Below are 57,671 nucleotides of genomic sequence, written 5' to 3' on the forward strand. Positions count from 1 at the left end.
TTAGTTGTTTTAATTCTACTAATAAAGAATTGGTTGCGGGAGCTGGATTTGAACCAACGACCTTCGGGTTATGAGCCCGACGAGCTACCATACTGCTCCATCCCGCGTCCGGATGTATCAAGTTTAAAAGTTAGTATTTGAATTCAACTAAAAAGAATTGGTACAACCGAGTGGATTCGAACCACCGACCCCTACCATGTCAAGGTAGTGCTCTAACCAACTGAGCTACGGTTGTATTGTAAAACATGACTCTATAAACAGCATTGGTACAACCGAGTGGATTCGAACCACCGACCCCTACCATGTCAAGGTAGTGCTCTAACCAACTGAGCTACGGTTGTATTGGTTGCGGGAGCTGGATTTGAACCAACGACCTTCGGGTTATGAGCCCGACGAGCTACCATACTGCTCCATCCCGCGACTGTTTATATTGCTTGTCCGTTTGGCTATTGCCTTGGAACGAGCGCTATAGTACGGTCGATGCAGCATTGGCGCAAGTAAAAAAACACTCTTTCTTGCCGAATGCTGCTTTGCTGCGCAACTTGTATGCTGATTAGACGTTCTGAACCTGTTCTAAGCAAAAAGACTAGATTACCGAAAGTTGTACACCTCTTTTTTGGATAAACCTCAAGCGCATAGCGAACAATATTGCCGCAGTTGTCAGCCCTGCAATGAGTCCAATCCAGAAACCTTGTGCGCCCATAGCGGGTACCAGTATGTCAGTTCTTGCTAATGTATAGCCAAATGTCATACCTACAGCCCAATATGCAACTAACGTTATATAAAAAGCACTACGAGTATCTTTATAACCGCGCAGCGCACCGGCAGTGACGACTTGAATGGCATCAGACAATTGATAGATGGCAGCAAAGAACATCAAGCTACTCGCTAAAGTAACCACTTCAGGGTTGTCATTATAGAGAAGGGCAATTTCATTTCTAAACATTACTGTAATAATGGCAGTAAACAGTGCAAGTGAAAAAGAGATGATCAATCCTAGTCGGGTGACCATTGAGGCTATTTCTGGTTTATCTTGCCCAAGGTAGTAGCCGACGCGTATTGATACGGCAATACCTATAGATAGTGGTAGCATAAAAACAATGGATGAAAAGTTAAGCGCTATTTGATGACCAGCGACAACTGTTGCACCTAAGGGTGCAAGTAACAACGCAATAATGGCGAACAAACTGACTTCAAAAAATAGCGCCATCGCAATTGGGAAACCATGCTTAGTCATATCGACCATAATTCTAAGGTCTGGCATATGGAAAGACTTGAAAGGCGCGAGCTCTTTAAATTTGGTATGAAATTGCATATAGATAATCATGGCAATAAACATTGCCCAAAATACTAATGCTGTGGCGACGCCACAACCTGCGCCGCCCATAGCGGGCATACCGAAATGGCCATAGATAAAGATATAGTTCGCAGGGATGTTGACTGCTAAGCCAACAAAACCAATCACCATAGTCGGTAGAGTGTAAGAGATCCCTTCACTGCAGCCGCGAAGCACCTGATACAGAACAAAAGCAGGTACGCCCCACAGAAAACCATTTAAGTAGCCAACACTGAGCTGAGCCATTTCTGGTTCCAAATCCATCAGCGCTAATATATTCTCCCCAAGTGAGAGGAAGAACATCACACCTAGGCTGCCTATTATGGCAATATATCCTGCTTGGAAAGCTAATGGTTGTATTGCTTTTTGATTATTTGCACCATGATGATGGGCAAAGACAGGCGTAAATGCCATTAATAGCCCTTGCACAAATAACAGTGCAGGGAGCCACAAACTCGAACCAATAGCGACGGCAGCCATATCAACAGCGCTGACTCGGCCAGCCATAACGGTGTCGATGAAGCCCATCATAGTCTGGGTAACTTGAGCAATTAGAACAGGAAGTGCTAATTGAATTAAGCGTTTGGCTTGAAAGCCAGAATGGTTCATGGATAGAGCCCTTAATACATACGAGAGATAAAATGTTTACAGGTATAGTTCAAGCAACATGCGAAGTGTTGGCAATAGATAAAAAAACGGGTTTAAATACACTACAAGTCGCTATAGGGCCGGATTTGCGCGAGGGACTTTCACTAGGGGCAAGTGTCGCAAATAACGGTGTTTGTTTAACAGTTACGAGAATAGGTGATGATAGGGTGTTTTTCGACGTAATGGAAGAGACCCTTAAGCTAACTAACCTCTCTAAGCTGAGACCTGGATCACAAGTTAACATCGAGCGGTCGTTAACCTTTGGTAGTGAGATTGGCGGGCATATTCTATCGGGTCATGTGCATACGGTAGCCGTGGTGAAATCGGTAAGTAAAACAGAGTTCCACTATAACATTTGTCTATCTGTTGAACCGAAGTGGATGAATTATATCCTTTACAAAGGCTTTGTTGGTGTTAATGGCTGTAGCCTAACCGTAGGGGAAGTTTCGGATGCTAGTTTTATGCTGCATTTGATCCCCGAAACACTAAAATTAACCAATTTGGATTCATATACTGTGGGTGACAAAATCAACATTGAGATTGATAGTCAAACTCAGGCCATTGTTGATACCGTAGAGCGGGTGTTGGCCAAGCGCTTTGCTGACTAAATAAAGCCTGAAGGCGCTGATTGGCTTTGGTAGCAAACAGCGCGTTAAATTAGTAAATTTGCTCGTCATCAGAATCAATGTAAAGTTCGATTTTTAGTCGAGATTCATCGAGATGCATCCGCATATGAATGGGGTTGCAACACACTCTGCAATCTTCGTAGTAATCCTGATCACCGCCAGTCGCATCAATGTTGAGATGCTGATGATGTCCGCAATGCGGGCATGAAATGGTTTTATTGATAAATCGCATATTAAGCTCCCGTAAATCCGACAGCGCTTCGTCCTCCATCTACTGCAATAATCTGCCCTGAGATATAAGGAGCGCTAACTAAATGAGATATCAACTTAGCAATGTCGTCTGTTTGGCCGAGCTTTGCTAAGGGGATTTCTTTTAAGACACGGTCCTGAGAGCCATCATTAGATTGTTCTGGCCAGAGGATTGCGCCTGGTGCCACGCCATTTACGCGGATATCAGGAGCTAGCTCTTGTGCCAGCGAAAGTGTTGCCATCTCAAGTGCTGCCTTTGATATAGAGTATAGCCCATGATCTTTTAGTGGGCGCTTAGCATGGATATCAATTAAGTTGATGATGCAGCCACTTTGTTGTTTCAATGTTGGAGCTAATTGTTCAGCTAAAAAATAGGGGGCTAACAGATTTGTTGCAAGTAGTTGTTGTGCGGCTAAGTAATCAGTTTCGCCTATGGGAGTCGGGTAGAACTCGGAAGCATTATTAACGAGTACAGTTAAAGGTAAAGCCAGTGACTTTAGGTCACTAATAAATTTTTCTAGTGCTAACTGATTGTTGAGTTCGGCCTGTATTATTTGTGCAGAATTAGGCCTGGCTGTATTTAGTTCAGTATATAGTGATAGCGCTTGGTTATGAGACTGATTGTAATGAATTAATATGTTGTACCCATCCAGATGAAGTTGTTTAGCAATACTATAACCAATCCGTTTTGCTGCGCCGGTGATGAGAGCCCATTTATTCATAACGCTTATCCATAAAGTAGTTTGCTAAATATAAGGCATTATGGCCTCATCATAAGGCATCACACAATCTAATACTTGGTCCACTATTTAGCTACATTGAACGTATCGGCTAAGAGTCGTGCTTTGTCGATTACTGGTGCTTCGACTTCGGGGCTTTGGCTATAACCCATTTAAATGAGTGCTGCTGTTGCTTATCATATTACGTTAAGCATAATCTCCTCCTTAATTAGATGCGGATAGATTAACGTTTAAAAATGAAGGTAAAGTGATAGCTAGCCATTATGTAGTAATGATATACCCTTATGTTTTTAATGTTTTGAATAAGAAAAACTAATCTCGAGGTAAAACTTGCATCCACCCTTAGCAATCACTTAGAATTGCGCCCTTGCGCGCCGGAAAACATAGACTCCTGTACGGTCTTGTCCCGGTGGCGTTAAACTCTTAATTATTAAACCCAAGTGGCCCTACGTGGGGGTCACCACTGGAAAAGGAAAATTCATGCCTGTAATTACACTTCCTGATGGAAGCAAACGCGAGTTTGCTCAACCCGTTTCTACTTTAGATGTTGCTGCCGATATTGGTCCTGGTCTTGCGAAAGCTTGTATTGCCGGGCGTGTTAATGGTGAGCTGAAAGACGCTTGCGATATCATTGATACCGATTCAGAGCTTTCTATTATCACAGCTAAAGATGAAGAGGGTGTAGAGATCCTTCGCCACTCTTGTGCACATCTACTCGGCCACGCATTTAAGCAACTTTGGCCTGAAGCTAAAATGGCGATTGGTCCAGTTATCGACAATGGTTTTTATTATGATATCGACTTAGAACATAAATTAACCCAGGAAGATATCGATGCGCTGCAAAAGCGCATGAGTCAACTTGCAAAAACTAACTACGCCGTTGATAAACGTGTGGTTAGCTGGCAAGAAGCGCGTGATACCTTTGAAGCTCGCGGTGAAAGCTATAAGATCGCCATCCTTGATGAGAACATCAGCAAAGATGCGACGCCAGCGCTTTATCATCATGAAGAATATGTCGATATGTGCCGCGGCCCGCATGTACCTAACATGAGGTTCTGTCAGAACTTTAAGTTGATGAGTGTTGCTGGTGCCTATTGGCGTGGTAACTCTGACAACAAAATGCTGCAACGTATCTACGGTACTGCATGGGCAGATAAGAAGGCTCTTAAAGTCCACCTTAACCGTTTAGAAGAAGCGGCTAAACGTGACCATCGTAAAATTGGTAAGCAGTTAGATCTTTACCATATGCAAGAAGAAGCACCTGGAATGGTGTTCTGGCACAACGATGGCTGGAGTATATTTTTAGAACTTGAGAAGTTCATCCGCCAAAAGCTAGGTCAGTACACTTATCAAGAAGTCAAAGGTCCATTAATGATGGATCGCGTGTTGTGGGAACGTTCAGGCCATTGGGACAAGTATTCAGAGGCAATGTTCACCACTAACTCAGAAAACCGTGAGTATGCTATTAAGCCGATGAACTGTCCTGGACACGTTCAAATATTCAATCAAGGTCTTAAGTCATACCGCGATCTACCTTTGCGTATGGCTGAGTTTGGCTGTTGTCACCGTAATGAGCCATCAGGTTCACTACATGGCTTGATGCGTGTTCGTGGTTTTACTCAAGATGATGCACATGTATTCTGTACTGAAGATCAAGTTCAGCAGGAAGTTAGCGCATGTATTCAAATGGTCTATGACACATACGAAACATTCGGCTTTAAAAATATTGTAGTGAAGCTTTCTACTCGTCCTGAAAAACGTATCGGCGATGATGATATGTGGGACCGCGCTGAAGAAGCATTGCAGCAAGCGCTTAAAGCAAATGATATCGAATTTGAAATCCTTCCTGGTGAAGGTGCTTTCTACGGACCTAAGATTGAATTCACATTGCACGACTGTTTAGACAGAGCATGGCAGTGTGGTACCGTGCAATTAGATTACGCATTACCAGGTCGTTTAGGTGCAACTTACGTGGCTGAAGACAATAGTCGTCAAACGCCAGTGATGATCCACCGAGCCATTCTTGGTTCATTAGAGCGCTTCATAGGTATTCTTATTGAAGAGTACGCTGGTAAATTCCCTGCTTGGTTAGCACCTCAACAAGTGGTTGTAATGAATATTACTGATAAACAGTCCGATTATGTGGAAAAAGTTGTCAATTTATTCAAAGAACATGGAATTCGTGCAACTAAAGACTTGAGGAATGAGAAGATAGGCTTTAAAATACGTGAACACACCTTAAGGCGTGTCCCTTATTTATTGGTCGTTGGTGATCAAGAAGTAGAGAATAAGGAAGTAGCGGTGCGTACCCGAGAGGGAGTTGACTTAGGTAAAATGCAAATCGAAGAATTTGCGACTAAGCTCAAGAATCAAATTTCGCTCCGTAGTCTCATTTTGTTGGAGGATTAGGTCATAAAGATCAAAAAAACAGCAGGGCGCCAGGCGGCCCCGAATAGAATTAACGAGCTCATCACTGGTGTTTCAGAGGTCCGTCTTAACGGTCTTGACGGTGAGCCATTAGGTATCTTGACTATTAGAGAAGCACAAGAAGTTGCTGACGAAGTCGGTGTTGATTTAGTAGAGATCAGTCCTAATGCCGAGCCGCCGGTTTGCCGTGTAATGGACTACGGTAAGTTCCTTTTTGATAAAGCGAAAGCTCAAAAAGAACAAAAAAAGAAGCAGAAAATTGTACAGGTGAAGGAGATTAAATTCCGTCCCGGTACAGATTCGAACGATTATCAGGTAAAACTACGCAACCTGACTCGTTTTCTAGAAGACGGCGACAAGGCGAAAGTAACGCTTCGTTTCCGTGGTCGTGAGATGGCTCACCAAAGCCTAGGTATGGATCTTTTGAACCGTATCAAAGCAGATTTGGAAGCAATTGCAGTCGTGGAGTCTTTCCCTAAAATGGAAGGTCGCCAAGCTGTCATGGTTCTTGCGCCGAAAAAGAAATAGTAAGGCAACCTAAAAGTAACAGAGGTCTTTTGAAGGTCTCTGTTCGCCTTGCGTTTTATTAATTGTCCCAATGCGGAGTTTTAGCAATGCCTAAAATGAAAACAGACAAGGGTGTAGCGAAGCGTTTTAAGAAAACTGCTAATGGTTTCAAACGCAAGCAAGCCCATTTACGTCATATTTTGACCAAAAAGAGTACTAAGCGTAAGCGTCACTTACGTGCGAAATGTTTAGTATCTAAAGCTGACATGCCTGCGATTGCACGTCAACTACCTTACGCTTAATTAAAGGAGCAAAGAACAATGCCTAGAGTTAAGCGTGGTGTAACCGCTCGTGCTCGTCACAAGAAAGTACTTAAATTAGCCAAAGGTTATTACGGAGCTCGCTCTCGTACTTACCGTGTTGCAAAGCAAGCCGTAACTAAAGCTGGTCAATATGCTTACCGTGACCGTCGTCAGAAGAAACGTCAATTCCGTCAACTTTGGATTGCACGTATCAATGCGGCAGCTCGTCAAAATGGTCTGTCTTACAGCCGTTTCATTAATGGTTTGAAAAAAGCCTCTATTGAAATCGATCGTAAGATCCTAGCTGACATCGCTGTTTTTGATAAAGTTGTATTTACAACTTTAGTAGAAAAAGCAAAAGAAGCTTTAGCTAAGTAATTAGCTTTGATTCTTGTAAAAAGGGAGCCTTAGGGCTCCCTTTTTTGTATCTGAAATTTGTTACGTCCCGATATTAATATTTAAACTCAGTCATATTTGCTTATCGTTAGTCCCATCATGGCGCATAGCGTGTAGCTAATGTTCAATTCGGTTAATTACGGATACAAAAAAAGCAGGCTTAAAGCCTGCTTCTTATTAAAATAATCAATTATTTCTTAGCGTCTAAGTAACGCTCAGCGTCAAGTGCAGCCATGCAGCCTGTACCTGCTGATGTAATCGCCTGACGGTAATGTTGATCCATTACGTCACCTGCAGCAAATACACCTTCTATGCTCGTTTGTGTCGCATTGCCATTAAGGCCGCTTTCGACTTTGATATAACCATTGCTCATCTCTAACTGGCCTTCAAACATACCCGTATTTGGGCTGTGACCGATTGCGATGAATACACCAGCGACGTCTAAATCTTTGACTACACCATTTTTAGTGCTCTTCATCTTAAGACCAGTAACACCCATGGCATCACCAACAACTTCATCGAGTGTATTGTCTAGGTGCAAGATGATATTGCCGCTCTCTACTTTGTCCATTAGCCGTTTTGTTAATATTTTTTCACTGCGGAACGTATTACGGCGGTGAATTAGGTGTACCTCTGACGCAATATTACTCAGGTAAAGTGCTTCTTCAACAGCGGTGTTACCACCACCAATAACAGCCACTTTTTGGTTACGATAGAAGAAACCATCACAAGTAGCACAAGCAGACACACCGCGCCCTTTAAAGGCTTCTTCTGACTCTAGACCTAAGTACATCGCTGATGCACCAGTAGAGATGATAAGCGCATCACAAGTGAATTCGCCGTTATCGCCTTTTAACTGGAAAGGACGGACGTTTAAGTTTACTTCATTGATGTGATCAAAAATAATCTCTGTTTCAAACTTTTCTGCATGCTTTTGCATACGTTCCATTAGCGCAGGACCGGTAAGATCATCTGCATCACCTGGCCAGTTTTCAACTTCTGTTGTTGTCGTAAGTTGTCCACCTTGCTGCATACCTGTGATCATCACCGGTTTTAGGTTGGCGCGAGCGGCATATACTGCTGCGGTGTAACCAGCAGGGCCTGAACCCAGAATAAGTAAGTTACAATGTCTAGCTTGGGTCATTTGTTTCTCCGTTCTTTTACGAATACAGTGTCTATCAAGGGGGTCTATTCCCTCTATCTCTTCTAATTGCAGCGATTGTAGGGAATTTAAGGTTGTGGGTAAAGCTCTGTATTGACGGGTGCCTGCAACGGAATGCTTACACAGCGTCGATATTTAGCGGTTTTTACACAGTTTTGGCTGCTCCTTATCACATTTTGGTTTATTCTATAGCGCAAAGAATGAAATCGAGCTGGATCACAGCCTAAACAGTAGAAAGGAAGTGTTATGCGTATTAGCGCGAATTTTGATGGCGGAAACATAGAACTAATCAATGCTGACAATAAAGACGATGTGCAGCTAGCCATTCGTCCGGATGAAGGCGGAGAGTTTTTCCAGTGGTTTAATTTCAAACTCGATGGTGTCGTAGGCACTCAGTACACGCTTAATATTGTTAATGCTGACAAGGCTTCTTATGTCAAAGGTTGGGATGATTACCAAGCTGTAGCAACCTATGACAGACAAAACTGGTTTAGACTGCCAACGACGTATCAAGATGGCAAGTTAACGATTTCGGTTGATCTTGATTGTGACGCAATTCAAATCGCTTATTTCGCTCCTTATAGCTACGAGCGTCATCAAGACTTGTTAGCGGCAGTACAAGTCCATCCACAAGTCAGCTTAGAGCATTTAGGCCTGACATTGGATGAACGTGATATGACCTTGATTAAAGTCGGCGACGGTGACGAAGAGAAAGCGAATATCTGGATCACTGCACGCCAACACCCAGGTGAAACCATGGCTGAATGGTTGGTAGAAGGCTTGATCAACAATCTGCTTGATAGTGATTGCCCAACGGCTAAATCTCTTTTAGACAAAGCTAACTTCTATATAGTGCCGAATATGAATCCAGACGGAAGTGTTCGAGGACATTTGCGTACTAATGCGGTTGGGACAAACCTTAACCGTGAATGGCAGTCTCCGTCGTTAGATAAAAGCCCTGAAGTATTTTATGTGGTCAATAAAATGAAAGAGACAGGTGTTGACCTTTTCTATGACGTGCATGGCGATGAAGGCCTTCCTTTTGTATTCCTTGCGGGTTGCGAAGGCGTTCCTGCTTACACCAAAGAAGATGCGGTTCGTCAGCAAGCATTTGTAGATGCTTTGCAAATGGCTAGTCCAGACTTTCAAACTAAATTTGGCTACGATAAAGACGCGCCTGGTCAGGCAAACTTAACAGTAGCTTCAAACTGGGTTGCACATACGTTTGGCTGTCTTTCTAATACCCTAGAGATGCCATTTAAAGATAATGACAACATGCCTGATTTGATGGCAGGTTGGTCACCTGAGCGTTGTATTTACTTAGGTGAAGCGTCTTTAATCGCTATGAATGCCGTTGTTGATAAATTAAAGTAAGTTGTAGGTTCATTCATAATGAGTATTGAGGTAGTAATAAAATGGCATTAGTTAAGTGTCCTAGTTGCGGCGAGCGCATTTCAAGCGTGGCGAAAGAGTGCTCGCACTGTAAAGCTAGTATTTCTGCCAACAGTGAAAACCTGCAAGTGATTAGCCATATAAAACGGTCTAACCAGTTAATGAATCAGAGCTTTTTAGCACTAACTCTTTTTATTGGTGGGGTAGTCACCTGGTTTTGGGGCGGAGAGCCTGCTGAGGGGATTCGTTCAATCATTGCAGTGTCAGCCTTTACGCTTGGTTTTGTTGGCTATTTGATTACTAGAATGCAAATCGTGCTTCATAAACGGAAAAAAGTATGACCGATATAAATAAAGTCATTGATGACATGCCTGCCGACGTATATCAGCGCTTATTAAGCGCGGTAGAGCTGGGGAAATGGGATGATGGTACAGTGCTAACACAAGAGCAGCGTGCATCGACTCAACAGGTGGTGATGCTTTATCAGGCCAGAAAGCTTAAACAAACCGACCACTTCACCATTAATAGTGAAGGTAGTGTTAATGAGCTAACGAAGTCAGAGTTAAAGAAGCAGTTCAAAGGCGAGTCTATCGCTGAGTTTCAAGAAAAAGAGCTGTAACTTAAAAATTAAGGCCCTGTTCTAATACATTAGAGCAGGGCCTTTTAGTCTCTACTATTTGAGATTGCATGCCTAATCAGGTGTTAATTCACCGACTATGCATGTTTCCATCGCTTTGCGAATGGCATCTGGTGTGAGATCTTTCGATAATAAATAGTGTAGCTTAGCCAACGCTGCTTCTGTCGTCATGTCGTAGCCACTAATCACGCCTGCCGATGCCAGTGCATTACCCGTTGCATAACCGCCCATATTCACCTTGCCTTGCAAACATTGGGTTAAATTGACCAGCACAATACCGCGTTCATGTGCATCTCGTAGTGTCTTAAGTAACGCGGGTGTTTGCGGCGCATTTCCAACACCAAAGGTCAGCAATATAAGCGCTTTTACTGGCTGCTGTAATATGTTGGCGAAAATTTCGGTGTTAATACCAGGGTAAAGGGTGACAACACCAATGGGTTGCGGACTAATATTAACGACTTCAAGCGCTTGGTTAGCATTCTCTTCTGCGCGTTTGCCTGCATGCCAGCGGATCTTAATTCCTGCTTCTAGCAATAACGGAAAGTTTGGCGATGCGAAGGCGTTAAAACCATCAGCGTGTGCTTTAGTGGTACGGTTGCCTCTGAACAGCTTATTGTTGAAGAATAAACCTACTTCTGCAACAGGGTAGTTAGCCGCAATATAGAGCGCGTTAAGCAAATTAGTTTGACCGTCTGAGCGTAGTTGTGCCAGTGGGATCTGTGAGCCGGTAACGATAACGGGCTTAGTTAACCCTTGTAACATGAACGACAAAGCAGAGGCTGTATAAGCCATTGTGTCGGTACCATGCAAAATCACGAATCCATCGTATTTTTCATAGTTGGCCTTAATGTCATTAGCAATCAATTGCCAATCTGTAGGCGCCATGTCTGACGAATCAATAAGAGGCGAATATTCACTAATGACGAAATCAGGCATATCTTCATGGTAAAACTCAGGCATTGCTTTGACACACTCAATCAAAAAACCTGCAACAGGGGCAAAGCCTTGATCTGTCTTTTGCATACCTATGGTACCGCCAGTATAGGCGATATATATACAGCGTTTAGTCATATTATTTATGTCTTTGCTTTCAATAAGGTGATTATAAAGGTGTGGATATAATAAAGCCCAGTAAAACTGGGCTTTATTGAATAAAACTTTAGTTTCGCGCTAGTGTAAATGACTTAGTCACTACAAGTATCACAGTATAGATAGACACCATTTGGGTCATCAAAGGTCTGCAATGTTTGAGCGACAGCTGAAAACTGTCCTAAAAGTTGCTCTAACAGAGTTGTGTTTGTCAGACTTTCAGGCATATATACAGCTGCTGTAGCAAACATCTCTTGAATAAACAGATCTTGCGGCGACAGTTCTTGTTCAATCACTTTGATATCGAAATGCTCCATTGATGCCATATCAGCGGCTCGTGATACCGCATCTTGCATATCGCCGAGTTCATCAACGAGGCCAAGTTTAAGCGCCTTACGTCCAGTCCAAACGCGGCCCTGTGCAATACTATCGACTTGTTCAAGACTCATGTCACGCTCTTTAGCGACTAATGAAATAAAGTCTTTATATCCCCGTTCAATATGACGTTGGATGATGGCGCTTATCCCTGGAGAGATCCCTTTAGTGACTGAAAAGCCAGCCCAATCCGATGTCGCGACGCCATCGGTATGTACACCAATACTTGCGAGCGAATCTTCGAAAGTGGTGACCATTCCGAAAATACCAATAGAGCCAGTCAATGTGGTCGGTGTAGCATAAATATAATCAGCACTTGCAGATATCCAATATCCACCGGACGCGGCATAGCTGCCCATACTGACGACAACGGGCTTATTTGCTGTTTTAAGTGCTAATACCTCTTGGCGGATCTGTTCTGATGCGAATGCACTGCCACCAGGGCTATCAACACGGAGAACAACGGCCTTAATGGAATCATCAAAACGTGCTTTACGCAGTAATTTAGCGGTGCTTTCTCCGCCAATCTGTCCTGCAGGTTGCGAGCCATTCATGATATTGCCTTTGGCAACAATAATCCCGACCTTCTCATTTGATAAAAGCAGTGGTTGGCTTGCGGTTACAGCAAGGTAATCATAGAAATTAATCTGCTTAAATGATTCACCATCGGCAGATGTACCAACGGCATCGACCATGTTTAGTCGAAAGCCTTCGGCTGTTTTGAGCCCATCAACCCATTTCATATTGAGTGCCATTTGGCTTGACTGACCTTCAGCTTTATTGAGCTGGGCTAAATAGTCCTCGGCACTTAAAGATAAACTACTGGCGGTGATATCTCGGTTTTGGCCAACGGTGGTGGTGTAGCTATGCCATAAGTCATTTAGTAGCGCTAAATTAGCTTCTTTCGCTGCATCAGACATGTCATCACGAATAAAGGGCTCAACTGCTGACTTGAATGTACCAACACGAAAAACATGAGCTTTAATTTTAAGTTTGTCTAAGGCTGACTTAAAATATTGGCGGTAACGTCCTAAGCCTTCAATTTCAACACTGCCTTGTGGGTTTAAGTAGATGCTGTCGGCAAAGCTGGCGAGAAAGTACTGATTTTGGCCGTACCAATTAGCGTGAGCAATAATTAGCTTACCAGACTCTTTAAAGTTGTTTAAGGCATTACCTATCGATTGTAGCTTGCTCATACCTGTACCACTAAGGTGGCCTAGGTCGAGAACTATATGGCTGATGCGTTTATCGGCAGCGGCACTGTTAACCACATCGATGACATCCGTTAATAGGATCTCGCCATTAGTGTCTTTGCCATTACTACTTTTCATCGCTGCTTCAAAAGGGTCTACACGGCGTTTTTGATCAACGATTGAACCTGAAAGGTTAAGTACCAGTGCGGAGCCATCTTCTACTTTTATACTCTCTTCACCACTTAACACGACGATGAGTGCGATGACTATGCCGAAAAAGAATAGGTTTAAAAATAGTTTTCTTGTGCCGTTAATTACATTCCAGCTAAGCAGGAACATCCTTTTAAATATTGAGGGTTTAGCGGGCATCAGCCACTCCTTTGAATCAGAATTATGATAATGCTAACTGAAAACAGTACCGAAAGGAAAATTCAATTGTAAAGGAATCTGATCAGTCACTTATTGAGCTTATGGTTTACACAAGGTATGCTGAATTAAATCACTTGTTTAAAAAGGATGTTTGAATGTCGTTTCCGCATTTATTAGAACCCTTAGATCTGGGCTTTACCCAGTTAAAAAACCGTGTATTGATGGGCTCAATGCATACAGGTTTGGAAGAGGAAAAGGGCGGTTTTGAGAAACTGGCAGCGTTTTATAAAGAGCGTACACAAGGTGGAGTTGGCCTTATCGTCACCGGCGGTATTTCGCCAAACCTACGGGGACGCTTGGCACCCAATGCGTGCCAATTGAGCTTTCCATGGCAAGTAAAGAAACACACTTTAGTGACTAAAGCGGTGCATGACGCGGGTGGTAAGATTTGCATGCAACTATTGCACGCAGGGCGTTACGGTTACCATCCATTCTCCCAAGCTCCGAGTAAAATCAAATCACCTATTACCCCTTTTACGCCATCAAAAATGTCTACAAGGCAGGTTGCAGGCACGATTAAAGATTATGCGACGAGTGCTGCTTTAGCGCAAAAGGCAGGTTATGACGGCGTAGAAGTGATGGGGAGTGAAGGTTATTTGATTAACCAGTTTGTCAGTTCTCGCACTAATAAGCGCAGTGATAAGTGGGGCGGCGCGTTTGAAAATAGGGCGCAGTTCCCGATTGAGATTGTTAAGCAGATCCGTGCCAAAGTGGGCACTGATTTTATCATCATCTTTAGACTGTCGATGCTTGATCTGGTTGATAATGGCTCGACCTGGGATGAAGTTGTACAACTGGCAAAATGGTTAGAAGCCGCAGGCGTTACTATTATTAACACAGGTATAGGCTGGCATGAGGCACGTGTACCCACAATTGCCACAAGTGTGCCACGGGGCGCATTCGCTTGGGTAACAGAAAAGCTGATGCAAGAGATGTCGATTCCGCTTATTGCGACTAACCGCATTAATACACCGGAAATAGCTGAATCCATCATCGCGTCGGGTCAAGCTGACATGGTATCAATGGCACGACCTTTTTTAGCCGATGCTGATTTCGTCAATAAGGCCGCCGCGAATACTCCTGAACTGATCAACACCTGTATTGGCTGTAATCAGGCGTGTCTTGACCATACTTTTGCATTGAAACGAGCCACATGCTTAGTTAATCCTCGTGCTTGTTACGAAACAGAGCTTAACTTCACCCCGGCTAAGATTAAAAAACGTATCGCCGTTATGGGAGCGGGACCTGCAGGCATGGCATTTTCTGTATATGCCGCTAGCCGTGGCCATGAAGTGGTGTTATTTGAAGCTAAATCTGAAGTCGGTGGTCAGTTCAACCTCGCTCGTAAGATCCCTGGTAAAGAGGAGTTCGATGAGACGATTCGATATTTCCTAAATCAGATCAAAGCGCATAAGATTGATCTTCGCCTAAATACTCGACTGGATGCAAGTGTTGTACGAGATGAAAAGTTCGATGAGATAGTGATGTCTTCAGGTGTTAAACCGCGTCCGCTCAATATACCCGGTTTTGATAATGCTAAAGTGGTTGATTACCAACAAGTGCTCAACGGCGAAGTAGAGATCGGTCATAGGGTTGCTTTGATTGGTGCTGGCGGTATTGGTTTTGATATGGCGCACTATTTATGCGAACAAGAATCGACTACGCTCAATCCTAATAAGTGGCTCAAGCAGTGGGGCATCGATAAAGAGTATCAAGCGGCAGGTGGCTTAACTGAACCGGTCAAAGAAGGTAAACACCGAGAAGTGGTGTTACTGCAACGTAAAACCACAAAAATGGGTAAAGGGCTGGGTAAAACCACTGGCTGGATCCATCGCTCAGTGTTGAAGCAGCATCAAGTATTGATGAAAACGGGCGTCATCTATGAAAAGTTTGATGACGAGGGGCTGCACATTACCGTTAATGGTAAGGCTGAGGTGTTAGCCGTCGATAACGTTGTACTCTGCGCCGGACAAGTGTCAAATACAGAGCTGGTTGACGAGATGAAAGCAACAGGTATACCTGTGCATCTTATCGGTGGTGTAGATGTGGCCGCAGAGCTCGATGCTAAGCGTGCGATACGCCAAGGAGCAGAGTTAGCGATTGCTCTTTAAGGACATTGATCCCCAAAGAGCCTGTTTAACTCTTTTACTGGGTTAAACAGGCTTTTTTGTGGCTGATGACTTATGTTTAGATAAACAATATGAGGAGTCTGTCATGATTAATAAAATGCTGCTTGTTGTGGCTATCATCGTTCTTTTACCGTCTAACCTTTATGCTGAAGAGCGTATTAATCCAAATTATGATGCAGATAGGGCGGCTACTGCAGGGGCGGATCAATATGGCATGAAACGCTATGTCATGGCTTTTTTAAAGCGAGGTCCAAACAGAGATCGGACAGATGAAGAAGCGAAAGCATTACAAGCAGCACATATGGCAAATATAGGTAGATTAGCTGAAGCTGGAAAGTTAGTGCTAGCAGGACCTTTCTTAGCTGATGGGGAGCTTAGAGGAATTTATATATTTAATGTCACCAGTATAGAAGAAGCGAAAGCCCTTACGGCTTCAGATCCAGCAGTACAAGCGGGAAGTTTGATTATGGAACTGAAGGCTTGGTATGGCAGTGCGGCATTAACAGAAATGAATGGATTACATAAGCTGATGTCTAAGACGACTATGTAGCAACACCATTAGGAAAAACTTAATCAATTATTTCACTAGCGTGATGTTGGTTATGTTTGGCCGCTCTAACAACAACTTCGGCACCTTCGCCTGAAAGATCCAAATTAATATCAGTATTTGGAATACAACAACATGGCAAGCATTCGTCGTCTGCTAATGTAACTAGTGGTTCAGTCAAATAGCTAACAGAACCACTAATTACTTTAGTTTTACACTGTCCGCAAAAACCATTTCTACATTCAGAAAAAGTGTTTACTTTTTTCTGCTCTAACGCTTCTAGCAAGGTCAGGTGCTGTTGATTAAACAACAGCACCGGTTGACCTTGCAGGCTAACGATAGGCGCCTTTTTATAACTGATGTTGTTAAAGGTCAAAGTCTAAAAACTCATCTTCATCAATTGAGGCATCAATTTGGCCGACTAGATATGATGAAACTTCAACTTCTTGAGGTGCCACTTGTACCGCATCACTCTCTAACCAGTTTTTCATCCAGGGCAGTGGATTAGTTTGCTCTGCGTATGGAGATTCGAAATTAACTGCTTTCATACGCTCATTAGTGATGTATTCGACGTACTGACAAAGAATAGTCTCATTTAGACCTATCATTGAACCATCTTTAAATAGGTATTTAGCCCATTCTTTCTCTTGCTCGGCCGCTTTGACAAAGATGTCGATAGCGGTTTGCTTACACTCTTTAGCAATCTCTGCCATTTCAGGATCATCTTTACCTGCATGCATGATTTTTAAAATGTGTTGCGTACTGTTTAAGTGTAATGCTTCATCACGGGCAATAAGGCGAATAATTTTTGCGTTGCCTTCCATAACGTTGCGCTCAGCAAAGGCAAATGAGCAAGCAAAACTAACGTAGAAGCGAATGGCTTCAAGTACATTAACTGACACCATACATAAGTAGAGCGCTTTTTTGATTTCACGCTTGGTCACTTCAATGACTTCACCATCAATTTCTTGGCTGCCTTCACCGTGCAGGTGAAATGCTTGGCTCAGTAAGATGAGCTTGTCGTAATAAGCGGCAATGTCAGTTGCGCGCTTAAGGATCTCTTTATTCTGGACAATATCATCGAAAACAATTGATGGGTCGTTAACAATATTACGGATAATATGGGTGTAAGAGCGAGAGTGAATAGTCTCAGAGAACGACCATGTCTCAATCCAAGTTTCAAGCTCTGGCAGCGATACCAAAGGTAGAAAAGCAACGTTTGGTGAACGCCCTTGGATTGAATCAAGTAGTGTCTGATACTTTAAGTTGGAGATAAAAATATGCTTTTCATGCTCAGGTAACGCTGCATAATCAATTTTATCTTTGCTGACGTCGACTTCTTCGGGACGCCAAAAGAATGAAAGCTGCTTTTCAATGAGCTTTTCAAAAACTTCATACTTTTGTTGATCGTAACGGGCAACATTAACCGATTGCCCGAGAAACATAGGCTCAAGCATTGCATTATTAGGGGTTTGACAAAATGTAGAGTAGGCCATTTTTCTATCTTCCGATAATGGGGGCGAGCCCCCTTTAATTAACGTTTAAATACGAGTGATAAAATCCGCAGGATTTATATCTTACATGCGCCGCCTGCGCAGTCATCATCTTCGACTTCGATGGCTGTGATATCGTCATGATTATCTGAAGCGCCATCACGCGTATTGTGATAGTAAAGTGTTTTCACACCGTATTTGTAAGCAGTCAATAGATCTTTCAGCAGTACCTTCATTGGTACTCTTCCGCCTTCGAAACGACCAGGATCATAGTTGGTGTTGGCTGAAATGGATTGATCAACAAACTTCTGCATTAAACCGACTAACTGTATGTAACCATCGTTATTAGGCATCTGCCACAAGAGTTCATAACTGTGCTGGTACTTGTCAAAATCGGGTACAACTTGCTTAAGCTGACCATCTTTGCTTGCTTTAACACTGATTAAGCCACGTGGGGGTTCAATACCATTGGTCGCGTTAGAGATCTGCGAAGAGGTCTCTGATGGCATTAAAGCGGAAAGGGTAGAGTTACGTAGCCCGTGAGTCTTAATCTCTTCGCGCAGTGTTTCCCAGTCCATATGCAACGGCTCATCACAGATTTTATCCAGATCGCGTTTATAGGTATCTATCGGCAAAATACCCTTAGAGTATGTCGTCTCGTGGAATGATGGACATGCACCTTGCTCTTTGGCCAAGTTATTAGAGGCTTTTAGCAAATAATACTGAATGGCTTCAAACGTTTTATGGGTAATGCTATTGGCTGAACCATCAGAATAACGTACACCTTCTTTAGCAAGGTAGTAAGCAAAGTTGATCACACCGATACCTAGCGTACGGCGATTCATCGATGCTTTTTCAGCTGATATGATCGGGTAGTCTTGATAATCTAATAAGTTATCCAGTGCTCGAACCGCAAGATCTGCTAATGGTTCTAGCTCTTCAAGTTTTTTAATCGCACCCAGATTCAACGCTGAAAGCGTACAAAGGGCAATTTCACCGTCAGGATCATTGATGTTATTAAGCGGCTTAGTTGGCAATGCGATTTCTAAACATAAGTTAGATTGACGAATTGGCGCTACTTTTGAGTCGAAGGGACTGTGCGTATTGCAGTGATCCACGTTCTGAATATAGATACGGCCTGTAGAAGCACGCTCTTGCATCATCAATGAAAATAGCTCTACCGCTTTAATTTGTTGCTTGCGGATGCTCTCGTCTGCTTCGTATTTAAGGTAGAGGCGTTCGAACTCATCTTGATCTTCAAAGAACGCATCGTACATGCCAGGCACGTCTGATGGGCTAAATAAGCTGATCATTCCACCTTTGATTAAACGCTGGTACATTAGCTTATTAATTTGGACGCCATAATCGAGATGACGTATACGGTTGTCATCGACACCACGATTATTTTTCAGTACGAGTAACGATTCAACTTCTAAATGCCAAATTGGATAGAAGAGCGTCGCTGCACCACCGCGCACGCCACCTTGTGAACAAGATTTAACGGCGGTTTGGAAATACTTATAAAACGGTAAACAACCGGTATGGAATGCTTCTCCACCACGAATAGGGCTACCAAGGGCACGAATACGACCGGCATTGACACCAATGCCAGCTCTTTGCGATACGTATTTAACAATTGACGAAGAGGTTGCATTAATAGAGTCAAGGCTATCACCACATTCGATGAGTACACATGAACTAAACTGACGGGTAGGGGTACGAACGCCTGCCATAATGGGTGTTGGAAGCGAAATCTTAAACAGCGATGTCGCATCGTAAAAATCTTTTACGTATTTAAGACGCGTTTCTTTTGGGTATTTTGCAAATAAACACGCAGCAACCAAAATATAAAGAAACTGGGCACTTTCGTAAATTTCATGGGTGACACGGTTTTGAACTAAATACTTACCTTCTAGCTGCTTAACGGCAGCATAAGAGAAGTTCATGTCACGCCAATGGTCAATGTAACTGCCTAATATTTCGATCTCTTCACGGCTATAGTCTTGCAGTATGTGTGCATCGTACTTGCCGAGCTCTACTAGCTTAACCACATGATCAAACAGCTTTGGTGGTTCAAATTGACCAAATGCTTTCTTGCGAAGGTGGAAGATCGCCAATCTTGCAGATAAAAACTGATAGTCAGGTGACTCTGGGGATATTAAGTCTGCAGCGGCTTTAATGATAGTCTCGTGGATCGCTTCAGTTGGGATCCCTTCGAAAAACTGTAGATGAGAACGTAGTTCAACTTCTGACACTGAAACATTCGTCAGTCCCTTAGCTGCCCATTCAATAACACGATGGATTTTATCGAGATCGATGGTCTCACGTTCGCCACTACGTTTTGTGACTGTCATATTACTATTCATTAAAGATAAACCTTGGTTCTTATATTGATGAAAGTGACCTGAATGAGGTGCACCGTACATTTCCCTGTAAACAATCTAAACAAAACCGTAAAACAGTGGCGTGCTATTTATTGACACAAACTGCTAAATAGTGCCTGCGATTGCCACTGACACACAATATATAGTGTTTTTGAAATTCTTAGGTACAAGATAGTGGGGTTATTGATTATTTGCAAGTACGAATTATGGGTACAAGTTGTGGATATCTTGAGGATAATTACGGCAGTTAGTAACAGCTAACCCTTTAAAGCTTGTTTTGATTTGAGTTCCTAGCAGTTGGTGAATATTTAGGCGGTAAAAAATGGATCTGAAGATCGCAGGATCCTTGAGCGATCTTCTGTCATGGTTTTACTGACAACTCAACTTAGTTATTCAGCTGATGCTTGAACCACCGTGTTAGTTCGTCAGGAGTATCAAAGCAAATATCCATTGGCCATGTGGCAATATCATCAGTGGCTCCGATATAGCCCCATTTCGCCAAACCAGCCTGCATATTACTTGCTCGTGCAGCAACCAAATCTCGCTCAGCATCACCCAGATAAAGAATGTGTTCGGCACTAACACCTATCTGTTGAGCTGCGAGTAGCATTGGGGCGGTATGCGGTTTTGAATAACGGGTGCTATCACCACTGACAATGGCTGGCATTTGCTTATCTAAACCTAATTTAATCAATAGTGGCCGTGTAAAACGCGCAGGTTTATTAGTGACCACGCCGAAGGGAATATTATTTAGCGTGAGCAAATGAAGAAAAGGCCAGAGACCATGAAATAAATCACAGTTGTTGCCGTTAATCTTTTCATAATTGTCTAGCAAGGCTAATTGCACCTGCCGCTGAATATCTTCATTAGCGTCAGGAAGCGCTGCTTGAACCATTGCTAGGCTGCCATGGGAGGCTGAATTACGAAGTTGACTATAGGCTACTGTCGAGTGGCCCTGTTCGCGAAGGCTAATATTAAGCGCATCAACCATATCTGGAGCTGTGTCAGCAAGTGTGCCATCAAGGTCAAAAAGCACCGCTTTAATGGCTCGGTGCTTGATAGCGCAATTTCTATCAGTCATTTTTTACGGTCGCAATCATGTAATTGACTTCTAAGCTTTTAGTGTACCTAAAAATATCGGTAATGGGATTATAGGTTATCCCTACAGCGTCTTTACAGATAAGCTCTGCGTTATCCGCAAGGCCAATGAGTTCAGAAGGTTTTATAAACTTATTATGATCATGGGTACCAACAGGTAACATTTTCAATAAGTATTCAGCGCCGAGTATGGTTTCGACATAGGCTCTTATATTTCTATTAATAGTAGAAAAGAAGACAAAGCCACCCGGTTTAACCATGTCGGCACAAGCTTGGATCACAGAGCTTGGATCGGGCACATGTTCGAGCATCTCCATACAAGTAATGACATCATATTGTTGTCTATGTTCATCACGATGGTTTTCAGCGGTGTTCTTTATATAGTTAACCGACACCCCCATCTCTAATGCATGTAGCCGCGCAACATCCAGTGGTTCATCACCCATATCTAAACCAGTAACATTAGCGCCGATACGCGCCATGCTTTCCGATAAAATACCGCCACCACAGCCGACATCAAGGACATTCTTGCCAAAAATGCCAGCCGCAGTTTGATCGATATAATTGAGGCGCAATGGATTTAAATTGTGCAGCGGCTTAAATTCACCGTTGAGATCCCACCAAGTAGCCGCCATTTTTTCAAATTTAGCAATCTCTGCAGGATCGACATTATTATTGTTTTGCACTGTAATTACCTCAGATCGATTAATTCGTCTTTGTGCTTATTATAATGATTAGTGCCAATAAACAAAGCGGATATCGTGTGGTTTTATAGGAATCGTTAAAAGTGATTATAAAATACACTTATGCCTTGATTTTAATCAATAGTATTGCCTTTTCCTGCATATTTAAAATGAATGCTGTATTGAGTCTAGCGCCATGAAATAACTGTGTTAGAATGCCAAATCACGTTTTCAAGCATGGCCATTCTTATAAGCAAGAATAGCGTGCTACATTTCAGGGGATCGAGCAGTTTATGACTGATCTGGCTTCATCTATAACACCAATTAATATTGAAGACGAATTAAAGAATTCTTACCTCGATTACGCCATGAGCGTAATTGTAGGGCGGGCACTGCCCGATGTTCGTGATGGCTTAAAGCCTGTTCATCGTCGCGTATTGTTCGCCATGAACGAATTAAAAAACGACTGGAACAAGCCTTATAAGAAATCGGCTCGTGTCGTTGGTGACGTTATCGGTAAATACCATCCACATGGTGATACTGCGGTATACGACACTATTGTTCGTTTGGCACAGCCATTCTCAATGAGATATCCACTAATCGATGGCCAAGGTAACTTTGGTTCTGTCGATGGTGACGCTGCAGCAGCAATGCGTTATACCGAAATCCGCATGGATAAAGTTGCGCATCAGTTATTAGCGGATCTTGAAAAAGAGACCGTTGACTTTGTACCTAACTATGATGGTACAGAGTTTATTCCAGCGGTATTACCAACGCGTATACCGACGTTACTGGTTAACGGTTCATCGGGTATCGCAGTAGGTATGGCTACCAATATTCCTCCTCATAATATGAGTGAAGTGATTGCGGGTTGTTTGGCGCTTATTGAAGACCCAAATTTATCAATTGAACAATTGATGGAATACATTCCGGGTCCTGATTTTCCTACGGCTGCCATCATCAATGGCCGTAAAGGCATTATTGATGCTTATAACACCGGCCGCGGCCGTGCTGTTATGCGCGCTCTTGCCGAAGTTGAAACGGAAGATAATGGACGTGAGCGAATTATTGTTCACGAAATCCCATATCAAGTTAACAAAGCACGCTTAATCGAAAAGATTGCCGAGCTTGTTAAAGACAAAAAGATTGAAGGGATTAGTGGTCTGCGTGATGAGTCTGATAAAGACGGCATGCGTATTGTGGTTGAGATCAAACGTGGTGAAGTAGGCGAGGTTGTACTTAACAACCTATACGCTCAAACACAGATGCAGTGCTCTTTCGGTATCAATATGGTGGCGTTGACTAATGGTCAGCCAAAACTATTTAACCTTAAAGAGATGCTAGAGTGCTTTATTCTTCACCGTCGTGAAGTCGTCACTCGTCGTACTGTATTTGAACTTCGAAAAGCACGTGAAAGAGCCCATACTTTGGAGGCTCTTGCTGTTGCTCTTGCCAACATCGACCCTATTATTGCGCTAATTAAAGCCTCACCAACACCTGCAGAAGCCAAAGTTAAACTGGTTGCACAGGGTTGGGAACTTGGTGTCGTTAAAGGCATGCTTGAAAAAGCGGGTGATGATGCTGCTCGTCCTGAATGGTTAGATCCAGAATACGGTATCCGTGATGACAAGTACTACCTGACAGAGCAACAAGCACAAGCCATTCTTGAGCTTCGTTTGCACCGTCTTACCGGTCTAGAACACGACAAGATCATTGCTGAATATGAAGAGCTACTTGAAGTTATTGCAGCTCTACTTCTTATTCTAAGCAGCCCACAGCGTTTGCTGGAAATCATTACTGAAGAGCTTCATGAAGTCCTTGAGAACTTTGGCGATAAACGTCGCACGGTGATCAATGCCAACGAAGTGGATATGAGTCTTGAAGATCTGATTAACGAAGAGGACGTTGTCGTTACACTTTCTCACCTAGGTTATGCAAAATACCAAGTGTTAAGTGATTACCAAGCGCAGCGTCGTGGTGGTAAAGGTAAAGCCGCAACTAAGGTTAAAGACGAAGATTTCGTTGAAAAACTGTTAGTCGCCAATACCCATGACACGATTTTGTGCTTCTCTGACTTCGGTAAAATGTATTGGTTGAAAGTGTATCAATTACCGCTTGCTAGCCGTACCGCTCGTGGTCGACCAATTGTCAACTTATTGCCTCTTGCTGAAGGTGAGCGCATTACTGCAATTCTACCGGTACGTGAGTACGCTGATGATAAGTACATTATCATGGCGACATCACACGGTACGGTTAAGAAGACTGCGTTAACGGCCTATAGCAATCCACGTGCTAACGGTATTATTGCCGTAAACCTTAAAGATGGCGATCAGTTAATTGGTGTTGATATTACCGATGGTAATGACGACATCATGCTGTTCTCTAACGAAGGTAAAGTCGTTAGATTTAACGAAAAAGCCCGCAGTGCTGAAACCGGTGAAGTTAAACGTGACCCTGAAACAGGCGAAGAGATTATTGCCCTGAGAGCAATGGGACGTACAGCAACGGGTGTACGTGGTATTAAGCTCGATGATGGTCAAACTGTGGTGTCACTAATTGTGCCTAAAGGCGATGGTGCTATCCTTACAGTAACTGAAAACGGTTACGGTAAGCGTACGTCATTGTCAGAGTATCCTGCTAAGAGTCGTGGTACTAAAGGTGTTGTTTCGATTAAAGTTAGCGAACGTAATGGTGCTGTTGTTGGCGCTGTTCAAGTTGGCGATAATGACGAAATCATGCTTATTAGTGATAAAGGCACCTTAGTACGTACTCCAGCGACGGGTGTTTCTAGTATTGGTCGAAATACTCAAGGCGTAACCATTATTCGTACAGCGGATGATGAGACAGTCGTTGGACTTCAACGCATTGATGAAATTCAGGAAGATGAAGTAGAATTAGATGAAGAGGGTAACCCTATCATCACTGCTGAGTCTGAGTCTGGATCAACAGCTGAATCAACAGCTGAATCAACAGCTGAAACTTCGGAAAAGCCTGCAAGTCCGGAAGCTGACGCTTAGTTTCATTAGTTCGTTAGCGGAATAAAAAAAGGATGCCTTTGGCATCCTTTTTTGTTGCTGTTATTTAATAGCAACCTTATCCGCTTGTAAAAATGCATCTCGCCAGAACTCTGCACTTAATTTAGCAAAGACTCTTGATTCGCCATTCAATAACATCGCCATCCCTATATTGAGTTCTGGAGAGTAGGATATTTCTGCAACGTAACCTGCCACCCAACCAGCATGATAAATTAGTGAGTGGCCTTCAAATTCATAAACTCGCCAGCCTTTACCATAATGGGCGCTATCAAGATAAGCGCGCCAGTCTCGACGGCGTAACTCTTTAGTCGTTTTTATCCCAGGAGTCGTCGCATCTTTAATGACACTGTAAGGAAGCACCTTTGGATTTTGGCCCAAGTTGGCCATTAACCACTTAGACATATCGGTGATACTGGCGTTAACGCCAGCGGCGGGCGCAAGCTGGTAGTAGTTTGGTTTTACCGTGACCTGTTTAAATCCATATTTGGTTTTAACATGTGGTTCTGCACGGTTACTGGCTTGTTGAAAAGCCTCATAGCCGACAGAGGCTGAATCCATATGTAAGGGAGAGAAAATTCTTTGCTGTAATAAATCGGAGTAGCTTTGATTAGATTGCTTTTCAATGGCTGTTTGAATAAACGAAAATGCGACGTTCTGATAGCCATAGCAAGCTCCAGGTTTACACATAGGTGTCAGAACATCAAACTTGGCAATAATTTTGCTCATCTTGACATTCGCATTGATCAAGTTGTCATAACTGTTCGGTAATAATCCTGTGCTATGGCCGACAATATGGCCTAGATTAATTTGCTGCGCTGCTTGCTGATCCGCTAGGCTAAACTCGGGTATATAACTCACAATAGGCTGTTTCCAGTCCAGTTGTTTATCTTCAACCATCATGCATGCAAGCGTACCTGCAAAGGTCTTAGAGACTGATGCTAGTCTAAATACAGTATTAGAATTGATATTTTTACTGCTCGTTTTACTCCGTTTACCATAGGTGCTTAGTTTGAGTATTTGATCTCCTTCAACGATCACAAATGCACCGCCGGGGACGTTACTGCTTTTCAATTTACGGTGAAAATGTTGTTTGAAGTTATCAGATAGCGCTTTATATTGAGATGGTGTGGCGTTTACGTCGCTGAAAGGGAGGGATGCACCAATCGATAGTGCGCCGGTTAATAAAATAGCTTTCAAAAACATGTACAGTTCCAATGAGGCGTTAAAATGGTTCTTATTAGGCTTATTGTTGTGCAAATAATCTTATATTACTAGCAGTGAAGGTCATTAAGTTGCAATGAGCATACTCAATGAATAAAGATTGCTGCCGTTAAGAGTGACTGAGCTGCTAAAGAGCTAACAGAAGATGCTTTTTGGTGGCTTTAGCTAAAGCTTTGAGTCACTGAAATCGTAGATAAAACATCTAGAACAGCATAATGATAAGTCAAAAATTCATATGGAGTTTTTCGTTTTAGCCTTCGCACAGTTACGATATACTGCCATTAAGAATGCAACTAATTTAATGTTTTAACCGATAGCAATAAAAGGACAATACTGTGAGCGCTATATATAATTTCTGTGCTGGACCTGCCATGTTACCAAAAGCTGTGATGCAAAAAGCGCAGCAGGAGCTCATCGATTGGAATGACTTAGGTGTGTCGGTAATGGAAATTAGTCATCGTAGCAAAGAGTTTATTGCATTAACGGAGCAAGCAGAGGCAGAACTTCGATCGTTAATGGATATTCCTAAAAATTATCATGTTCTGTTTATGCATGGTGGTGGACGAGGTCAGTTTTCTGCAGTCGTTAATAACTTTCTTGGCGACGATGGGCGTGCTCTATATCTAGTCGACGGCAGTTGGTCTTTTGCGGCGGTTGTTGAGGCGAAAAAACTTGCCGGCGATAGCAACATAGATACTATTAATATAGTCGATGTTTCAACAGGGAAAAATCGAATACAATTTCCTGATTTTTCCAAGATAGAAGAAAATTATCGTTTTTTGCATTACTGCCCGAATGAAACTGTCGACGGTATAGAGGTTTTTGAGCCGCTTAACTGTCAGTGGCCGGTGATAGCCGATATGTCTTCAAATATTTTATCCCGTGAAATCGACGTTAGTCAGTTTGCTCTTATCTATGCTGGAGCCCAGAAGAATATTGGGCCATCAGGTTTAAGTATCGTGATTGTACGTGACGACATGTTGACACTACCGAGTTTGCCGCAATCTTCAATCATGGATTATAAGCTTGCAGTCAAACATGGCTCTATGTACAACACTCCGCCAACGTTTGCTTGGTACCTTGCGGCTGCAGTCTTTAGCTGGTTGCAAACCATGGGGGGTGTTGCTGCGATTGAACAAATTAATATAGAAAAAGCCAAGCTACTTTATCAATGCATTGATGAAGTAGATTTTTATACTAGCGGCGTAGCAATTGAAAACCGCTCACGTATGAATGTGACATTTCAATTGGTGAATACTGAACTTGATAGTGTATTTGTTGAACAAGCAAAAAATGCAGGATTAGTGGCTTTGAAAGGTCACCGTAGTGTGGGTGGTATGCGAGCTAGTTTATATAATGCCATGCCTTTAGAAGGTGTTATTGCGCTGGTGGACTTTATGCGCAAATTTGCTGAGCAGCACACTTAACGTATTTCTGAGTGGGATAAAGCAAAATATAAAAAAGCCGCTATTAGAAGCGGCTTTTTTGATTTACAGAGATTAAAGCACTTTTGCTATCGACTTTGCTAAGTAGTCAACATTTCCCGTGCCGATCCCTGCAATGCTAATACGGCTAGAATCGACCATATAAACACTGTACTCACTTTGGAGTTGTGCAACTTGGGCTGACGTAATACCAAGGAAAGAGAACATGCCTTTTTGGTGAGTGATGAAGTCAAAGTTACGTTCAACCCCGATCTCTTTAAGCTTATTCACCAGCATAGCCCGATTACCATTGATTCGATTGCGCATCACAGTGAGTTCATCGAGCCACTCTTGTTTCAATTCTGCTGAGCCCAATATGGTTTCAACTATCGCGGCGCCATGTGCTGGTGGCATTGAATAGATGCAGCGCACGACATAAAGCAGTACTGAAAAAGCAATATCACTAGCAGCAGCGTTTTTACCTATGATAGAACATGCACCAATTCTCTCACGGTACAGGCCAAAGTTTTTAGAGCAAGAGCTGCATAAAATCATGTTGCTAACCTTGGCTGCCATTTTTCTAACGCCATAAGCGTCTTCATCAACACCGTCACCAAAGCCTTGATAAGCCATATCGATTAATGGAGTAAAGCCTTGCTCAACCGTTAGCTCAATAATGTCATCCCACTGCTGTTGATTAAGATCCATACCACTCGGGTTATGGCAGCATGCGTGTAGCAATACAACATCATCACTACTGACTTGAGATAAGGCCGCTTTCATTTCATCGAACTTGAGTGATTTAGTATCGTAATCATAATATGGGTAGGTTTTGACGGTGATCCCAGCAGCTTCAAATAAACCCGTATGATTAGCCCAGGTTGGATCGCTAACCCATAGCACTGAATTGGGGTTACAACGCTTGATAAAGTCAGCAGCGACTCTTAATGCGCCGGTGCCACCGGGTGTCGATACTGTTCGTACTCTATTGGCTATAATGACAGGGTTTTCTATGCCAAAAGCCAGTTCCGACATAAGGCGATTGAAATCGGCTGAACCAGTAGGGCCAATGTAAACTTTGGTTGACTCAGTGTCTAATCGGTACTTTTCGGCCTTTTTCACGCAAGACAAAATAGGGGTGTGCCCTGATTCATCTTTGTACACACCAACACCTAAGTCGACTTTTTGCGTACGGCTATCTTCTCGGTATTTTGTCAGTAAACCCAAAATAGGGTCTGCAGGCATAGCGGTCAGTTTGTTGAACATAGCTCCATCTACCTCATATTGATTGGCGTTATCTCTATTACTTAATAGTGCCAATTTATTGGTTATTTTTTATCAATCCTAGGGTAACGTAAATGAGGGGTTAGTTAATAGCATTTGTGATTAATTTCATGTCAGATAAAAATGGCAAAGAAACATTCCACTTTTTTATATTTAGCGCTAAGCAAGCCAATTTTATGTCGATAAATGTCTAGTTTCACCCTCTTGATTAACTTTTAGTGCTTAAAGGGCAGTTTTTAGCAGAAAAGTGTTGAAAACTTCGCAGCAATCAGTAAATTTGTAACTACGAAGTTCAAACAATCGCTAAATTAGCTGTCATTTTGTCGTGATGATATACAAAGCTTTTAGCATGAACATCTACTGTTAACCCGCAGGTGAGTTTGACGCTTGCAGTCATTTAAAGAAGTTATCAATGAATCAATTACGTTTAGAGCCGATCGAGAAAGTTAATGGAACCATTAATATCCCGGGGTCTAAGAGCATCTCGAATCGCGCTTTATTGCTAGCAACGCTAGCGGAAGGGACCACGACATTAACAAACCTACTAGACTCTGATGATATTCGGTATATGCTCGCATCGCTTAAACAGCTTGGGGTGACTTATCGTTTATCAAACAACAATACCGTCTGTGAACTCGACGGTATTGCAGGCACACTTAACAGTGATGCAGCGCAAACGTTATTCTTGGGCAATGCTGGCACGGCAATGCGACCTTTATGTGCTGCATTAACATTGGGTAACGGCGAGTTTACCCTGACTGGCGAACCAAGAATGGAAGAACGTCCCATAGGTGACCTTGTAGACTCACTGCGCCAACTCGGCGCTGATGTAAAGTACTTAAAGAACGATGGTTTTCCGCCTCTCACCATTACATCGACGGGTTTAAATGGTGGTGATGTTGAGATTGCAGGGGATCTGTCTAGCCAGTTTCTTACCGCTTTGCTGATGGTAGCCCCTCTAGCAAAGGGCGATGTGAATATCAAAATCAAAGGCGAGCTGGTTTCAAAACCTTATATTGATATTACGTTGGCGCTAATGGCGCAGTTTGGTGTTAGTGTGACTAACAATAATTACGCCTCTTTTGAAATTAAGACTGGCCAACGTTATATCTCACCGGGCAAAATCCTAGTTGAAGGCGATGCATCCTCAGCGTCTTATTTTCTAGCGGCTGGCGCAATCAAGGGTGGCGCAGTGAAAGTCACCGGCGTTGGTAAGCTGAGTATTCAAGGTGATGTTAAGTTTGCTGATGTACTAGCACAAATGGGCGCAGATATAGAGTGGGGCGATGACTACATTATAGCTCGAGGCTCTAAGCTTAAAGCGGTTGATCTAGATATGAACCATATCCCAGATGCTGCGATGACAATTGCTACAGTTGCATTGTTTGCTGAGGGAACGACGCATATTCGTAATATTTACAACTGGCGTATTAAAGAAACAGATCGCCTAGCGGCGATGGCAACAGAGTTACGTAAAGTAGGCGCTATTGTAGATGAAGGTCATGATTATATCAGTGTGACTCCGCCAGTTAAGCCCAATTCTGCCAATATTGATACTTATAACGACCACAGAATGGCGATGTGTTTTTCAATGTTGGCATTTGCCGATTGTGGTATCACCATTAATGAACCTGAGTGTACCTCTAAAACCTTCCCCGATTACTTTAATCAGTTCAATGCCCTTGCCAAATAGTTTTTCCGCACTAATACATTAGGTTATGTGGTTCAGACTTTTGTCATAAGTTTGAACCACAGCTTACCCTGAATGCTTAATATTTGAATTAGATGCCGCTTTCTTATGTTTTTTGGTTTATAATACGCGCGCTCATTTTCAGTTATATCAAGGAAGACGGAATTTCTTGTGGAGGATTTTATGTTAGAACGGGCTCCTGTTGTCACTGTTGACGGCCCTAGCGGTGCGGGAAAAGGTACTATTAGTCATTTGCTTGCAGAGAAACTGGGCTACAAGTTGTTAGACAGCGGTGCTATCTACCGCGTATTAGCGCTAGCGGCTATTCATCACAACGTAGAACTTGATAATGAAGAATCATTAACGTTACTTGCTGCGCACTTGGACGTGCAATTCATTACAGGTAACAGCAGTAAAGGTATTAAAGTGGTACTTGAAGGCGAGGATGTATCGACAACGATACGTAGCCAAGAGTGCTCGAACGCGGCATCAAAAGTAGCCGCATTTCCGCGTGTTAGAGAAGCATTGTTGCGCCGTCAACGTGCATTTGCTGAAACACCAGGCTTGATTGCTGACGGACGCGATATGGGAACGGTAGTGTTCCCTGCAACGCCAGCAAAACTTTTTTTAACGGCTTCGGCAGAGGAAAGGGCGCAAAGACGCTATAATCAGTTGCAGGACAATGGCTTCGATGTTAAAATCGATCAGCTTTTGTCTGAGATAAAAGAGCGAGACGACCGCGATATGAATCGCAGCGTTGCACCTTTGGTTCCTGCCGAGGACGCACTTATTATCGATACAACCGGCATTTCAATTGAAGATGTGTTAGAGCTAGCGTTAACGCATATTCATAAAAGTTTTCAAGTACCTGCGTAAGCGGGTATTTAACTATTTGCTCCAAGGATGAGGCAAATTATTATACTGACTCCGCGTCTAGGATGGACTGTGGTTTATTAAAGAAAGTAACTTAAACATGACTGAATCTTTTGCTGATCTATTTGAACAATCCCTTGAAACTTTGGAGTTCCGTCCAGGTTCTATCGTAACTGGTGTCGTTGTACGCATCGAAAACGGTACTGTCCTTGTTGACGCAGGTCTTAAGTCTGAAAGCCCAATTTCTGCTGACGAATTCAAGAACGCTGCTGGCGAACTAGAAATCTCTGTTGGCGATACTGTGCACGTTGCGCTTGACTCTGTTGAAGATGGCTTCGGTGAGACTCAACTGTCTCGCGAAAAAGCTAAGCGTCATGAAGCTTGGATTGTTCTAGAAAAAGCGTACGAAGATGCTGAAACTGTAATCGGTGTCATCAATGGTAAGGTTAAAGGCGGTTTCACTGTTGAATTAAACGGTATCCGTGCATTCCTACCAGGTTCTCTAGTTGACGTTCGCCCTGTTCGCGATACAGCTCACCTAGAAAACAAAGAATTAGAATTTAAAGTTATCAAGCTTGACCAGAAGCGCAACAACGTTGTTGTTTCTCGTCGTGCCGTTATCGAATCTGAAAGCAGCGCAGAGCGTGATGCTCTTCTTGAGAACCTACAAGAAGGTCAAGCTATTAAGGGTATCGTTAAGAACCTTACTGACTATGGCGCATTCGTTGATCTTGGCGGTGTTGATGGTCTTCTACATATCACAGATATGGCTTGGAAGCGTGTTAAGCACCCATCAGAAATCGTTAATGTTGGTGACGAAATCGACGTTAAAGTTCTTAAGTATGACCGTGAGCGCACACGTGTATCACTAGGTCTTAAGCAACTTGGCGAAGATCCATGGTTAGAAATCAGCAAGCGCTACCCAGAAAACACACGTTTGACTGGTCGCGTAACTAACCTAACAGACTACGGTTGTTTCGTTGAAATCGAAGAAGGCGTTGAAGGTCTTGTACACGTTTCTGAAATGGATTGGACTAACAAGAACATCCACCCATCAAAGGTTGTTAACCTAGGTGATGAAGTTGAAGTTCTAGTTCTTGACATCGATGAAGAGCGTCGTCGTATCTCTCTAGGTCTTAAGCAGTGTAAAGTTAACCCGTGGGATGACTTCGCAGAGCGTTTCAACAAAGGCGACAAGGTTACTGGTAAGATCAAGTCAATCACTGACTTCGGTATCTTCATCGGTCTTGACGGCGGCATCGACGGTCTAGTTCACCTTTCTGATATCTCTTGGAATGGTACTGGCGAAGACGCAGTTGCTGAATACAAAAAAGGCGACGAAATCAACGCAGTTGTACTTTCAGTTGACCCAGAGCGCGAGCGTATCAGCTTAGGCGTTAAGCAAACTGAAGACGATCCATTCAATGCATACCTTGCTGATAAGAAGAAGGGTGTTGTTGTTAATGGTGTTGTTACTGCAGTTGACGCAAAAGGTGTTACAATTGAACTAGCTGAGACTGTTGAAGGTTACCTTCGCGTTTCAGATATCTCTCGTGAGCGCATCGAAGATGCATCAACAGTTTACTCTGTAGGTGACAAAGTCGAGTCTAAGTTCATGGGTGTCGATCGTAAGAACCGCACCATCAGCCTTTCTATCCGTGCTAAGGATGAAGCTGAAGAGAAAGAAGCAATGGCTAGCTTGAACAAGCAAGAAGATGACGTCATGAGCAGTGCGATGGCTGAAGCGTTCAAAGCAGCTCGTAAATAATCGCCTTGAAGTTCAGGGGTGCATGCACCCCTATAAGGTGACTGTGTTTGGCTTGATAATAGAGGGTATAGGATGACAAAATCCGAACTGATCGAAAAACTTGCCACTAGGCAGTCGCAGCTGTCTGCGAAAGAAGTGGAAAGCGCTATTAAAGAAATGTTAGAGCAAATGGCCGAGACATTAGAGGGTGGAGATCGTATCGAAATCCGTGGCTTTGGTAGTTTCTCGCTTCATTATCGTGCACCGCGCACTGGCCGTAATCCAAAGACTGGAACATCAGTCGATTTGGAAGGCAAGTACGTACCGCACTTTAAGCCAGGCAAAGAACTGCGCGAACGTGTTGACGCAGTCAACGCGTAATTTACACTGTATTAAAAGCCTCCCTCGGGAGGCTTTTTTATATCTAAAACTTAGGTATCACTAGCTAGTTCGCTCTTTTTCTTAGATAATCAAAGCTTACCAACACGTGTATGGAGCATAACGTGAAGTCATTCATCATTGCTGTTTTAGTTGCCGCCTTTTTTTTCGTAGCGCTTATTTTTGGGGCTCGGAATGAACAAGTCGTTAGCATCAGTTACTTCGTTGCCCAGGGGCAATTCAGATTGCCAGTCGTGCTCGCTTTTGTATTTCTATCTGGTTTTATAGTGAGTTGGGTATTTGCGATGTATCATATTGCTGGGCTTAAGTTTTCCATTAGACGTTTAAAAAAACAGTTGGCTGCCTCAACTGACCTGAACGCGACTAAAATATCGGCTAATGGCACTGCTGTTATTGAGAATGCAGCAAAGGAAGTAGACGCTTAATATGTTAGAGATCCTCTTTCTGCTACTTCCTATCGCCGCCGGTTATGGTTGGTATATGGGGCGCAGAAGTGTCAGGCAAAAGCAGACCAATCAAAGAAAACAACTGAGTCGTGATTATTTCACCGGCTTAAACTTCTTACTGTCTAATGAGTCTGATAAAGCGGTAGACTTGTTTATCACTATGTTAGATGTAGATGATGACACCATAGATACTCATCTCTCATTGGGCTCGCTATTTAGAAAACGCGGCGAAGTCGACCGCTCTATTAGAATTCATCAAAACCTTATTGCGAGACCTAGCTTAACCACAGAGCAAAGAGATATTGCAATGATGGAGCTAGGCAAAGATTATTTGGCTGCTGGTTTTTATGATCGCGCCGAAGAAATTTTTATCAACCTCGTGAACCAAGATGATCACAGTGAAGAGGCTGAGACCCAACTTATAGCCATTTATCAAGTGACTAAAGATTGGCAAAAGGCTATCGACATCATTAAAAAGCTCACACGTAAACGCCAACAAGTCTTAAAGCATGATAGTGCACATTTTTATTGTGAATTGGCGGCTGAGTCAGATGATGATTCCGTTAAATTTAAACGTTTGCTTGCTGCTATAAAACTTGACCCTAGTTGTGGCAGAGCTCTACTCACACTCGCTGAACTTTACTTAAAGACAGAAGATTTTAAAGCCTGCAAGCAATCAATAGAGAAATTGCTCAACACTAACATAGACCTTTTTCCGGATAGTCTAGCAATATCTAAACAGGTTTACTTACTGACAGATGATAACCTTGGATATCAAGAACTGCTAAGAGAAGCTATAGAGAAAGGTGCCGGAGCAAGTGTTGCGGTCACTTTAGCACAACATATGATTGCACAGGGTAATGAAGAAGATGCTGAAAAACTCATTCTAGAAGGCCTAATTCGTCACCCTACGATGAAAAGCTTTCAGCATCTAATGAAAATGCATGTCAAACAGGCGGAAGATGGCCAAGCGAAAAAAAGCTTATCGATGCTTGAGCAACTGGTTGAACAACAAATAAAATTTAGACCTGGATACCGCTGTAGTGAATGTGGTTTTCCATCACATCGGCTGTATTGGCACTGCCCCTCTTGTAAAAACTGGGGAAGTATAAAAAGAGTTCGAGGGTTAGACGGAGAATAATATAGCGTTATATCTCCTAAAATATGATCCGTAAAACTTAAAACGCAAAGTGATTGGAGACAAGATGACAAACAAACCTATTTTGGTTGCCTTAGACTACGACAATAGAAATGATGCTTTGCAGCTGATAGATAAGCTAGACCCGGATATGTGCCGCCTTAAGATAGGCAAAGAGATGTTTACCTTGTTCGGCCCTCAAATGGTTAACGATATACATAGCCGTGGCTTTGATCTATTTCTAGACTTGAAGTTTCATGATATTCCTAACACAGTCGCTAAAGCCGTTTCAGCGGCTGCTGAACTGGGTGTTTGGATGACAAACGTGCATGCATCAGGTGGTCTTGCCATGATGGAAGCCGCGAAACGTGCTCTTGAAAACTACGGCGATAAAGCGCCGTTACTCATCGCAGTAACGGTTCTAACGTCTATGAGCGATGAAGATCTTAGATTGCTGGGTATTAATGTGCCAGCATCAGAACATGTTTTACGCTTAGCAGCGTTAACCAAACAAGCAGGACTTGACGGCGTCGTTTGCTCTGCGCAAGAATCAAGCTTACTGAAAGCAAAATTTGGACAGGAATTTAAGCTTATCACCCCGGGTATTCGACCAGTAGGTAGCGACAAAGGCGATCAACATCGGGTAATGACGCCACCTCAAGCACTTGCTGCAGGTTCCGATTATTTAGTGATTGGACGTCCAATTACAAAAGCTGCAGATCCGTTAAAAGCATTGCAAGATATTCACCAGTCAATAGTCTAGCGCTTAGATTAAATGCTTTAACAAATGAGTGCAGTCATATAAGTTACAAGTTGATTAGATAATTAACGTTAAGTTTTGTCGCAAATGGGGTGCACTCTATGTTTGATTACCAGGGTAAGAATGTTGTTGTTGTCGGTGGTACTAGTGGTATTAATTTAGGGATCGCCCTAAGTTTTGCAAAGGCTGGCGCCAACGTCGCAGTCGCGAGTCGCAGCAAAGATAAGGTGGATGCGGCGGTTGCTGAACTCACCGCAATAAACCCAGATGGTCACCATATAGGTGCTTGCTTCGATGTACGTGACTTGGATGCTTTATCCTTGGGTTTCAATTATATCGCAGCGACTTATACCACTATTGATGTACTCGTCAGTGGCGCCGCCGGTAATTTTCCAGCATTCGCTGAAAAGTTATCGGAAAATGGTTTTAAGTCGGTGATGGATATTGACTTGCTGGGTAGCTTTCAAGTCTTAAAGCAAGCCTTACCTTTAATGGCTGCAAAGGGGGGCGCTATCATTCAGATCTCAGCGCCGCAAGCCTTTGTGCCGATGGCGATGCAGGTCCATGTCTGCGCGGCAAAAGCGGGTGTCGACATGCTGACGAAAACGTTAGCCATCGAATGGGGTAACAAAGGCATTAGGATAAACTCGATTGTCCCAGGTCCCATAGCAGGCACGGAAGGCTTTAATCGATTAGCACCTACTCAGCAGCTACAAAGTCATGTTGCTAAAAGTGTTCCTTTAAGACGTAATGGTAGCTGTGAAGACATTGCTAACGCGGCACTATTTTTAGCATCCGATATGGCATCTTACATAACAGGTGCAGTATTGCCTGTTGATGGCGGTTGGTCACTAGGTGGCGCTGGCGCTGCAATGGCTGAAATCGGTCAATTAGCGAAACAAAAACAAAGTTAAATTAGAGAATACAAGATATGGCAAATCCTTTTCAGGAACAGCTGCTTAAAGCTGGCTTGGTTAGCAAGCAAAAAGTAAGAGACACCAAAACACAGAAGCGTCGCGATAAGAAAGCCAAGGTCGATGACGGTTCTGATGCGTTGAAAAAAGAGATCGAAGCAAAAAAATTGGCACAAATAGAAAAAGATAAACAGTTAAACGAACAACGTTTTGCTGCAGCTTCTGAGAAAGGGTTAGTTCGCGGCCTAGTCACCGAGTTGAAAAAGTTTGCGATTTCACCTTCTAAATCTGCTGAAATAAAGTTTAATTTCACTTTCGAGAAAAAAATCTTTTCTCTATATGTGGATGAGAAGCTGCAAGGGCAGTTATTAAAGGGCCGTCTTGGCATTGTTAGGCATGAAGATGTGAGCTATTTGGTGCCCCATAAACTTGTTGAACGAGTGAATCTTTTAGTTCCTGCTTGGGTAGGCTACCTATGGGCTCCGGAAGATAATGTTGCCGAGGTTGAAGAGGATGATCCGTACGCAGACTACGTTATTCCTGACGATCTAATGTGGTAACCGCTATTTTATATCGTTTTCTAAAGCTAATGTATTGAAGCATTAAACAACAATTAAAACCGTAATGAATTATTCATTGCGGTTTTTTTATTGCCAATAGAAACTAAACTCACCCTTCTTCAAACCATTACATTAGCGAGCAATTTGCGTAACAGAAAAAACCCTGAGTACCATCTACATACCTTCTTTTAACCTGCCAACAGCCAAGAATGTCCTTCAGACTACGCCTTGATATGTAGCGCTACACTGCGATAGAACTTCAAGATATAGTCTGCAGCAGATTATTCAAGCGCTATTTTTTCAGACTCTAGCGCTTCCATTTACCGCATAACTTGTTAATTGTTATATGTAATGACGGTAGCCAATCTAGAAATGGTTACTGTTCAGAGACCGTCAAAACTCGCCTTCAGATGCGAGCGACTGCGCTGGAGCGTGAGTGTAGACAACATATAGTTCTATACTGAGGAAGTGTTAAATGAAAAGGATTCAAACAAACCAGGGTTACTATGGCGACAGAATCTCTGTTTTAGAAGATTATTTGATTGAGGAGATCCATAATCCGTCATCTAAACAGAGTGCGATCAACAGTCAAATAATTGAACAAACTCAACGGCTGGTGTTAGGCATTTATGCAAAAGATAAGCTCCATCGAGAAACCTTAAGTGAGACTATCTTTTCAAAAAGTAATGTGTACCGTTCAGTGATCCATGTCGATCACTTGTGGTTGGTATATAAAGAACAACAGTTATGCGCTTATGTTTCAGGTAAACATATATATACCGCATCAGGTGAACAACTTTATCTGTTCAGTTCATCAATGATTGCTTCAGAGCTCAAAAATAAGCGACAACTCTTTTCAGTGTTAAATGCCAGACAGATCATTTGCAGTGTCTTATCTTTCTGGAACAAAAGTGAAAACTTAGGTAAGCCAATGCCGTTTATCACTAGAACATTGAACCCTATTGTTGCTCAAACTGTTTATCAACTTGGCAGCAATATGTATCCAGATCTTGACGGCGTACCGATCACCGAAGTCGCTCGAAATAGATACAACGCGTTTGAAGATGTTATCAATGAACCTATAAGCGATGAAGGGATCCTAAATAACTCCTTTATGAAGCACACTAACTACGTACTAAAAAATGCTAAAGGACGGTCAGAACGTGCAAAGATCTATGATTTTTGCCGCAAGCTCGGTGACTCAAATGGAGCGGCACTGACAGGCGAGCTTAACTTTGAACAGGAATTAATTAACTACCTTAGAGCAAAGAGTGAGCACGATGATAGAAGCTTAAAAGACCTTAGCTTAATTGAGTTACTCAGAGATAACACTCAGGATCTAGGTATTCGCCAGCTTAAAACCAGTGCTTCTAAGGTGACATTGGAGGGACAAAGTTATGCTTAACCAACAAAGCCCTCGAAATAATAATCACGATGCTTGTCAAAACGTGATGAATGCCCTTAGCGAGCTAATAAATGTAAGCTGCCTAAGCAGTCAACGCGCCGCACAGTACTACGAGGCTAATACGATAGCGGTACAACGGCAATTTTCTGGAGCCATTATCGTTCAACCGATATTAGCCGAAAATGGTCAAAAACGTGAAGAGGAAAATATTCGACGCATCATCATGGTGCTTAACGAGTTTAATCTTGCATTTCTGCCGATTAGCAGTGGCCATAACTGGGGCTATGGCTCATCGATGCCTGTTGATGATGACCGAGAGCACTTTATTTTGGATCTATCAAATCTTAAACGAATTAAGCTTAATGAAGAGCTTGCTATCGTTAATCTGCAACCCGGCGTGACTCAGCAAGACTTACGCGTCCACCTTGATCAATTGAAGGTAAAGCTGATGGTGCCGGTAACGGGTGCGGGTCCAAGTTGTAGTATTGTCGGCAATGCACTGGAGAGAGGTTATGGGATCACCCCTTACTGCGATCATTTCGCGGCAGTAACCAGTCTACGAGTCGTGTTGGCAGACGGTACTGTTTATTGCTCAGCGGTAAACTCCTTAGACCATACAGAGGCAAAGGTCGCTGATATTGCCTATAAATGGGGACTTGGTGCCTATTTGGATGGCTTGTTTTCACAAAGTAACTTTGGCGTTGTGACCAACATGAGCATCCGATTGGCCCATTTACCAGAGGAGGTACAATCTTTTTACCTCTTCTGCGAAAATGATGCAGATCTTAACCATGCACTGCCGCTCGTTAGAGAGATCTTACGCGATTTCCCTGGCGTAGTAGGGTCTATTAACATCATGGATGCGCGGCGAATGCTGTCTATGATGGTGCCGAGTGAGCAACAGCTGTCTTTAAGCTTAGATACTGATGTCGAAGAGTTGAAGCGGCGTTATAAAGTTGGCAGTTGGACCTGTGTTGGTAGTCTATACGGTAAAAAAGGGGTCGTAAAAGCGGTAAAGAAGGCAATAAGGGCCAAACTAAACAACAGCCTAGGTGTAAAACGGGCTGTTTTTATCTCTGCATGGGCTATTGCGGTGGCGAGTAAACTACTTGCGATCCTGCCTGAAAGGGTGTTAACGGCTCCAAAACGGCAATTGGAAACACTACGGAAAAGCACCATGATTATGCGCGGAGAGCCAAATCAAGTCGCACTGCCGCTTGCCTATTGGCGTAATAACCAGCCGCCGTCAACTAAGTTGCTTAATCCTGCTCGAGATAATTGTGGTTTGCTTTGGTACGCGCCACTGATCCCAGCGACATGCGCTAAGACGCGTGAGTTTGTCGATATGGTACGTTCAATCTGTTTGAAGCATGGTGTAGAGCCTTTAATAACGATGACGGCATTACAGCATGACTGTATTGATAGTACGGTGCCGCTGCTATTTGATAGGAATGACCGTTTAGCGGTGGCTTCCGCAAAGGATTGTCTGGATGAACTGTTCGACACTGGCTGCAAACGTGGTTTTATCCCCTACCGGTTGAATGTCGACCAACAAAAGCGGTTGTTACCCGCTGATGATCCCCATTGGTTAGTTGTCAAAAAGATTAAAGCTGCGTTAGACCCCAATAATATTTTGGCTCCAGGGCGTTACAACCCCTAGCCTGATTATTGTTTAACTAAGCCCTAACTAAGGACTTAATTAAAATCTAACTAAAACCTCACTAAGCTCGGGCCTTCAATTGATGATGAAAAGGTTGAAGGCCCGCACTTATTATTTCGTTGTAGATGCATATATTTCACTCACCCTTGTTATTTACAACAAGCTAGTTTAAATTCCTCTGTTTAAAGCAAGGAGTGCAAACTCTCATGACGAGAGATACTTAGGTTAATTTACTTAAAATTGAACTCTACATAAGATTTACCTAATATCAAATTATCTCCACTACAAAGGACATGTTGTGAAAATATTTATTAGCCTTATCTTAATATTATTACCATTTGCTAGCTCAGCAAGTCCAATACCGGATTTTCCGTTTATTATTGTGACTGAAGAGATAGAGGAAAAAATCAAGCCAGACAGAGTCGAAGTCAGCTTCGCTATTGTCGCTTTTGATAAAAGTTCTAAAGTCGCAGTACAACAGTTGAGTCAAGCAACGTCGCATGTCATTGACCTGCTTAAAGAGCACCAAATTGAATTAGCACAGTTAGAATCGAATCAGATGAACAAGCATAGCAAGCGCGCACGCAAGGATGGCGTATATGATTTAGAAATACTGGGTTACAACTTAGAACAGAGCTTTACGTTAACGCTGACAGATTTAGCCGTGTACCCAGTGTTAATGAATCAATTGATTATGGTAGAGGGAGTGGAAGGCCTTTTCTCACATTTTAGCACCTCCAAAGAGACGGAACTACAATCGACATTGCTACAAAAAGCCAGCCTTAAAGTACGTATTAAAGCCGATGTATTAGCAGAAGCACAATCTAGACGGGTAAAGTCAGTTTACGGTATAACAACTGAAGGTTCGATTGCTGATGCATATGGCAGATTTTCGTTATCGTCCAGTGCTGCATTCGCTACCAAATACCGTTTAGGAAGCTCCCACACTAGTTCTGATTTTATGATGACTGTTCCTAATTCAATAACACTACGACAAGAAATAACTGCGGTGTATGAATTAGAGTAATACCGATGATAAACGAGAGTACGGCTCTAACTTGACTCATACTCCCAGCCTTACCTTCCCCTATGCTGCTTAAAGCTCGTAGCTATAGGCAATACTCAGCTTGTTATCGGTGCGATAGTTATCTTCAGAAAACGATCCCATCAGGCGCAGACTGTGCTTTTCAGTTATTTTGTAACTTGCTCCGGCGCCGAGCCAATAACTGGAATAGTTGTTAGAGCCGATAGAGCCACCAGCATAAGTAACAACCGACCACTGAGCATCGATTGGACGAATGGCAAAAGCCCCTAAATAGGCACCGGTACTGTTATCGTTGTCTTTCTTGCCGTCAACGAAGCTGACACCAGCCATCGGGAATACCATCCACTTTCCGGTATCAACCCCCATCAGCGATAACGATACATAGGTACCTAAATTATAAGTGTTACGTTCCTCATGGCCATTGAGATAGCCGTTGAGTATGCCTTTTTCAAATAACCAAGAACCGCCCAGCTGCCATTGACTGGCATCGGCATTAATCTGTCCCCGCAGCATTCTTGTTTCATCTAAGCCAATTGAACCGTTAAAGGTCAACTCGCCATCATAACCCGCCCCAATCTTGGTCATGATCCGTGTCGGGTCATCAAGGTGTTTGCTTTGTTTTGTTTCAGACGCAGCAACTGACATTGAACTCAATAGTGTCGCGGCAATCGTGATGTAAGAACAACGTATTAGTTTCATTGTGATCCATTTATGCTACCAACTGCACTAAGTAAGTCGTCAATTTCCAGAGAATTAACAGAAGCTTAATGAAAATGGTAATGAGCCAAACTTTTCTAAGTCGACGGATCGGCTGCGAAATAGGCTTTAATTGTTAATAATCGCAGGAGGGTAATGGTGTCAGCGCATTCAAGCAACTAGCAAAACTAACAGTTTTGTCGGTTTTGATCCTGTGGGGCTTTCATGCCATGAGAGAGTCACTGCAGTAGTTCATTATTTGTGGCCGTAAAACAGGCCAAAATCAACTCATTAAATTGATTTTAGTTTACCTCTGTTCGAGACCACAAAAGGCATTTGCAGGTTAAAGATAGAGCAAGAAAAGGCTTTCTTTTTTGGTGTTATCTGGTAGATTTGAAACAACCGTTTTAATCTACCGTTTAAGAGTCGACTATGAATCCCTATAATGCCCCATTAGCCGAGATGCGTTTTCTGTTAGAAAAAGTATTCAATGCCCCTGAAACTTGGGCTGCTATGCCTGCAATGGCAGAATCCGTTGATATGGATACCGCCGCAGCGATTTTAGATGAAGCAGACAAAATTAGTCGAGAACTCATCCATCCTATTAACCGCAGTGGTGATGAGCAAGGTGTTCGTCATGAAGGTGATAAGGTGATCACACCTGATGGTTATAAAGCGGTATATGACCAGTATGCCGAAGGCGGTTGGGTAGGCTTATGTGGCGATCCTGAGCTTGGCGGCATGGGTATGCCTAAAATGCTAGGCGTACTGGTTGATGAAATGGCTTATAGCGCGTGTAATGCATTTACCCTTTATGGTTCATTAACCGCAGGCGCCGCGCTGGCGATACATGCTCATGGTACTGACGCGATCAAAGAGCAGTATTTGCCGATGATGTATAGCGGAGAGTGGGCAGGGGCGATGGATATGACAGAGCCTCAAGCCGGTTCAGATCTGCGTAACATTCGCACCAAAGCCGTGCCAAAGGATGATGGTAGTTACACTATTACGGGTAGCAAAATATTCATTACCGGTGGTGACCACGATCTCACCGAGAATGTTATCCATTTAGTATTAGCTAAGCTGCCAAACACCAGTGGTATTTCACTGTTCTTGGTGCCTAAAGTAAAGGTTAATGCAGATAATAGCCTTGGTGATGCTAATGGCGTTACCGTCGGTTCTATAGAACATAAAATGGGTCTCAAAGGTTCAGCCACTTGTGTGATGAACTTTGATGATGCAGAAGGCTATCTCATTGGTAAGCCAAATCGTGGTTTGATCTGTATGTTTACCATGATGAATTACGAGCGGTTAGCGATTGGTATCCAGGGATTAGGGACATCACAAGCGGCATATCAAATGGCCGCAGACTATGCCAAAGAGCGTGTGCAGGGTGTTGCCGCCGGCGGCTCACCTACAGGCGCAATGAGCGATCCTATCCTAGTGCATGGCGACGTGAGACGAATGCTACTCACAGTGCGCACGTTAACCGAAGCAGGTCGAGCGTTATCAGTTTACACCGGCCAGCAGTTGGATTTAGCAAAGTATGCTGATAATGCGGAAGCAAAAGCAAAAGCCAGCCGCTATGTCGGCTTACTCACCCCGGTGTCCAAAGCATTCTTAAGTGACCGTGGTTTAGATGCAGCGATTATGGCCCAGCAAGTATTCGGTGGTCATGGTTATATTCGTGAAACAGGCATCGAGCAATTAGTACGCGATACTCGTATAGCACAGATTTACGAAGGCACTAACGGCATTCAAGCGATCGATTTCTTAGGCCGCAAAGTCACTGGCGATAATCTTAACGCCTTAACTGAATTTGTCGCTGAGCATACGGCCAATATTAATCAGTTTGAGCATGTATCGAGCGCTGATAAAGCGACAGTGTTAGGATTATTTGAAAAGCTGTTAGTCATTGGACGTGAAGTGAATGAACATAAGCTTTCCCAGCCAGCGTTAATCAATGCTTGCGCAGTCGATTACCTGGATGCGTTTGGCTATAGCCTATATGGTTATTTCTGGTTAGCGATGTCAAATGCCGCCAATGACCATGAAGACACTAATTTTAAGGTACAAAAACAGCATTTAAGTCGTTTCTATTTCGATAAACTGTTAGCAAAAGCTGATTATCATTTGTCGCAAGTTGCAGCGGGTGATGCTTCCATAATGGATATTGATGAATCGCTTTTCTAACTAAAAGTTAACAGCGACTAAAAGGCGGGTTAAGTGTACTTAATCCACCTTTTATCGTTTTATTTACGGGTGATCAACGTTATTTAGAAGCTGTTTTAGGATGGCCACATCATAGGACTGAACGTTTGTATCATCGGCTGTAGGGCTGACCCCGTTTTGCAAAATAACCACAATAGACGTTAACCCATCTTCTTGTTTTATAAACCCAGCAATATTTGCCACGCCCAGCATTGACCCCGTTTTAGCGACTATTCGATCTTTAAGTGGCTCTTGTGCGTAGCCATGTCGATATTTAAGCGTGCCTGTTTTTCCAGCTATTGGCAGAGCCTCAATGATGTATCTATAGTGCGGTTCCTGCTCAATTAGCCCTAAAACCTGAGCCAACTGGTTTGCGCTGAGCAAGTTATAGCGCGATAATCCCGAACCATCGACAATATTTGCAGAGCTCAGTTCTACACCTTGCTGACTTAATATCTGCGTCATTGCTGCACTCCCATTGGCAAAAGTGCCAGCGGAGCCAAATAGATGTTGCCCCATGCGCTTGAGCAGGCTGTCAGCGATTAAATTGTCAGACTTTAACAACATGGTAGCGACTAACGTTGTTAGGGGGGCAGATTGATGCTGAGCGACTAACAGAGCATTGCTAGGACGTTGCTGAGCTAAGGAGATACTGCCATTGATGCTAATGCCATTGTATTTAATGATTTGAGTCAGTTTATCTTTTGCATAAAGGCTAGGGTCTGTGATTGCAACAGATAGCGTCAATGCTTTATTTCCTGCGTAGCAACCCATGAGTCGATAGCGATTTTTTTCAAACCTAGCGAGGGTTAAGTTGCATATAGCACGCTCAGCGCTTTTATCAAATATGGCTTGGCTTTCAATTGTCACAGGCTCATTACCTAATAACTCTACGACACCGGCATCGTCAGCTAGTTTGGGCAGAAACCGCGCTTGAATGCAGTTTTTATTCAGTATATAACTTGAAACGGGGGCGGCATAACAGATCCCTAAATCGTCCCATACTCGACCTGGAGCATGTTGGATTTCGTCTTGTTCGCCAACCAGATATACGTTACCAGTGATATTCTTCAAACCTTGCTCTTTCAGTTGCTGCAATAACGTCTGAATATCGCCAGTTGTAAGAGTGGGATCACCGCTAAAGGTAATATAGATATCGCCTTTAATTTGCCCCTGATGGATGCTGTTATCTGCATAAATATTTGTTTGGTAACGAAAGTGCTTACCAAGAACCTTAGTTACCGAAACAGCGGTAAGCAGTTTCATGGTACTTGCGGGTATGAATAATTTATCCGCGTTTTGGCTATGTGTTACGCCACCAGTATTTGTCGCGATAACTTTAAATGTTGTCAGCGCGGTGCTTGGTGGGACTATAAGGCTTTGCTCTGCGGTAACCCCCGTGTAGGGTATTGCCATTATGAGTGCAGTAGAAACGAGATGGCGAAGTGTCAATGTACTGTCCTTTATGAGAAACAAAGCGAATTACTCAGGTTTGTCGCCGTCATCTTTTTCCATTAAACGATACAACTTGAGTGTGACAAACAACACCAATCCAAAAAATAGCGGTAACATCAGCAAACCTAATTGGGACTTAAAGTGAAAGATAGCCCATGCGCCTAACAGCACCGCTAACAGGGTCAATAGTGATTTAAAGTTCATTCTGGTCTCAACCGCAATAAAAACGACTGTTCATGATAGCAAACAGCGCCGTACTAAGCTGTGAACATTGTGTAAAATACCGTTTATTCGATGAATAAAAACACAGCGACAACATTGATAATTAGACATCTTTTGTCTAATTATTTACCAAATAGTGATACTTGGTACTGTTTTATGCACACAACCGGGCTAAACAGTAGAAATGACTTGCCGAAAGCGTGTTAAATCGGTAATTTCTATGGCCTTATCCAGGAGGATCTTGATGCCACATATCAAACTATATGGAATACCCGAGCGTGTTGTCGCTGAGTTGAGCATTGAACTTGTCGATACTCTCGCAGATATTTGTCAGGCAAATGCAGAGGCTTTTGTTTTTGACTGTATTAGTAGTAAGACATTTAGGCGAGGTAGTAACGTCAATGACGTTGCTCAAGTCGAGGTATTATGGTTTGCCAAAGATCCCGAAACACACCATCGTGCAGAAAAGGCCATCCGTGAAGCGTTATTTAATGCTTATCCGGAAATTGAACATATCATTGTTATGTTTAGAGAGTTAGTGCCAAGCGCATATTATAAAGATGGTAAGCATTATTAAGGAGAGAGCCTTGCTGAGTAAGTTAGGTGGTATAGCGCTACAACCTGAGTCGCTGCAATGGTTACTAACCCCTAAAGCGCTTAAAACTGAACTGCTAAAGCGTATCGAAAACGCCACACATTCCGTTTATATCGCCGCACTCTATCTTGAAGATGATGAAGCGGGTAGGGAAGTACTGGCAGCTTTGATGGCTGCGAAACAAGGTAACCCTGAACTCGATGTTAAAGTGCTGGTGGATTTCCATCGCGCCAGACGTGGACTTATCGGTCATAAAGGCGATAGTGGCAATTACTTCATGTACCGTAAGGTTAATGAGGCTGCCGAGCACCCGATTGACATTCTTGGGGTACCGGTCAAATCTCGTGAGTTTATGGGCGTACTGCATTTAAAAGGATTTATTGTCGACGACGCAGTTATATTTAGCGGCGCGAGTTTAAACAATATTTATCTTCATGAAGCGGAAAAATATCGCTTCGATCGCTACCATATTCTTGAGTCCGGTGAACTTGCTCGCAGTATGCGAGAGATGATCCAGACCTACTTGGTTAACGACGTGGCAGTGAGTTCATTGACGCAGCCAAAAGAGCAAGAACTGCTGCCATCTAAAGCAGAAGTCAGCAGTTTAAAACACCGCTTGTCTAAAGCTGAATATAAATTTAATTCCACCCAAATCGGTAACCGCGTTACGCCTATCGTTGGGCTTGGTCGTAAAAAGAATCAACTGAATAAAGTGATAGTGGCAATGGTAGACGAGTCGGAAGATGCACTCTTCATCTGTACTCCTTACTTTAATCCACCGTATATTTTAGTCAGAGCACTTACAAAACACCTGCGTCAAGGTAAGCGAATCGATATTGTTGTTGGAGATAAAACCTCTAATGATTTTTATATTCCACCAGAGGAGGAGTTTTCAACCATTGGTGCATTGCCTTATATGTATGAGCAGTCCCTAAGAAAATTCGCCAAGCGCCAGCAATGGGCCATTGACAACGGCCAACTAAACATTCATTTGTGGAAAGATGGCCGCAATAGTTACCATTTGAAAGGCATAAGTGCTGATGGTAAACGCCACCTCATTACGGGCAGTAATTTAAATCCAAGAGCCTGGGCATTGGATTTAGAGAATGGCTTATTGATCCAAGATGACAATGAGTGCTGGAAACAACAGTTCGAGGAAGAACAAACACATATTCTTCAACATACTAAAAGGCTGTACCATTACTCTCAAATTGAAACTCTGCATAATTATCCGGCTCCAGTTCGGAAGATAATGAAGCGTATTAAACGCTTAAAGGCAGACTTTCTGTTGAGACGTATACTGTAAACGTACCGAATGGATATCGAATAGAAGCCTGCTAATGAGTAGGCTTTTTTTTGTGAAGCTTTAAATAAAAATGTATAGGTCTTTACTCAAATGAATTTGCCCAAGCACGCGGTTCACCGCTTGTACGAATATCGCAAAGCGATCTCTTCTAGACCCTTTACCGCCAGAGGAAAAAACGTTATTCGTTGTCAGTCCTGCTTGTTGGCTGAGCAATTTTGTACATGTCGTTTTCGCAAACAAGTGAGTAGCGAACTTGCCTTCATATTGATCATGTACGATGACGAAGTGCTCAAACCCAGTAACAGTGGCCGCTTAATCGCCGATATTATTCCCGATACCCATGCCTTTATTTGGTCACGTAATGAACCAAACCGGAAAATGCTGTCAATAATCAATGACCCACAATACCAACCCTTTGTTATTTTTCCTTCAGAATATGCCGTTGATGGACAAGCTGTGGTGAATCATGTTGATCCATCTAAGCTGCCATTGGGTAAAAAGCCTCTATTTATCGTACTCGATGGAAGTTGGCGTGAAGCGATCAAAATGTTTCGTAAAAGTGAGTATTTACATAGCTTGCCGCTATTTTCATTCTCACCAGAATCAACAGCATCTTATGCATTAAGAAAAGGCGCGCGAGAGTTTCAACTGGGGACTGCGGAAGTTGCAGCGCTGGCGTTATCTGCTGCAGGAGAGCCAGTAAATGGGCAAGTATTAGAAGCTTGGTTTGCACTTTTTGTCGAATCATCACTTCATGGTCGTAGTCGCAATAACCCCAATGAACTTGGTCAACTGGATTTGCTTAGAGCAAAATACACCGCACTGCTAACATAAGATATTGCCGCTTAAACAGGATGTTATTTAGAAGGGCATTATACAACCTTTGATTTGTTGTAAATTAAGTAGATAGAATTAACTAGTTGAATCTAGGTTTATTTGGGTTAAGCTTAGTGATTCATAGCAAAGCCACGAGGATACAGAATGAGTTTAAGCAAATTAGTGACGAGACTTTTCTATCCAGTATGTGTGTATGCCATAACCATACACCTTGGCTGTTTAAACGCTTTGCCAACAGAGAAACCTGTCGCTTTGGCTAAGAGTCGCTATAGTGCGGGACTTGTATGCCAGGATAAAGGCTGGGAGTTTTGTGCCAGTTGGGCAAAGTCTAGACGCAGTCCTGGTAGTCTTATCGCCTAGCTATATCTGTACGCGCTGAGGTTGTTTCCTCGGCGCTAACCACGCGTCGATGCAATGTTGGCTACGTCTTTACGCGATACTTTTACCCATTAAGAATGCCAGTTCTGCGATATTGCTAACTTGCATTTTTTGCATCACTTTTTGTCGATGTAGCTCTAATGTTCTTTGGGCTATGTTTAGCTCTGCGGCAATCACTTTATTGAGTTTTCCTTCTAACACCTTATCCATCACCTCCAGCTCTCTGGCCGTAAGTGTTGCGAGTTTATTGAGCAACTCTTGCCGTGTAACCTTACGGTGCATGTTTTGCTCCGTTTGAACGCTCGCTTGCTCGAGTAGTGACGCCAGCTTGTCTCCATCAACGGGTTTCTCAAGAAAATCGAGAGCACCTTTTTGAATCGCTTGCACTGCCATGGCGATATTACCATGACCACTTAACATGATAACCGTGATCGGACTATCGGCTTCCGTCATGCGATTTAATAGCGCACTGCCATCCATTCCCGGCATTTGTACATCTAATATTGCGATAGCGGGCTGTTGAATATTGATGGATTTAAGAAAGCAGTCTGCTGACAAAAAAACTTTAGGTTGATAGCCCAACCCTTTTAGCATCCAGCTTAAAGAGTCCAATACAGCCTGATCATCGTCTACGAGATACAAATTATTCATTAAATGATCCCTTTGCAGGTAAACGTATCGTTATGGTTAAACCAGATGCACCATTGCTTGGGTATTCATCTGTATTATTGTTTGCCTTGATCTCACCATCGTGCTCTTCGATGATGCGTTTACAGATTATCATGCCAAGTCCTAATCCATTTTCTTTAGATGTTTCAAATGGAAAGAACAAGCGTTCCAAAGCTCTCTCACTTAGACCTGTACCATTATCTGTAAAGCTAACGAGTGCATACTGCTCTTGCTTACTCAGTGATATAGTTAGTTTAGGGGACTTTACGGTGTCGGTTGCATCGAGTGCGTTACGGATAATATTGACAAAAACTTGTTGTAAAAGACTAGGGTCAGCATTTACGTTAACTTGTTCAGAGTTGAACGTGGGCGTCATCTGCATGCGAGTAAACTCTGCTCCCATTAAGCACAGTGTATCCTCTAAGATCTGGTTTAAGCTGCAGTGGCTCATAACACTAGGCTGCTGGCAAAAATGTCGAAACCGCTTAATCGTTGATTGCGCTCTGTCGACCTGCAGTATCGCTTTTGACATAGCGTCTTTCAGATCCGCCTGCTCCTCAGATAAACGATAAATACAGCCTTGAGTTAAGTAACGGATCCCCGCTAATGGCTGATTCAATTCATGGGCTATCCCCGAGGCCATCTCTCCGGTTAATAATACCCGCTGAGCTTTGTAAAATTGTTTTGTTTGCTCTAATAAGGCTTGTTGAGTTTGAGTATGCAGTAGAGTCTCTGCTTTTAGATCCCGAGTACGCAAAACCACTAGCCGTTTTACCCGTAAATGATGGATATAACCGAGTAAAAGAATAATGGCCGCGACTATTGCCCAAGGCAGTGCCGTTTTAAAAATTGATGTCCAATTGGTCACAAAAGGCCACTGCTGTAACTGTTTTAGGAGTTTAAATACCTCGCTATCATTTACCGTTGCAGACCAGGAGTGATAACGTCCTTGAGTCGCTGCCTGATCAGAGGGTTGTATGGATAATAGTGATTGAATAACCTTAGTTGCTAGGTGGTAGTCTGTTTTCCCTAACTTAGAGAATGAATAGTAGGGATACAGTTTGCTCGAGCTTTGGCAGCGAAAACCGGGATTATTTTTGGTAAGAACAACATGTAAGCTGCTTGGATCTATACTCGCTGCACGAATAGCATTTTCAAATACACAGGTAGGTAAAATAGCGATATCGGCTTCGCCGCTCACGACCAATTTAAGTAATTTTTGTTGCGGAAAACCGACAAAGTTGAGCTGTTTAAAATGATTGAAAGGATTTAAGCCATTATGTGCCATCTCACCAGCAAAAATGAGAAAGCCGCCAAACGCCTGTTTATCGGTTGATACTGCCGTTAGGTCTTCTAAGTCATCAAAATTGGTTACTGCTTGACTGGACCGTGTAATGAGTGCTGAACCAACCGATTGCGTTGGATCATTATTCCCCAAAGGAACGAGCGTCAGTATACTGCTGGTTCCATAATCTTTTTTGTAGCTAACTCCGGTTAAGGCATTGGTAATTAAAAAATCTAATTTGCCTTGAGCTACATACCGATCTAGTTGATTCGGCGTTAAGGCTACCAATGTAAAAGGCCTATTTAAGTCTTGCGCCAATCTATCGATGGTGGGTTGCCAACGCTTCGCCACATAGTCAGGGTGGGCATATGCCAATACCCCAACTCGTACAGGATCAGCGCTACTAGCGTAACTACTGCATGAAAGGACGATACTAGCAAAAAGAGAGATTAGGAAAAGTCTGGTTAGCATCATTTAGTTCGACAAAAAATTATGTGAGTATTATGCCGCTATTATAGTGAAATGTAGCGATAAACGCTGCGGCTAGTAGAAGTTAATCACATTTTTGATTCTTCTGCGGAAAACCACTATATCACAAGCAAAAATATAAATTTATAATAACTGAGCAGGCTCGGAACATATAATAACCTTGAATAGTTTAATTTAGTTTAGTTTGGTTGTATATATTGGTGATTGTAGCGACTATTATCAATTGATAGTCAAAGAGTTTCGGTACAGTTTGAAATTATCAGTTTCGACTTTGTCTCCGTTATAATTTAGGAACCATACCGCTTCAATATCTTTATTATCATTAGCATAGGTTAGAGCTTCTTTCAATGGCATTAAAAAAAGTGTTGTAGAAATAATATCTGCATAGAGTTGATTGTTGTTCATGACTAAAGTAGTCGATATGCCCGTGCTTTTAGGGCGTAATGTCTTCGGGTTAATAAGATGGTGATATTCCTTACCTTTCACTCGATAATATCTTAAATAATTACCACTTGAAACAATGGCAATATCTTTCCCCGTGATGACCTCATGGTATTGACCCTCAAAACTCTGGCACTGTGCAAGAGAGTTACTGTACTTTTTGCATATTGGATTTTCCACTGCGGTAGAAAATTGTCTCCCTTGTGGATGGTACCCGTAATGTCTGATGTTTCCCCCAGCATTAATCATAAAGTTTTCAACACCGGCTGACTTTAGCTGCCGATAAACCATCTCTGCCATCCAACCTTTAGCTATTCCGCCAAGATCAATACTCATTCCCTGTTTCATCTGGATTGTATTGTTTATAGTATCCAGTAATATATCTTCTATATTAATCAAGTTATTAGCTTTATTTAGTTCAGCTCTTGTGGGAATGTCGCAGCGGTCTTGTTGTTTACGTTCCCCCTTACATTGGCCGCGATAGCTGCGCCAAATATCGATTACGGGTGAGAGGGCGATGTTAAAATATCCATTGGATTTGTCATGCCACTCGATACTGGCTTGTATGAGCTGAGTCAGCTTTGGGTCTATCTGATGCTTTTTATCAGGGCTGTTGTTGATACTTTTTATATTGGTTACATGAGGGTATGTACTATAGTTTGATGCTAAATAGTGGTACTCCTGAATCACATTTAGCGCACTGCAAAGAGCAGTGTCTATATTTTTATTATTCTCATCATAAATATCAATGCTAATTGAAGTGCCGAAATATTTGAGAGTGCTCAAATTAGTTACAATGTCATTATGGGTTATTATAGCGTTACCTTTGCACTGATAAGGTTTGCCTTGGGTATCGACTTTTATAACGTTGAAATCAGGCGCTACCGCTTGCTGCACTATTGTACCCGCATAGCTAGAGCTTGAAGAAATAAAAATGAATAACATTGGGATTGATACTTTCAAAATGTAGCCTGTTAACTATTTATTTTCACAATAGGTACCATAAAATCTACGTATGTTAAAATTTTTACTTTATATATGTTAACCCGGTCAAACAAATTAAAATGACTTAACTGTATTGCGGTTTTCCGCAATTGCGTGGAGTTTTAAAACTTATATTCTGGCCTCAATGAAATAACACTTGAAGGCTGACAGAATGAAAAGCTTAAACATATTCAATAAAACACTCGTAAGCAGTGCTGTATTATTCGCCACAATGACTCTAGCAGGGTGCAGTAGCACGATAGAGCAGGGGAAATACGCTGATGGTACCCACGATGTATCTGCAAAAGGTAAGAAAAGTTTAATTACCTTAACCGTAGAAGTTAAAAATGGTCATATCATTGATATTAAAACAAAGTCTCAAAAAGAAACTGAATCTCTCTACCTAAATGCTGAGCGTTTACTGCCAAAAATCGTCGCCAACAACGGCCATGAAGGGATTGATGCGGTATCTGGGGCGACTTATTCTTCAAACGGAATTTTAAAAGCGATTAATAACCTTCCTCGAGTAGACGGTAGTCAACCTGAGTATGTGGCTGTTGGCTCAAAAGAAGAATCAGCAGATGAAAACTTTAAACTTAAATGGTCTATTCAACCTAAATTAGGTTTATTGAAGGGTGATTATTATTTCCAAGAAGCGCGTTTTCGCCAAGGTCACATGGGTAGCGTAGCCATCGTCACCGATAGTCATAATGCTGATGATGTTATTTTTGCGGAGTTTAACGAAAGCGGTCGTCCAAATTACTACACTCGTCTTTACCAGGATGTACCTAAGCGTATGTCTGAATACAACTTTTCAATGGGTAAGAAGAAGGGCACCGCTTGGGTTCAGTCAGCTTTGACCATGGAAAAACTTATGGTAGAACAAGACAAGTTAACCTTCGATCTTAACCCTGACTTCGATCCTGGTTTACGCAATAAATTGAAAGAACCAAACCGTCTAAAGTATGCCGGAATTGATGTGGTTGCTGGTGCATCTAACAGTATTCAACAGTCCATGGTGCCGCTAACGGCTAAAATCCACGCTCAGATCAATGGTGAGGGCACCAACGAGCTGTTCTACCAATACGCTGAAAAGTTACTCAACACCAAAGGTCAATGGACTGGTGTGACAGCCATGTTGCGCCTTGTGGTCAATACCGACACTAAGCAAATTACTAAAGCACATTACGACGAAGTTTTTGCTGATGAGATAGTGCAGATTAAAGATGCCTCATTAAAGAAGTTCTACCGTCAGTCAAAATATGAATCGATTAACTATGTAGAACCCGCACGTATTGGTTTTAACGTCATGATAGATGCCTTAAATATTCATCTTCAGCAAGGTGAGTCTTTGTTCTTGATCGATGATCTACCAGCAACGGGTGACACGGGGAGTTACGCGGCAACAGGCTTTACCAAGCGTTCTGATTCTTGGGATATCTATCTGCATCAAGCTGAAATTTTGTATCAAGAGATGCGCAAAGACAATGTAATCAAAGAACACAAAACAGATTAATCCAACTCTTGGCAGCGACTCTTAACGGTCTCAGAGCTGGAGAGTCGTCTGCTTTTAAACATATTTAAATATTAAAAGAAGATGATGATGAAAACAGTAAAACTGACGTTACTTGCCGCTGCCGTTCTAGCTTCACCAAGCGTTATGGCCGATGCTTACAAGTTCTATGGCCGTATTGACTATTCGATTACAAACTCTGACAGTGGAAGTGCGACACACAGTGGTAAAAGCGGTACGATTTTAGAGAATCACTGGAGTCGGTTAGGCATTAAAGGTAATGCCGCACTCAATGATGATCTAACCGTGTTCTACCAAATCGAAGTCGGTGTAAATGGCGCTACGGAAGGTAAGCAAAACAATCCGTTTTCGGCTCGACCAACATTTTTAGGGATTAAGCATTCTGCATTAGGTCAATTTGCAGCTGGGCGAATGGACCCTGTTTTCAAAATGGCAAAAGGCTCAGCTGACGCCATGGATATGTATTCATTAAAGCATGATCGACTATTTGCTGGCGACAAGCGCTGGGGCGACTCTTTAGAATACAAAACGGTAAAATGGAATAAGTTGCAGCTTGGTGCCAGCTATATAATGGAAGACAATTATTATGCTGAAGATGATGTTCGCCGAGAAAATGGCAATTACCAAGTAGCACTAACCTTTGGTGACAAAAATTTTAGAAGTGGCAACCTATATTTGGCTGGCGCCTATACTGATGGTGTTGAAGACATTAAAGGCTTCCGCGCTGTCGTTCAATACAAGTATGACAACTTGATGCTTGGTTCTATCTACCAAAGTTCTGAACTGGTTAATCCAAACAAAGATAATTGGCAGCAGCGAGATGGTGATGGATTCATTGTTAGCGCCAAGTATAAAATTGATAAGCTAACGCTTAAGGCGCAATACGGTAGCGATGATTCTGGCACTGGTAAAATTGCCGGCAGAGTTTATGACGCGTTAGGCACGTCGGCAACAGAAGTGCCTGAGGTGTCTCAATGGGCCATCGGCGCAGAGTATCGTTTATCTAAAGCGACTCGTGTGCATACAGAATTAGGTCAGTTCGATGTTAAGCAGTATAGCGATTTTGACGATACCATTGTGAGTGTTGGTTTTAGAATCGATTTTTAACGCGTTTTAGCGTCGACAATAGAGTGCACAAGGAAGTGTACTCAGCGCTCGTTTTTCTCTGTTGTTTACCAACTTGTTTGTACTCTTCTACATTTCGCAAATAGCATACATAAAATAAAAAACCCTCCGTTGCTCAATATTTTTATGCACATTTCTGACTACTTACGCGCTAAGGTTAAAATATTCCCGGGGTTATATTTTGTAAATCGACAATTTATTCATTATTCCGCTTAAAAACGATACTGGCTAGATCACGGTGCTTAACCGCTATAAATTCACGCTACAGTGATTTATATTGAGTGAATTTATAAGACGCTTTCATCATTACACGCTCGTTGATCTCGATTAACTGCTGTATCATTACCGCTCTTTCACACTATAAGAATATGATATGGCGCACGCGGCAGATGACTTTATCGCACCTCAATGTTTTGAAGATATTTCAATACTCTATCAGGATGCTGATATATTACTCATCAATAAACCCTCAGGGCTTTTATCTTTGTCGGGCAAACACCCAGCAAATCTAGACTCGGTGCACTACCGCCTAGTAAAAGAGTTTCCAGGTTGCTCTTTAGTACATCGTCTCGATCTTGGCACATCTGGGATTATGGTGGTGGCGAAAAGCAAAGCGATTAACGCGATCATCAGTAAGCAATTTAGTCAGCGAAGCGTGCTTAAAAGGTATACCGCCTTATTACTGGGTGAGTTACCAAATGACACTGGTGAAATATCCTTGCCCATAGCGAAGGATAAGCCCAACTTTCCGCTGATGAAAATTTGTGAAATAGAGGGCAAGCCGGCAGTTTCAACATATCGAGTTTTATCTCGAGAAGATTATGTTAGCACTGCTAGCGACAATGTTGCTGATACAGCAAATACACAAATACCGAGTACACGGATCCATGCGGTTACTAGAGTTGAGCTAACACCCCAGACCGGTCGTACTCATCAATTGCGGATCCATAGTCAGCAGATAGGTCACCCCATTATCGGCTGCGATCTTTACGGCTCACGTCATTCACACCAGATAGCTCCCCGATTAATGCTGCATGCCACACGGTTAGAGTTTGATCATCCCGTCACTGGAACTCGGGTTCTCGGCTTTAGCCCATGCCCTTTTTGACAATAACGCCGTCGTCTTTTAACTGACACTGATGGTTTACGCTCCTTGCGTGCCTTTATGCTCATAGCGGTACCTCTAGGAAAGTCAGCAAGGTAATGAATTGTTACAACAAGATGGCTTTTCTGCAATGTTTCACCTCCCTCAACTGTTAAAGTTTTGTTATCTTATAGCGGCAAAGGACTGTAGATAACATCCAGTCTCGATCCGTTTAAATTGGAATAGTAGATAACAGGAAATCATATGTATCGATTAGTTACGGCTTCTATAGTCACGCTTACATGTGCAACTAGTTTTAATGTAGTCGCCAATGAGTATGTTTTGAGTAAAGTTGCCAAGCCTATAACACAAAGCGTTAAGCTAAATTTGGACCCTGCAAAAGATAGTTTTTCAGGCAGCACTTCAATTAATATTGTAGTCACTGAAGCGACTAAACAGTTACAGCTCAATGGCTTGGAATATACGACTAGCAATATAGTGTTGGATGGTGCTAAAGATTGCCAGCTGAAAGCGACAATGCAAACAACCGGTGTGGTGTTGTTTGATTGTGAGCACACCATAGACCCTGGTAAATACACCTTATCGATGGACTTTTCTGCGCCCTATAATAGACAGTCGGTCGGTTTGTATAAAACTATTGATGCTGGTCAACCTTATCTATTTACTCAATTTGAAATGAGTGATGCACGTCGTGCCTTCCCAAGCTTTGACGAGCCTGGATATAAGATCCCATTTCAAGTGACCATTACCGCACCAAGCACGGAAAAGGTGTACAGCAATACCCCTGAACTATCAGTTAGCGATGATAATGGAGCGACTACCCATGTCTTCAAACAAACCAAGCCACTGCCATCATATTTGGTTGCTTTCGCTGTAGGACAATTTGAAGAGATAGA

Annotated in this window: 52 protein-coding genes and 4 tRNA genes (1 of these 56 running past the window's edge); 33 read left to right on the forward strand and 23 right to left on the reverse strand. The window is 42.7% G+C overall.

The window, feature by feature from the left end; genetic code table 11:
• Positions 1 to 30: 30 nt before the first annotated feature.
• The 5 genes from L2755_RS12675 to L2755_RS12695 form a co-directional block, all read right to left on the reverse strand.
• Positions 31 to 107 (reverse strand) — tRNA-Met (locus tag L2755_RS12675).
• A gap of 51 nt (positions 108 to 158) precedes the next feature.
• Positions 159 to 235: transfer RNA gene (locus tag L2755_RS12680), tRNA-Val, on the reverse strand.
• 29 nt (positions 236 to 264) lie between these two features.
• Positions 265 to 341, reverse strand: a tRNA-Val gene (locus tag L2755_RS12685).
• 2 nt (positions 342 to 343) lie between these two features.
• Positions 344 to 420, reverse strand: a tRNA-Met gene (locus tag L2755_RS12690).
• A 166-nt stretch (positions 421 to 586) separates the two neighbouring features.
• Positions 587 to 1,945 carry an MATE family efflux transporter gene (locus L2755_RS12695; protein WP_248981063.1) on the reverse strand — a complete coding sequence of 453 codons (1,359 nt, stop codon included), beginning with the start codon at positions 1,943 to 1,945 and terminating at the stop codon, positions 587 to 589.
• 32 nt (positions 1,946 to 1,977) lie between these two features.
• Here L2755_RS12695 and L2755_RS12700 point away from each other — a divergent pair, with 32 nt between their 5' ends.
• A complete protein-coding gene (locus tag L2755_RS12700; protein WP_248981064.1) occupies positions 1,978 to 2,592 on the forward strand; it encodes a riboflavin synthase subunit alpha in 615 nt (204 codons plus the stop codon).
• 49 nt (positions 2,593 to 2,641) lie between these two features.
• Here L2755_RS12700 and L2755_RS12705 read toward each other — a convergent pair whose 3' ends face one another.
• Both L2755_RS12705 and L2755_RS12710 read right to left on the reverse strand, forming a co-directional pair.
• The gene (locus tag L2755_RS12705; RefSeq protein WP_248981065.1) at positions 2,642 to 2,842 is read right to left on the reverse strand and encodes a CPXCG motif-containing cysteine-rich protein; all 201 of its coding nucleotides are present in this window, start codon (positions 2,840 to 2,842) and stop codon (positions 2,642 to 2,644) included.
• 1 nt (position 2,843) lies between these two features.
• The gene (locus tag L2755_RS12710) at positions 2,844 to 3,581 is read right to left on the reverse strand and encodes a pteridine reductase (RefSeq protein WP_248981066.1); all 738 of its coding nucleotides are present in this window, start codon (positions 3,579 to 3,581) and stop codon (positions 2,844 to 2,846) included.
• Between the two features lie 498 nt (positions 3,582 to 4,079).
• On the opposite strand from L2755_RS12710, the gene thrS reads away from it, so the two are divergent.
• The 4 genes from thrS to rplT all read left to right on the forward strand — a co-directional run bounded on the left by thrS (position 4,080) and on the right by rplT (position 7,213).
• A complete protein-coding gene (gene thrS / locus L2755_RS12715) occupies positions 4,080 to 6,008 on the forward strand; it encodes a threonine--tRNA ligase (protein WP_248981067.1) in 1,929 nt (642 codons plus the stop codon).
• 3 nt (positions 6,009 to 6,011) lie between these two features.
• A complete protein-coding gene (gene infC, locus L2755_RS12720; protein ID WP_248981111.1) occupies positions 6,012 to 6,554 on the forward strand; it encodes a translation initiation factor IF-3 in 543 nt (180 codons plus the stop codon).
• 86 nt (positions 6,555 to 6,640) lie between these two features.
• Positions 6,641 to 6,835, forward strand: a complete 195-nt coding sequence (rpmI, locus tag L2755_RS12725) for a 50S ribosomal protein L35 (protein ID WP_005503401.1) — start codon at positions 6,641 to 6,643, stop codon at positions 6,833 to 6,835.
• 18 nt (positions 6,836 to 6,853) lie between these two features.
• Positions 6,854 to 7,213 carry a 50S ribosomal protein L20 gene (gene rplT / locus L2755_RS12730; RefSeq protein WP_142870895.1) on the forward strand — a complete coding sequence of 120 codons (360 nt, stop codon included), beginning with the start codon at positions 6,854 to 6,856 and terminating at the stop codon, positions 7,211 to 7,213.
• A gap of 208 nt (positions 7,214 to 7,421) precedes the next feature.
• On the opposite strand, the gene trxB is transcribed toward rplT, so the two are convergent.
• A complete protein-coding gene (trxB, locus tag L2755_RS12735; protein ID WP_248981068.1) occupies positions 7,422 to 8,375 on the reverse strand; it encodes a thioredoxin-disulfide reductase in 954 nt (317 codons plus the stop codon).
• 264 nt (positions 8,376 to 8,639) lie between these two features.
• On the opposite strand from trxB, the gene L2755_RS12740 reads away from it, so the two are divergent.
• From L2755_RS12740 to L2755_RS12750, 3 genes are read left to right on the forward strand one after another with little or no spacing between them, the layout of a single operon-like run.
• Complete coding sequence (locus L2755_RS12740; protein ID WP_248981069.1) at positions 8,640 to 9,767, forward strand: M14 family metallopeptidase; 1,128 nt, start codon at positions 8,640 to 8,642, stop codon at positions 9,765 to 9,767.
• A 41-nt stretch (positions 9,768 to 9,808) separates the two neighbouring features.
• A complete protein-coding gene (locus L2755_RS12745) occupies positions 9,809 to 10,126 on the forward strand; it encodes a zinc ribbon domain-containing protein (RefSeq protein ID WP_248981070.1) in 318 nt (105 codons plus the stop codon).
• Complete coding sequence (locus tag L2755_RS12750) at positions 10,123 to 10,404, forward strand: YeaC family protein (protein ID WP_248981071.1); 282 nt, start codon at positions 10,123 to 10,125, stop codon at positions 10,402 to 10,404. The genes L2755_RS12745 and L2755_RS12750 overlap by 4 nt, the downstream gene beginning before the upstream one ends.
• Before the next feature lie 72 nt (positions 10,405 to 10,476).
• Here L2755_RS12750 and ansA read toward each other — a convergent pair whose 3' ends face one another.
• Both ansA and sppA read right to left on the reverse strand, forming a co-directional pair.
• Positions 10,477 to 11,493: an asparaginase gene (gene ansA / locus L2755_RS12755; RefSeq protein WP_248981072.1), complete on the reverse strand. Its 1,017-nt coding sequence runs from the start codon at positions 11,491 to 11,493 to the stop codon at positions 10,477 to 10,479.
• A gap of 113 nt (positions 11,494 to 11,606) precedes the next feature.
• Entirely contained in the window at positions 11,607 to 13,448 is a 1,842-nt protein-coding gene (gene sppA, locus L2755_RS12760; RefSeq protein ID WP_248981073.1) for a signal peptide peptidase SppA, read from the reverse strand.
• Between the two features lie 155 nt (positions 13,449 to 13,603).
• On the opposite strand from sppA, the gene L2755_RS12765 reads away from it, so the two are divergent.
• The gene (locus tag L2755_RS12765) at positions 13,604 to 15,619 is read left to right on the forward strand and encodes an NADPH-dependent 2,4-dienoyl-CoA reductase (protein WP_248981074.1); all 2,016 of its coding nucleotides are present in this window, start codon (positions 13,604 to 13,606) and stop codon (positions 15,617 to 15,619) included.
• A gap of 103 nt (positions 15,620 to 15,722) precedes the next feature.
• Positions 15,723 to 16,187, forward strand: a complete 465-nt coding sequence (locus tag L2755_RS12770) for a YciI family protein (protein WP_248981075.1) — start codon at positions 15,723 to 15,725, stop codon at positions 16,185 to 16,187.
• Positions 16,188 to 16,206: 19 nt separating this feature from the next.
• On the opposite strand, the gene yfaE is transcribed toward L2755_RS12770, so the two are convergent.
• The 5 genes from yfaE to ubiG form a co-directional block, all read right to left on the reverse strand.
• The gene (yfaE, locus tag L2755_RS12775) at positions 16,207 to 16,560 is read right to left on the reverse strand and encodes a class I ribonucleotide reductase maintenance protein YfaE (protein WP_248981076.1); all 354 of its coding nucleotides are present in this window, start codon (positions 16,558 to 16,560) and stop codon (positions 16,207 to 16,209) included.
• Entirely contained in the window at positions 16,550 to 17,680 is a 1,131-nt protein-coding gene (nrdB, locus tag L2755_RS12780) for a class Ia ribonucleoside-diphosphate reductase subunit beta (protein WP_248981077.1), read from the reverse strand. Before nrdB ends, yfaE begins: the two co-directional genes overlap by 11 nt.
• A gap of 74 nt (positions 17,681 to 17,754) precedes the next feature.
• The gene (nrdA, locus tag L2755_RS12785; protein WP_248981078.1) at positions 17,755 to 20,043 is read right to left on the reverse strand and encodes a class 1a ribonucleoside-diphosphate reductase subunit alpha; all 2,289 of its coding nucleotides are present in this window, start codon (positions 20,041 to 20,043) and stop codon (positions 17,755 to 17,757) included.
• A 403-nt stretch (positions 20,044 to 20,446) separates the two neighbouring features.
• A complete protein-coding gene (locus L2755_RS12790; RefSeq protein ID WP_248981079.1) occupies positions 20,447 to 21,142 on the reverse strand; it encodes an HAD family hydrolase in 696 nt (231 codons plus the stop codon).
• Positions 21,135 to 21,845 (reverse strand): bifunctional 2-polyprenyl-6-hydroxyphenol methylase/3-demethylubiquinol 3-O-methyltransferase UbiG, encoded by a 711-nt coding sequence (gene ubiG, locus L2755_RS12795; protein ID WP_248981080.1) that lies wholly within the window; start codon positions 21,843 to 21,845, stop codon positions 21,135 to 21,137. Before ubiG ends, L2755_RS12790 begins: the two co-directional genes overlap by 8 nt.
• Positions 21,846 to 22,135: 290 nt before the next feature.
• On the opposite strand from ubiG, the gene gyrA reads away from it, so the two are divergent.
• Positions 22,136 to 24,859, forward strand: a complete 2,724-nt coding sequence (gene gyrA / locus L2755_RS12800) for a DNA topoisomerase (ATP-hydrolyzing) subunit A (protein ID WP_248981081.1) — start codon at positions 22,136 to 22,138, stop codon at positions 24,857 to 24,859.
• A gap of 60 nt (positions 24,860 to 24,919) precedes the next feature.
• Here the strand turns inward: gyrA and L2755_RS12805 are convergent, their stop codons facing one another.
• Positions 24,920 to 26,080, reverse strand: coding sequence for a serine hydrolase domain-containing protein (locus L2755_RS12805; RefSeq protein WP_248981082.1), 1,161 nt, complete (start codon positions 26,078 to 26,080; stop codon positions 24,920 to 24,922).
• Positions 26,081 to 26,433: 353 nt separating this feature from the next.
• On the opposite strand from L2755_RS12805, the gene serC reads away from it, so the two are divergent.
• Entirely contained in the window at positions 26,434 to 27,525 is a 1,092-nt protein-coding gene (gene serC / locus L2755_RS12810; RefSeq protein WP_248981083.1) for a 3-phosphoserine/phosphohydroxythreonine transaminase, read from the forward strand.
• A 72-nt stretch (positions 27,526 to 27,597) separates the two neighbouring features.
• On the opposite strand, the gene L2755_RS12815 is transcribed toward serC, so the two are convergent.
• Positions 27,598 to 28,788: an amino acid aminotransferase gene (locus L2755_RS12815; protein ID WP_248981084.1), complete on the reverse strand. Its 1,191-nt coding sequence runs from the start codon at positions 28,786 to 28,788 to the stop codon at positions 27,598 to 27,600.
• 430 nt (positions 28,789 to 29,218) lie between these two features.
• Here L2755_RS12815 and aroA point away from each other — a divergent pair, with 430 nt between their 5' ends.
• The 12 genes from aroA to L2755_RS12875 all read left to right on the forward strand — a co-directional run bounded on the left by aroA (position 29,219) and on the right by L2755_RS12875 (position 41,425).
• Positions 29,219 to 30,499, forward strand: a complete 1,281-nt coding sequence (gene aroA, locus L2755_RS12820) for a 3-phosphoshikimate 1-carboxyvinyltransferase (protein ID WP_248981085.1) — start codon at positions 29,219 to 29,221, stop codon at positions 30,497 to 30,499.
• A 180-nt stretch (positions 30,500 to 30,679) separates the two neighbouring features.
• Positions 30,680 to 31,372, forward strand: coding sequence for a (d)CMP kinase (cmk, locus tag L2755_RS12825; RefSeq protein WP_248981086.1), 693 nt, complete (start codon positions 30,680 to 30,682; stop codon positions 31,370 to 31,372).
• Positions 31,373 to 31,469: 97 nt separating this feature from the next.
• Entirely contained in the window at positions 31,470 to 33,137 is a 1,668-nt protein-coding gene (gene rpsA, locus L2755_RS12830) for a 30S ribosomal protein S1 (protein ID WP_248981087.1), read from the forward strand.
• 72 nt (positions 33,138 to 33,209) lie between these two features.
• Positions 33,210 to 33,497, forward strand: a complete 288-nt coding sequence (gene ihfB / locus L2755_RS12835; RefSeq protein ID WP_202284734.1) for an integration host factor subunit beta — start codon at positions 33,210 to 33,212, stop codon at positions 33,495 to 33,497.
• Between the two features lie 122 nt (positions 33,498 to 33,619).
• Positions 33,620 to 33,940 (forward strand): LapA family protein, encoded by a 321-nt coding sequence (locus L2755_RS12840; protein WP_248981088.1) that lies wholly within the window; start codon positions 33,620 to 33,622, stop codon positions 33,938 to 33,940.
• A gap of 1 nt (position 33,941) precedes the next feature.
• Positions 33,942 to 35,102, forward strand: coding sequence for a lipopolysaccharide assembly protein LapB (gene lapB / locus L2755_RS12845; protein WP_248981089.1), 1,161 nt, complete (start codon positions 33,942 to 33,944; stop codon positions 35,100 to 35,102).
• Between the two features lie 64 nt (positions 35,103 to 35,166).
• Positions 35,167 to 35,862 carry an orotidine-5'-phosphate decarboxylase gene (gene pyrF, locus L2755_RS12850; protein ID WP_248981090.1) on the forward strand — a complete coding sequence of 232 codons (696 nt, stop codon included), beginning with the start codon at positions 35,167 to 35,169 and terminating at the stop codon, positions 35,860 to 35,862.
• Positions 35,863 to 35,960: 98 nt separating this feature from the next.
• Positions 35,961 to 36,773 carry an SDR family oxidoreductase gene (locus L2755_RS12855; protein WP_248981091.1) on the forward strand — a complete coding sequence of 271 codons (813 nt, stop codon included), beginning with the start codon at positions 35,961 to 35,963 and terminating at the stop codon, positions 36,771 to 36,773.
• Between the two features lie 17 nt (positions 36,774 to 36,790).
• Positions 36,791 to 37,333: a DUF2058 domain-containing protein gene (locus L2755_RS12860; RefSeq protein WP_248981092.1), complete on the forward strand. Its 543-nt coding sequence runs from the start codon at positions 36,791 to 36,793 to the stop codon at positions 37,331 to 37,333.
• A gap of 475 nt (positions 37,334 to 37,808) precedes the next feature.
• Positions 37,809 to 38,738, forward strand: a complete 930-nt coding sequence (locus L2755_RS12865; RefSeq protein ID WP_248981093.1) for a hypothetical protein — start codon at positions 37,809 to 37,811, stop codon at positions 38,736 to 38,738.
• Positions 38,731 to 40,398: an FAD-binding oxidoreductase gene (locus L2755_RS12870; protein WP_248981094.1), complete on the forward strand. Its 1,668-nt coding sequence runs from the start codon at positions 38,731 to 38,733 to the stop codon at positions 40,396 to 40,398. The genes L2755_RS12865 and L2755_RS12870 overlap by 8 nt, the downstream gene beginning before the upstream one ends.
• A 298-nt stretch (positions 40,399 to 40,696) precedes the next feature.
• Positions 40,697 to 41,425: an SIMPL domain-containing protein gene (locus L2755_RS12875; protein ID WP_248981095.1), complete on the forward strand. Its 729-nt coding sequence runs from the start codon at positions 40,697 to 40,699 to the stop codon at positions 41,423 to 41,425.
• Positions 41,426 to 41,494: 69 nt separating this feature from the next.
• On the opposite strand, the gene L2755_RS12880 is transcribed toward L2755_RS12875, so the two are convergent.
• Positions 41,495 to 42,142 carry a hypothetical protein gene (locus tag L2755_RS12880; RefSeq protein ID WP_248981096.1) on the reverse strand — a complete coding sequence of 216 codons (648 nt, stop codon included), beginning with the start codon at positions 42,140 to 42,142 and terminating at the stop codon, positions 41,495 to 41,497.
• A 429-nt stretch (positions 42,143 to 42,571) separates the two neighbouring features.
• On the opposite strand from L2755_RS12880, the gene L2755_RS12885 reads away from it, so the two are divergent.
• The gene (locus L2755_RS12885) at positions 42,572 to 44,332 is read left to right on the forward strand and encodes an acyl-CoA dehydrogenase family protein (RefSeq protein WP_248981097.1); all 1,761 of its coding nucleotides are present in this window, start codon (positions 42,572 to 42,574) and stop codon (positions 44,330 to 44,332) included.
• 63 nt (positions 44,333 to 44,395) lie between these two features.
• Here the strand turns inward: L2755_RS12885 and dacB are convergent, their stop codons facing one another.
• Positions 44,396 to 45,802, reverse strand: a complete 1,407-nt coding sequence (dacB, locus tag L2755_RS12890; RefSeq protein ID WP_248981098.1) for a D-alanyl-D-alanine carboxypeptidase/D-alanyl-D-alanine endopeptidase — start codon at positions 45,800 to 45,802, stop codon at positions 44,396 to 44,398.
• 30 nt (positions 45,803 to 45,832) lie between these two features.
• Positions 45,833 to 46,009 (reverse strand): hypothetical protein, encoded by a 177-nt coding sequence (locus L2755_RS12895; RefSeq protein WP_248981099.1) that lies wholly within the window; start codon positions 46,007 to 46,009, stop codon positions 45,833 to 45,835.
• A 262-nt stretch (positions 46,010 to 46,271) separates the two neighbouring features.
• On the opposite strand from L2755_RS12895, the gene L2755_RS12900 reads away from it, so the two are divergent.
• The 4 genes from L2755_RS12900 to L2755_RS12915 all read left to right on the forward strand — a co-directional run bounded on the left by L2755_RS12900 (position 46,272) and on the right by L2755_RS12915 (position 49,125).
• A complete protein-coding gene (locus tag L2755_RS12900; protein WP_248981100.1) occupies positions 46,272 to 46,604 on the forward strand; it encodes a DUF1904 family protein in 333 nt (110 codons plus the stop codon).
• Between the two features lie 10 nt (positions 46,605 to 46,614).
• The gene (gene pssA, locus L2755_RS12905) at positions 46,615 to 47,928 is read left to right on the forward strand and encodes a CDP-diacylglycerol--serine O-phosphatidyltransferase (RefSeq protein WP_248981101.1); all 1,314 of its coding nucleotides are present in this window, start codon (positions 46,615 to 46,617) and stop codon (positions 47,926 to 47,928) included.
• A gap of 90 nt (positions 47,929 to 48,018) precedes the next feature.
• Positions 48,019 to 48,762: a tRNA-uridine aminocarboxypropyltransferase gene (locus L2755_RS12910; RefSeq protein ID WP_248981102.1), complete on the forward strand. Its 744-nt coding sequence runs from the start codon at positions 48,019 to 48,021 to the stop codon at positions 48,760 to 48,762.
• A gap of 147 nt (positions 48,763 to 48,909) precedes the next feature.
• Positions 48,910 to 49,125, forward strand: coding sequence for a hypothetical protein (locus tag L2755_RS12915; protein ID WP_248981103.1), 216 nt, complete (start codon positions 48,910 to 48,912; stop codon positions 49,123 to 49,125).
• Between the two features lie 69 nt (positions 49,126 to 49,194).
• Here the strand turns inward: L2755_RS12915 and L2755_RS12920 are convergent, their stop codons facing one another.
• The 3 genes from L2755_RS12920 to L2755_RS12930 all read right to left on the reverse strand — a co-directional run bounded on the left by L2755_RS12920 (position 49,195) and on the right by L2755_RS12930 (position 52,990).
• Entirely contained in the window at positions 49,195 to 49,794 is a 600-nt protein-coding gene (locus L2755_RS12920) for a response regulator transcription factor (RefSeq protein WP_248981104.1), read from the reverse strand.
• Positions 49,787 to 51,571, reverse strand: a complete 1,785-nt coding sequence (locus tag L2755_RS12925) for a sensor histidine kinase (protein ID WP_248981105.1) — start codon at positions 51,569 to 51,571, stop codon at positions 49,787 to 49,789. The genes L2755_RS12920 and L2755_RS12925 overlap by 8 nt, the downstream gene beginning before the upstream one ends.
• A gap of 234 nt (positions 51,572 to 51,805) precedes the next feature.
• On the reverse strand, positions 51,806 to 52,990 hold the full coding sequence (locus L2755_RS12930; protein WP_248981106.1) for an FAD:protein FMN transferase: 1,185 nt from the start codon (positions 52,988 to 52,990) through the stop codon (positions 51,806 to 51,808).
• A 193-nt stretch (positions 52,991 to 53,183) separates the two neighbouring features.
• Between L2755_RS12930 and L2755_RS12935 the strand changes: the two genes are divergently transcribed.
• The 4 genes from L2755_RS12935 to L2755_RS12950 all read left to right on the forward strand — a co-directional run.
• Entirely contained in the window at positions 53,184 to 54,527 is a 1,344-nt protein-coding gene (locus L2755_RS12935) for an FMN-binding protein (protein ID WP_248981107.1), read from the forward strand.
• A gap of 84 nt (positions 54,528 to 54,611) precedes the next feature.
• Complete coding sequence (locus tag L2755_RS12940; protein ID WP_248981108.1) at positions 54,612 to 55,652, forward strand: porin; 1,041 nt, start codon at positions 54,612 to 54,614, stop codon at positions 55,650 to 55,652.
• A 391-nt stretch (positions 55,653 to 56,043) separates the two neighbouring features.
• Positions 56,044 to 56,778 (forward strand): RluA family pseudouridine synthase, encoded by a 735-nt coding sequence (locus L2755_RS12945; RefSeq protein ID WP_248981109.1) that lies wholly within the window; start codon positions 56,044 to 56,046, stop codon positions 56,776 to 56,778.
• Between the two features lie 240 nt (positions 56,779 to 57,018).
• Positions 57,019 to 57,671: the start of a M1 family metallopeptidase gene (locus L2755_RS12950; protein ID WP_248981110.1), read on the forward strand. It continues 1,927 nt past the right edge of the window; only the first 653 of its 2,580 coding nucleotides appear in the window; its start codon is at positions 57,019 to 57,021; its stop codon lies off the right edge, out of view.

This window comes from Shewanella abyssi (assembly GCF_023284025.1).
GTDB classification, from domain to species: Bacteria; Pseudomonadota; Gammaproteobacteria; order Enterobacterales; family Shewanellaceae; genus Shewanella; species Shewanella abyssi.

Excerpts from the sequence above, each read along its gene's own strand:
- L2755_RS12695 (WP_248981063.1), bottom strand. The coding sequence starts at position 1,945 with ATGAACCATTCTGGCTTTCAAGCCAAACGCTTAATTCAATTAGCACTT.
- L2755_RS12700 (WP_248981064.1), top strand. The coding sequence starts at position 1,978 with ATGTTTACAGGTATAGTTCAAGCAACATGCGAAGTGTTGGCAATAGAT.
- L2755_RS12705 (WP_248981065.1), bottom strand. The coding sequence starts at position 2,842 with ATGCGATTTATCAATAAAACCATTTCATGCCCGCATTGCGGACATCAT.
- L2755_RS12710 (WP_248981066.1), bottom strand. The coding sequence starts at position 3,581 with ATGAATAAATGGGCTCTCATCACCGGCGCAGCAAAACGGATTGGTTAT.
- thrS (WP_248981067.1), top strand. The coding sequence starts at position 4,080 with ATGCCTGTAATTACACTTCCTGATGGAAGCAAACGCGAGTTTGCTCAA.
- rpmI (WP_005503401.1), top strand. The coding sequence starts at position 6,641 with ATGCCTAAAATGAAAACAGACAAGGGTGTAGCGAAGCGTTTTAAGAAA.
- rplT (WP_142870895.1), top strand. The coding sequence starts at position 6,854 with ATGCCTAGAGTTAAGCGTGGTGTAACCGCTCGTGCTCGTCACAAGAAA.
- trxB (WP_248981068.1), bottom strand. The coding sequence starts at position 8,375 with ATGACCCAAGCTAGACATTGTAACTTACTTATTCTGGGTTCAGGCCCT.
- L2755_RS12740 (WP_248981069.1), top strand. The coding sequence starts at position 8,640 with ATGCGTATTAGCGCGAATTTTGATGGCGGAAACATAGAACTAATCAAT.
- L2755_RS12745 (WP_248981070.1), top strand. The coding sequence starts at position 9,809 with ATGGCATTAGTTAAGTGTCCTAGTTGCGGCGAGCGCATTTCAAGCGTG.
- L2755_RS12750 (WP_248981071.1), top strand. The coding sequence starts at position 10,123 with ATGACCGATATAAATAAAGTCATTGATGACATGCCTGCCGACGTATAT.
- ansA (WP_248981072.1), bottom strand. The coding sequence starts at position 11,493 with ATGACTAAACGCTGTATATATATCGCCTATACTGGCGGTACCATAGGT.
- sppA (WP_248981073.1), bottom strand. The coding sequence starts at position 13,448 with ATGCCCGCTAAACCCTCAATATTTAAAAGGATGTTCCTGCTTAGCTGG.
- L2755_RS12765 (WP_248981074.1), top strand. The coding sequence starts at position 13,604 with ATGTCGTTTCCGCATTTATTAGAACCCTTAGATCTGGGCTTTACCCAG.
- L2755_RS12770 (WP_248981075.1), top strand. The coding sequence starts at position 15,723 with ATGATTAATAAAATGCTGCTTGTTGTGGCTATCATCGTTCTTTTACCG.
- nrdB (WP_248981077.1), bottom strand. The coding sequence starts at position 17,680 with ATGGCCTACTCTACATTTTGTCAAACCCCTAATAATGCAATGCTTGAG.
- nrdA (WP_248981078.1), bottom strand. The coding sequence starts at position 20,043 with ATGAATAGTAATATGACAGTCACAAAACGTAGTGGCGAACGTGAGACC.
- L2755_RS12790 (WP_248981079.1), bottom strand. The coding sequence starts at position 21,142 with ATGACTGATAGAAATTGCGCTATCAAGCACCGAGCCATTAAAGCGGTG.
- gyrA (WP_248981081.1), top strand. The coding sequence starts at position 22,136 with ATGACTGATCTGGCTTCATCTATAACACCAATTAATATTGAAGACGAA.
- L2755_RS12805 (WP_248981082.1), bottom strand. The coding sequence starts at position 26,080 with ATGTTTTTGAAAGCTATTTTATTAACCGGCGCACTATCGATTGGTGCA.
- L2755_RS12815 (WP_248981084.1), bottom strand. The coding sequence starts at position 28,788 with ATGTTCAACAAACTGACCGCTATGCCTGCAGACCCTATTTTGGGTTTA.
- aroA (WP_248981085.1), top strand. The coding sequence starts at position 29,219 with ATGAATCAATTACGTTTAGAGCCGATCGAGAAAGTTAATGGAACCATT.
- cmk (WP_248981086.1), top strand. The coding sequence starts at position 30,680 with ATGTTAGAACGGGCTCCTGTTGTCACTGTTGACGGCCCTAGCGGTGCG.
- rpsA (WP_248981087.1), top strand. The coding sequence starts at position 31,470 with ATGACTGAATCTTTTGCTGATCTATTTGAACAATCCCTTGAAACTTTG.
- ihfB (WP_202284734.1), top strand. The coding sequence starts at position 33,210 with ATGACAAAATCCGAACTGATCGAAAAACTTGCCACTAGGCAGTCGCAG.
- lapB (WP_248981089.1), top strand. The coding sequence starts at position 33,942 with ATGTTAGAGATCCTCTTTCTGCTACTTCCTATCGCCGCCGGTTATGGT.
- pyrF (WP_248981090.1), top strand. The coding sequence starts at position 35,167 with ATGACAAACAAACCTATTTTGGTTGCCTTAGACTACGACAATAGAAAT.
- L2755_RS12855 (WP_248981091.1), top strand. The coding sequence starts at position 35,961 with ATGTTTGATTACCAGGGTAAGAATGTTGTTGTTGTCGGTGGTACTAGT.
- L2755_RS12860 (WP_248981092.1), top strand. The coding sequence starts at position 36,791 with ATGGCAAATCCTTTTCAGGAACAGCTGCTTAAAGCTGGCTTGGTTAGC.
- L2755_RS12865 (WP_248981093.1), top strand. The coding sequence starts at position 37,809 with ATGAAAAGGATTCAAACAAACCAGGGTTACTATGGCGACAGAATCTCT.
- L2755_RS12870 (WP_248981094.1), top strand. The coding sequence starts at position 38,731 with ATGCTTAACCAACAAAGCCCTCGAAATAATAATCACGATGCTTGTCAA.
- L2755_RS12880 (WP_248981096.1), bottom strand. The coding sequence starts at position 42,142 with ATGAAACTAATACGTTGTTCTTACATCACGATTGCCGCGACACTATTG.
- L2755_RS12885 (WP_248981097.1), top strand. The coding sequence starts at position 42,572 with ATGAATCCCTATAATGCCCCATTAGCCGAGATGCGTTTTCTGTTAGAA.
- L2755_RS12895 (WP_248981099.1), bottom strand. The coding sequence starts at position 46,009 with ATGAACTTTAAATCACTATTGACCCTGTTAGCGGTGCTGTTAGGCGCA.
- L2755_RS12900 (WP_248981100.1), top strand. The coding sequence starts at position 46,272 with ATGCCACATATCAAACTATATGGAATACCCGAGCGTGTTGTCGCTGAG.
- L2755_RS12910 (WP_248981102.1), top strand. The coding sequence starts at position 48,019 with ATGAATTTGCCCAAGCACGCGGTTCACCGCTTGTACGAATATCGCAAA.
- L2755_RS12915 (WP_248981103.1), top strand. The coding sequence starts at position 48,910 with ATGAGTTTAAGCAAATTAGTGACGAGACTTTTCTATCCAGTATGTGTG.
- L2755_RS12920 (WP_248981104.1), bottom strand. The coding sequence starts at position 49,794 with ATGAATAATTTGTATCTCGTAGACGATGATCAGGCTGTATTGGACTCT.
- L2755_RS12925 (WP_248981105.1), bottom strand. The coding sequence starts at position 51,571 with ATGATGCTAACCAGACTTTTCCTAATCTCTCTTTTTGCTAGTATCGTC.
- L2755_RS12935 (WP_248981107.1), top strand. The coding sequence starts at position 53,184 with ATGAAAAGCTTAAACATATTCAATAAAACACTCGTAAGCAGTGCTGTA.
- L2755_RS12940 (WP_248981108.1), top strand. The coding sequence starts at position 54,612 with ATGATGAAAACAGTAAAACTGACGTTACTTGCCGCTGCCGTTCTAGCT.
- L2755_RS12945 (WP_248981109.1), top strand. The coding sequence starts at position 56,044 with ATGGCGCACGCGGCAGATGACTTTATCGCACCTCAATGTTTTGAAGAT.